Raw genomic sequence first — 55,779 nt, 5'->3', positions numbered from 1 at the left:
CGCGGCGACTAGGGAGCATAGCTCCCAAGTCTTGCTGCCCCTCCCGCAGGCGGGAGGGGTTTGAAAGTGCGCTTATTCGGCGGCGATGCCGGCTTTGGCGAACATGTCTTCGCCGTCGTTTTCGGCGTCGCCCGCGGGGGCGGCTTCGTCGCCGGTCTTCGCCTTCTTGCGGTTGTCGAAGCTCGACCAGACGGTGTTCCAGTCGCCGCGCGTTGCGCCCTTGCTGTACTCGGTCGCGCGTGTTTCGAAGAAGTTGGCGTGCTCGACGCCGTTCAGCAGCGGGGCGAGCCAGGGGAGCGGGTGTTCGTCGATCATGTAGATCGGCTGGAAACCGAGCTGCCCCAAACGCCAGTCGGCGATGTAGCGGATGTAGCGCTTGATTTCCTTCGGCGTCATGCCGGGGACGGGGCCCTGTTCGAAGGCGAGGTCGATGAACGCATCCTCGAGCCGCACCGTCTTCTGGCACGTGTCGATGATGTCTTCCTTCACCGCCTTGGTCAGGCAGCCGCGTTCCTTCACGAAGGTATGGAACAGCTTGATGATGCCTTCGCAGTGGAGGCTTTCGTCGCGGATCGACCAGCTGACGATCTGGCCCATGCCCTTCATCTTGTTGAAGCGCGGGAAGTTCATCAGCATCGCGAAGCTGGCGAAGAGCTGCAAGCCTTCGGTAAAGCCGCCGAACATCGCGAGGGTGCGCGCGATATCCTCGTCGCTCTCGACCCCGAAGGTGCCCATATAGTCGTGCTTGGCGCGCATCTCGTCATATTCGAGGAACATGCCATATTCGCTCTCGGGCATGCCGATCGTGTCGAGCAAATGGCTGTACGCCGCGATATGCACGGTTTCCATGTTGCTGAACGCGGTCAGCATCATCTTGATCTCGGTCGGCTTGAACACGCGGCCGTATTTTTCGTGGTAGCAATCCTGCACCTCGATATCGGCCTGGGTGAAGAAGCGGAAAATCTGCGTGAGCAAATTGCGCTCATGGTCGCTGATCTTTTGCGCCCAGTCGCGGCAATCCTCGCCCAGCGGCACTTCCTCGGGCACCCAGTGGATCTGCTGCTGGCGCTTCCAGAAATCGAACGCCCAGGGATATTCGAAGGGCTTGTAGGTCTTGCGGGCTTCGAGAAGGGACATTGAACGGTCTCCGGACTGGTATCTTTACTCCTCTCCCACCGGGAGAGGAAGGGCCCCAAGGCGTCAGCCTTGGGAAGGTGAGGGTGTTCGGCGGTGGCCGGGTGCCGGCGGTTGATCGCCCTTACCCTTCCGCCGCTGCGCGGCTCCTTCCCTCTCCCGGAGGGAGAGGGAGATTTGGGTCATGACGCCGTTCGTGTTCGCGAGGACGTCGTTGTTCCAGAAGCGGAGGACGGTGAGGCCCTGCGCCTGCAGAAATTCGGTGCGGCGGGCGTCGTGGGACGCCGCCTCGGCGTGCTGGCCGCCGTCCACTTCGATCACCAGCTTTGCCGTAAAGCTGAAGAAATCGGCGAAATAGGGGCCGATCGGAACCTGCCGCCGCCATTTGAGGGCGGCAAAGGTGTCGCGCAGTGCCTGCCACATCCGCTTTTCGGCGTCCGTGGCGTCTCTGCGCAAGGTCCGGGCGCGCGCGACGGTGCCGGAGGGTGGATTGCGATAGCTTCGCATGGGGATCGTCACCCTCACCCTTCCGGCGCTGCGCGCCCCCCTCCCTCTCCCGGTGGGAGAGGGAATTACTGGCATGCCAGACACTCGTCGTAATCGGTGCTGCCCGCGAGTTCGAACTTCGCCGCCTCGGGGGTGTTGTCGGCCTCGACCCCGCCCGCGAAGCCGGCGCGCTGCACCGATTTCGAGCGGAGATAATAGAGCGATTTGATCCCGAGCTCCCACGCGCGATAGTGGAGCATGAGCAGATCCCATTTCTCGACGTCGGCGGGGATGAACAGGTTCAGCGATGCCGCCTGATCGATGTACGGCGTGCGGTCGGCGGCGAGTTCGAGCAGCCAGCGCTGGTCGATCTCGAAGCTGGTCTTGTAGCAGTCCTTCTCGTCCTGCGTCAGGAAGTCGAGGTGCTGGACGCTGCCGCCCTTTTCGAGGATCGAGTTCCACACCGCGTCGCTGTTCTTCGCCTTGTCGACGAGCAAAGCCTCGAGGTGCGGGTTGCGGATCGAGAAGCTGCCCGAGAGCGTCTTGTGCGTGTAGATGTTCGCCGGGATCGGCTCGATGCACGCGCTGGTGCCGCCGCAGATGATGCTGATCGACGCGGTCGGCGCGATCGCCATCTTGCAGCTGAACCGTTCCATCACGCCCTGATCGGCGGCGTCGGGGCAGGGGCCGCGCTCGTTGGCGAGCAGCATCGACGCGGCGTCGACCTGCGCGCGGATATGCTTGAAGACGCGAAGGTTCGACGATTTCGCCATCGCGCCCTCGAACGGCAGGCCGCGCGCCTGCAGGAAGCTGTGGAAGCCCATGACGCCGAGCCCGACGCTGCGTTCGCGGCTGGCGCTGTACTTGGCCCGCGCCATTTCGGGCGGGGCGCGGTCGATATAGTCCTGCAGCACATTGTCGAGCATGCGCATGACGTCTTCGATGAAGCGCTTGTCGCCGTTCCACTCGTCCCAGGTTTCGAGGTTGAGCGACGAGAGGCAGCAGACCGCGGTGCGATCGTTGCCGAGATGGTCGCGGCCGGTGGGCAGCGTGATTTCGGAGCAGAGGTTCGAGGTGGTGACCTTGAGCCCGAGGTCGCGATGATGCTTGGGCATCATGCGGTTCACCTGATCGATGAAGATGATGTAGGGCTCGCCGGTCGCGAGGCGCGTCTCGACGAGCTTCTGGAACAGGCCGCGCGCGTCGACGGTGCCGCGGACGCTCTGGTCCTTGGGCGAGCGGAGGTTGAATTCGGCGCCGTCGCGGACGGCCTCCATGAACTCGTCGGTGATGAGGACGCCGTGGTGGAGGTTCAATGCCTTGCGGTTGAAGTCGCCCGACGGTTTGCGGACCTCGAGGAACTCCTCGATCTCGGGGTGCGAGATGTCGAGGTAGCAGGCGGCCGAGCCGCGGCGGAGCGAACCCTGGCTGATCGCGAGGGTGAGGCTGTCCATCACGCGGACGAAGGGGATGATGCCGCTGGTCTTGCCGTTCAAACCGACGGGTTCGCCGATGCCGCGCACCGCGCCCCAATAGGTGCCGATGCCGCCGCCGCGGCTGGCGAGCCAGACATTCTCGTTCCACGTGCCGACGATGCCCTCGAGGCTGTCGTCGACCGAGTTGAGGTAGCAGCTGATCGGCAGGCCGCGGCCGGTGCCGCCGTTCGAGAGAACGGGGGTCGCGGGCATGAACCACAGCTTCGAGATATAGTCGTAGAGGCGCTGCGCGTGATCCTGATCGTCGGCATAGGCGTCGGCGACGCGCGCGAAGAGATCCTGGTACGATTCGCCGGGCAGGAGATAGCGGTCCTGCAGCGTTTCCTTGCCGAAATCGGTGAGCAGCGCGTCGCGGCTCGCGTCGGTCACGATGTCGAAGCGGCGCGCGTGCACCTTGGGCTCGCTGTCGCCGCCCAGCTTCGCCGCGGGCGCCGAATCATCCTTCGAATCGCTCTTCGATTCGGGGGCCGCCGGAGCGTCATTCTTCGCCAGTTCCATCGTCGCCACGTCGCTCGTCTCCACCCGTTCGCTTTCCCGAAAATCCATCGCATTCGCCCCCGATCTAAACGCGCACATGGGTGCGCTTTGTTCCTGTCTTGTTCGACTCAGGGCGAAGCCCCGATCCTAGCATCTAAACCCGTCCACGGGGCACTTTTTTTGGGCGCAGCAAGGGTTTTTCCGGGTCCATATGCGATGGACGACGGAAATCCGCCACTTGCAGCCGAATACTATTTATTGGGGTGCCCCCGTGGCTGACCCACCACCTATAGTGCCACGTCGGCGCGACGATGCAAGACGGTAAATGACAGAATGGAGACTCGACTCGTCGATAATTTGATTCGTCTCGTCGTCCCCGATGCACGAGCCGAAGGCATCGCGCCAGCGTTTCCGCGGCTTTCCGCGCGAAGGGGCGGATACGGGTGTCGGGCCGAAATTTTTTCGGTCGGGAAGAAGGGCTTGCCGCCCCCCGCCACGCTTATGTGAGGTGCGATGCGGCAGCGGCGGGAGACGGCTTCGTCCAGGCGCGCATCGAGCGACACCGGGCAAAAAGAAAGGGCCCCGGCGATGCCGAGGCCCGATCTCTAACTCTATGCTTTCGGGTCAGGCCTGACCGCCACCGCTTTCGGTGCCGCCGCCGCCCATGAATCGCCAAAACCAACCCATGACCAATCTCCTGTTCAGACTGCTCACGAGGAACAGTTAACGGAGCGTATACCTTAATTAGTAAGGTAAATCGAGTCTTAACTATGATCATTACCGCCAATCTGGCAGTTATGCGGTGCGGTTCTGGGGGGAAGCGGTAAGGGTCGCGGTCAGCTCGGAAAACAATTGCGGTTTTCCAAGATGATAGCCTTGCCCGACGTCGCAGCCGAGGCCGGCGAGCAACGCCATGGTTTCACCGTCTTCGATACCTTCGGCGACCGCGACGGCGCCGAGGCGGTGGGCCAAATCGATTGTCGATTTAACAACTTCGAGGTTCCGCTGCGAATCGCGCATTGTCATCACGAATCGCTTGTCGATCTTGATTTCGTCGGCCTCGATCTCGGTCAGATATTCGAGGTTCGACTGGCCGGTGCCATAATCGTCGATCGACAGGCGGATACCCGTCCGGCGCAGCTGCGCCAGCGTCTGGCGCGCCTGCCGGCTGTTTTCGATCTGCGCGGTTTCGGTGATCTCGATCGTCAGAACCTCGGGCGGCAGGTGGTGCGCGGTCAGCATGACGCGGATCGTGCCGACGAGATCGCTGTGATCGAGCAGGCTCGCCGACAGGTTGACCGACATATTGATGTGGAATCCGCGCTCGCGCAGCTGCGCCGCCGAGCGGATCGCCTGATCCATCACGAACAGGGTGAGGCGATAGATGTCCTGGCTCTTTTCGGCCTGGACGATGAACTCGTCGGGCGGGATGGGGCCACGCGTCGGGTGCGTCCAGCGCGCGAGCGCTTCGACCCCGACGAGCTTTTTCGACGCGATTTCATATTGCGGCTGGAAGGCGACCCAGATGTCGCCGCCGGTGAGCGCATCCTCGAGCTGCGAGTGAAAGCTCAATTGCCAGCCGGCGTCTTCCTTTTGGCGCGAAGTATATTTCGTCCACAGCGACCGGGTGCGGATCGCGCGTTCGGCGGCGACGAGCGCCGCGGCGAGCCGCTGGGCGTTCGACCCTTCGAATTCGTCGTTGACGCCGAAGGCGATCGCGACGTCGACGCGCAGCTCGCCGATCGTCAGCGGCGCGTTGAACAGCGCGGCGAGGCCCGCGAGCTGCCCCTCGATCTGGCTGTGCTGGTAATAAGGCACGAGCCAGGCGAAGGTGCCGTCGAGATCGTGGTGGAGCGTCGTGCCTTGCGAGGCGAGCTGGAGGCGGCGGGTGACCTGTTCGACGAGCTTGCCGATGCCGTCGCCGGGGATGAAGGCGGCGAGATCCTCGAAATTCACGACCTTGGCGGCGACGACGGTCGCGCTGCCGAACGGCGGCAGCGAACGCAGCGCTTCGAAGTTCGGCAAGCCCGAAACCGGGTTCTCGCGCTGTGCCGAATCGCGGCGGCGTGCTCGCGCCACATTGGAACCGATGGCTGCAAGGAAGAACAGCCCTGCCCCGATCGAGACCGTGACAAGCTGCGTCGCGAGCAGCAATTGCGAGGCGATGAGGAGGGCGGCGACCGCCGATCCGAAGACGCTGAACCACCGGTTGCCGCTCCGTAGCAGCAGGGGCAGCGTTAGAAATAGTGCAAAGCCCAATGGCGGCAACCAGCCGAGGCTCACTGGATTACCCCGGCGCAGCGTTTCCGCCGCGAGCACATGGACGTAGGCGCCGGGAACCTTGTCGTGTCCCGGCAAATAGTGACGGTCCGCATGCCGCGATGCCGTGGGTGCAAAAATAACGTCCTTGCCCGCCAGTTCGTTCGCGCCGACCTTGCCGTCGATCACGTCGATCGCGCCATATTGGCGGATGCTGCTTGTCCTGTACGAAAAATCGATGCGAAACTGCGAAGGCGCGCGCCCCGATTTGCCCGCCAGAACAGCCGCGAAACTCGGCAGCAGCTTTCCTTCGGCAAGGTACATCAACGGGATGTCCCAGACCTGCCAGAATTGATTTTCCCATGCGATGCTGGCGCGTTTGGCGCGATCGCCGAAAGAGGCGTCAGGAAAAATGGTAACGAGCTGATCGGTGCCGGGCACCGATCGCGTGGGAACGGCGAGCACAGCCCGGTCACCCATGTTGCGCACTGCCCCGCTTACTTCTTCCAGGCCTCCGTTGTTGTCGGGGCGCTCATAATCGAAATCGATGAAAAGGCGCTTCGCATCGGCGCGATCGACGGCGCGTATCAGGCGGGCATGATCGTGCCGCGTGAATTCGCCATTGCGGGATTCGGCCAAAGTTCGATCATCGATGCCGATCACCACGATGTCGCCCGATACATCGCGATAGGCGACGCGGCTTGTCGCCATCGCGATAAGACGATCGGGCAATTCGCCAAAACCGCTGACCCCTACGACGACGCTGAGCAGGAGCGACAGCGCAAGAGCTCGCCAGCTGATGATCAGACTTTTGACCGGAATGGGCACGCACGTCTCCAGCAATTGCCGGTCGCGTCTAGTGTCAGATGGTTATCATCGCGTTAATTATGAACAAAATCCTGCGCTGTCCGGCACGGCGGAAAGCGCAGGATTTCGGGGGATTCAGGCGATCGTAGCCAGCGGTTCGAGCGCGGCGTCGCCGGCGAGGGCGGAGGCCGCGAGCCCGGTGGTGGCGGGAACGATCTGCTGAAGGTAAAAGCGCGTCGAGGCGATCTTGGCTTCGAGGAAGGCGCGGTCGCCGCCGCCCTCTTCGAGCGCCGCGCGCGCCGCCTTGTGCTGGATCGCCATCAGCCAGCCGCAGGTCGCCGTCGCGAGCATGGTGAGATAGGGGTAGCTGCCCGCGAGCCGGTCGGCGGTGTTCGCGTTCACCATCCAGTCGGTGACCGCGCGGCACGCGTCGACGAGCTGTTGCAATTCGGGGGAATCGGCGGCGCCGTGCGCGATATCGTCGATCAGTCCGCGGACGAGGTCGCCGCCCGCCATGCCGAGCTTGCGCCCCACCAGATCGGCCGCCTGGATGCCGTTGGTGCCTTCGTAGATCGGCGCGATGCGCGCGTCGCGATAATGCTGCGCAGCGCCGGTTTCCTCGATGAAGCCCATGCCGCCATGGACCTGCACGCCGAGGCTCGCGACCTCGCAGCCGATGTCGGTCGCGTGCGCCTTGACCAGCGGGATGAGTATTTCGGCGCGCATCGCTGCGGCTTCGTCGCCCAATTTTCCGAAGTCGATCTGCGCCGCGGCATAATAGGTCAGCGCGCGCGCCGCCTCGGTCTGCGCGCGCATCCGCCACAGCATGCGGCGGACATCGGGGTGCCGGTCGATCGTCACCGGGGTGCGGTCGGGCGAGCCCGCGAGCGCCGACTGGACGCGCTCGGCGGCGAAGCGCTGCGCCTGCTGCGTCGCGCGCTCGCCGATCTGGATGCCCTGACAGCCGATCATCAGCCGCGCGTTGTTCATCATCACGAACATCGCGCGCATCCCGCCCATTTCGCCGCCGACGATCTCGCCGAGGCAATCCTCGTCCTCGCCATAGACCATCACCGCGGTCGGCGAGCCGTGGATGCCGAGCTTGTGCTCGATCGAGGCGCAGTGGACGCCGTTCGAGATGGTCGGATTGCCAGCGTCGTCGAGGCGATATTTGGGGACGAGGAAGAGCGAGATGCCGCGCGTCCCCTCGGGTGCGCCCGGCGTGCGCGCGAGAACGAGGTGGACGATATTGTCGGTGAGGTCATGCTCGCCGAAAGTGATGAAGATCTTCTGTCCCTTGATCCGGTAGAGGCCGGCGTTCGGGCCCTCGGTGACCTTCTCGGCGGTCGAGCGCAGCGCGCCGACGTCGCTGCCCGCGGCGGGCTCGGTCAGGTTCATCGTGCCGTTCCACTCGCCGGTGACCAGCTTGGGAAGCCAGGTCGCACGCTGCTCCTCGGTGCCATAGGCCATCAGCGCGTGGATCGCGCCGGGGGTGAGGATGCTGCAGAGCGAAAAGCCCATGTTCGCGCTGCCGAGCGCTTCGATCACCACGGTCGCGAGGGTGAAGGGCAAGTCCTGCCCGCCATATTCGCCGGGGCCGTCGATACTGCCCCAGCCCGCGTCGACGAACTGCTTATACGCGTCCTTGAAGCCCGGGGGCATGGTGACCTTGCCGTCCTGCCATTTGGGATTTTGCGTGTCGCCGACGCGGTTGAGCGGGGCGTAGACGTCGGCGGCGAACTCGCCGATACCGGTGACGATCGCCTCGACCATATCGGGGGTCGCGGCGGCGAAACGCTCATGCTGCGCCATCGCGTCGATGCGCGCGATATGGTTCAAGACGAAAAGCTGTTCGGTGGTGGGCGGCGTGTAGGTCATAGAGGGGACCGACTTTCCTGGTGAATATCGTTGCGCGGGCGCTATAGCGCGGCATGGCCGAGGGTCAAAGGAACGAGAGCATCGCGACCGCAAGCGCCCCCTTCGGTGCGGAGGCGATCGCGCGCGCCGCCGCGCTGATCGCGGCGGGGCTGCCGGTCGCGGTGCCGACCGAGACGGTCTATGGCCTCGCCGCCGATGCGCGCAATCCGCAAGCGGTCGCGCGCATCTATGCCGCGAAGGGGCGGCCCGATTTCAACCCGCTGATCGTGCATGTGCCGACGCTCGCCATGGCCGAGACGCTGGGCGAGTTCGGGACCGCCGAGCGCGCGCTCGCGACGCGTTTCTGGCCGGGGCCGCTCACGCTCGTCGTTCCGCGCACGCCGGGCTGCCCCGTTGCGAGCGTGGCGACGGCGGGGCTCGACACGATTGCGCTCCGGGTTCCCGGGCATCGCGCGATGCAGGCGTTGCTTGCCGCGTCGGGTGCGCCGCTCGCGGCGCCGAGCGCCAATGCGAGCGGGCGGGTGAGCCCGACCAGGGCGGAGCATGTGCTCGCGAGCCTTGCGGGGCGGATCGACCTCGTCATCGACGACGGGGCGACGAGTGCGGGAGTCGAATCGACGATCGCGCGGGTGAAGAACGGCGCGGTCGAAATACTGCGGCCGGGGCCGGTGACGGCGGAGATGCTGGGCGAGGCGAGCGGCCTTGCGGTGACCGGGATCGAAGGATCGGAGATCGTCGCGCCGGGGATGCTCGCGAGCCATTATGCGCCCGGCAAGCCGGTGCGGCTGGGCGCGCGCGATTTCGCGGCGGACGAGTTTGGCATCGGCTTTGGCGCGGTTCGAGGCGATTATGACCTCAGCATCGCGGGCGACCTGATCGAAGCGGCGGCGCGCCTTTTCGACGCGCTGCACGCGGGGGCGACGAGCGCGAAGGCGAAGATCGCGGTGGCGGCGATCCCGGTCGAGGGGCTCGGCGCGGCGATCAACGACCGGCTGGCAAGGGCGGCGGTTTAAGTCCCCCTCCCATTTATGGGAGGGGTTAGGGGAGGGCCTGTTTCGGTAGCTCCCAAGAACGACATGCCCTCCCACAACCCCTCCCGCACGCGGGAGGGGAGAAGGTCAGGCCGCCGCCGGCTCGATCGGATCGCCATGCGGCGCCTTGCGCGCGACGATCAGGCAGGCGGCGACGATCAGGCAGGCGCCCGCGAGCGTCGGCAGCGTCACCGCTTCGTCGAAGAAATACCAGCCGAAGACCATCGCCCAGAGAAAGCCGGTATATTCGGTCGTCGCGAGGATCTGCGTTTCGGCGCGGGCATAGGCCCAGCTCAAAAGCAGCAGCGAGGTGGTTGCGAGGATCGCGGCGCCGACGATGTTCGGAGCCTGTTCCGTGCCGGGGACGGCGAGGAACCACGGTGCGCCCAGCGCGAGGATCGCGGCGACGAAGAAATTCTGGAAGAAGGCGATCTCCATCGGCTCGGCCATCTTCGCCTGCCGCCGCGCGAGGATGAGGTTATAGGCGTAGAAGACCGCCGACAGGAACACCGCGCCGACTGCGAGCAGCGCCTCGTCGGAATAGGCGCTGCCGCCGAGCTTGCCCGCGACGATGACGATCACCCCCGCGAGCCCGAGCAGCGACGCGGCGATCGAACGCGGGCCGATCTTCTCGCCAAGGAAGATCGCGGCCATGTAGAGCGCCATCAGCGGCGCGACGAAAGCGAGCGCGATCGCCTCCGCCATCGGCAGCCGCGCGAGCGCCCAGAAGAAGCTGAGCGCCATGCCTGCGACGAAAAGCGAGCGCCACGCGTGGATCCGCATCGTCGGCCGGTCGGGCCATCTGGGGCGCGTCGCGAGATAGAGCAGGCCGCTGACCAGCGTCCCGGTGCCGGTGCGCCACAGCACCGCATTATAGGCGCCGATGTCGATCGACAGCCCCTTCATCAGCACGTCCATCGCCGAAAAGGTCGCGATTCCGGCGCAGGCGATCAGGAAGGGGATGACGGGCGAGGGCGAATCGGGGCGCATGGGAGGGGGCTGTATTCTACCTGATCCTCCCTGTCGCGAAGCGATGGGGAGGGGGACCGCTTGCGAAGCAGGCGGTGGAGGGGCTGCGACGTCGCGTCATTGCCCCTCCGTCAGCGCTGCGCGCTGCCACCTCCCCATGGCTTCGCCACAGGGAGGATGGGGTGGGTTAGCGAAACGTCGCCTGTCCCGCGCCGTCGATGTTGAGCTTCTGGCCCGAGCAATAGCTGTTCGCGTCGCTGACGAACCACACCACCGCCGCCGCCACATCGGCGGGGACGGCGACGCGGCCGAAGGGCATTTTGGCGTCGAGGTGGTGGATGTCGGCCTGCCCGGTGATTGCGCGCGAGAGTTTTTCGCCCATGTCGCTGACGGTGAGCGCGGGGGCAACGATGTTGACGCGGACGCCGTTGCCGAGCTCTTCCTTGGCGAGCGTCAGCGCGAGGGCTTCGCCCGCGGCCTTGGCCATCGTGTAGGGGGCGCCGTTCGGCGAGTTCACATAGGTGGCGATGCTCGAAATCACGATGATGTCGCTGCGCTTGTGCTGGCGGAGCTGCGGCAGTGCGAGACGAGACAGGCGGTGCGGACCGGCGGCGTGGACGGCGAAAAGCTTGTCGACTTCTTCGGGACTGGTGTCGGCGACGGAGAGCCCGCGGCTGGCGATGCCGGCGTTGTTGACGAGGATCGACATGGGGCCGAAGTCGGCCTCGACCGCGGCGACCATCGCGGCGCAGGCGGCTTCGTCGGTGACCGACGCCTGATAGGCCTTCGCCTTGCGCCCCAGCGCCTGAATCGCGGCGACGGTTTCGGCCGCGGCCTCTTCGCCGCGGGTGTAGTTGACCGCGACGTCGGCGCCCGCCTCCGCCAGACCCAGCGCGATGCCGCGGCCGATGCCGCGCGAGGCGCCGGTAACGAGCGCGACGCGCCCCGCAAGGTTCATCTCGGCCATGTCGCTCTCCCTATTTCATCAGTTCTTTGTAGATGTCGTCGTCGCTGCGGCTCGCGGCGTTGCGCCATTTGGGAGCGGCCTTGCGGTTGAGCACGCGGCCCTCGGCATCGAGGACCGCGGCGGTCGGCGTGCCCTTGATCCGGAAGCCGAAGCGTTCGGGAACGGCGGGATTGCGTCCCTGGCCCTTCACATGCGGCATGCCGATGTCGGCATAGACGATTTCGTAGCGGGCGCGGACGGGCGCGAAGCGGTCGGTCGTGAGCAGGTTCGCGAGCCACGCGCTGTCGTGGCAGGCGCCGGTGCCCATGACGAGCAGCACGGGCTTGCCCGACGCCTTTGCCCGCGCGAGTGCGGCGTCGATCGCGGGCATCGGGTCGGCGATGAAGGCGTCGGTCTTGTATGGCTCCTCGATGCCGGGGAGCGTGCGCTTTTCGGCCGCGATGGCGGGCGCGAGCGTCAGCAATGCGGCGGCGAGGGCAAAAGCGATCGAGCGGGTCATGCGGCGACGATAGGTTTTGCATGACGTTTCCGTCAACGTAAGATAGCCTCCTTCGCATGAGCTGGAAAAATGAGATCGAAGAACTCGGCCAACGCCGCGCGATGGCCGAGAAGATGGGCGGCGAGGAAAAGGTCGCGCGCCAGCACGGGCGCGGCAAGATGGATGCGCGGGCGCGGATCGCCGCGATTGTCGATCCGGGCAGCTTTCGCGAGATCGGCAAGATCGCCGGGCGCGCGACTTATGGCGCCGATGGCGAGCTGGAAGACCTTGCCGCGAGCAATTTTATCTTCGGGCGCGCGAATATCGACGGCCGGCCGGTCGTCGCCTCGGCCGACGATTTCACCGTGCGCGGCGGCGCGGCCGATGCGGCGCTGCACAGGAAGTTCGTGCAGTGTGAGGCGATGGCGCACGAATATCGCCTGCCGCTGATCCGCATGATCGACGGCACCGGCGGCGGCGGGTCGGTCAAGACGCTCGAGGATATGGGATACACCTATATTCCGCACGTGCCCGGCTGGGACGAGATTATCGCGAACCTCGACACGGTGCCGGTCGTGGCGCTGGCGCTGGGGCCGACCGCGGGGCTGGGCGCGGCGCGCGTCGTCGCGAGCCATTACAGCGTGATGGTGCGCGGGCTGTCGCAGCTGTTCGCGGCCGGGCCGGCGGTCGCGGCGGCGATCGGCGACACGCTCGACCGCGAGGAACTCGGCGGCAGCGACGTCCATACGCGCAACGGCGTTGTCGACGACGAGGTCGCGAGCGAGGCCGAAGCCTTTGCGGCGGCGCGGCGGTTCCTGTCCTATCTGCCGTCGTCGATCCACGACCGGGCCTTGCGCACCGAATGCAGCGATCCGGCGGATCGCCGCGACGAGGCCTTGCTTTCGATCGTGCCGCGCGAGGCGAAGCAGGTCTATTCGATGCGGCGCATCGCGAATTCGGTGTTCGATGCGGGCAGCGTCTTCGAGATGGGCGCGCGCTGGGGGCGCGCGGTTATCACGGCGTTCGCGCGGCTCGACGGCTATCCGGTCGCGGTGCTCGCGAGCGATCCGTCCTATCTCGGCGGGTCGTGGGACGCGAAGACGAGCGAGAAGGCCGAGCGCTTCGTGAAGATGGCCGACCAGTTCCGGCTGCCGATCGTCCACCTCGTCGACAATCCGGGCTTCATGATCGGCGGCGAGGCCGAGCGGACGGGGACGATCCGATATGGCGTGCAGGCGATGAACGCGATCTACCGCGCGACGGTGCCGCTCGCTTCGGTCGTGGTGCGCCGCGCTTACGGGATCGCGGGGAGCGCGATGTCGAACGCCGAGCGCTTCCAGTACCGCTTCGCCTGGCCGTCGGGCGACTGGGGCAGCCTGCCGATCGAGGGCGGGGTCGAGGTCGCGTACAAGAGCGAGCTCGAGGCGGCCAAAGACCCGGCGGCGCATCTGGAAGCGATCCGCGAGCGATTGAACCGTGTGCGTTCGCCGTTCCGGACGGCAGAGAAATTCGGGGTCGAGGATATCATCGACCCGCGCGACACGCGGCCCTTGCTGTGCGAGTTTGCCGAGCTGGCGTGGCGGGTGGTGGGCAAGAATTAATCAAAATCCGTTCGCCCTGAGCTTGTCGAAGGGCCGTTCTTGTCTTTGGCGGTGTCGAAGAAGAACGGTGCTTCGACAAGCTCAGCACGAACGGAGTTGAGAGCCCCCTATCCCGACACATTCTCGCGATAACGCCGGCTGCCGCGCAGCGTCTCGCCGCTTTCCATCTCGACGTCGAAGTCGCCGCTCTTTAGCGTGACGACGCGCCGTACCGCGTCGCGGCGAACGATACGGCCGCGATGGATGCGTGCAAAGCCCGCCCCGGCGAGTTCACCCTCGATCGCCGTCAGCGTCGCGCGGTGGAGCAGGCGCTGGCCGCGCCACGCGACCTCGACATAATTGCCCGCCGCCGCGACATGCTCGATCTCGTCGACCGGCAAATGATGCGTGACCGACCCGTCGCCGATCGCGAGCGTTCTGCGTTCGGGCGTCCTTGCCGGCGGCGCGGCATAGCGTGCGACAAGCCATTGGACGAGGAAGAGGATGAAGACGAGCTCGGCATAGGCCGAGAGATCCTTGCGCAATTCATAGAGGATCGGCGATCCGTCGGGCGAAGTGAATTCATAGTCCAGCCCCATCGTCCACCACAGCATCGTGCGAAAGGCGACCATCAGCGCGATATGGCCGAGCGAAACCGGGATCGCGAGCAGCGCGTGGATCGCGATCGTCGCGGGCAGCGAAACGCGCGGCGGGCGGATGCGCCGGACCGCGAACCAGCAAGGGATCATCATCGCCACCCAAGCGGCGAGGCTGCTTCCTTCGAGCATCCAGGCGATCGTCGGCGAGGTGGCGAGGCCGGCGCCCTGCCGGTCGGCGATATAGGAATAGACGTTGGCGGTAATGCGAACGAGCCCGAAGAGGAAAATCGCCGTCAGCAGCAGTGCGGTGAGCGCGCGCGCGCTGAAGCCGCTCGTCCCCGCTGTGCCGCCGCTCGTCCCCATGGCTTGCTTGTCCGTCACTCCGGCCCCGCTGTTCGTCCCGCCGGGATCGCCCGCCGTCCGCCCTTTCGATTAGCGGCTGCCGCAGGCCCCGCAAAGGAGATTTGGGCAGATGACGACGACACGGCATTACGGAATGGACTGGCTGCGCATCGGCGCCTTCGGCTTGCTGATCTTCTATCATATCGGCATGTATTTCGTGCCGTGGGGCTGGCATGTGAAAATCGCGGCGCCGATGGACTGGGTGCAGATCCCGATGATGGCGACGAACAGCTGGCGGTTGCCTTTGCTGTTCCTCGTGTCGGGCTATGCGAGCGCGGCGCTGTTTGCGAAGACGGAAGGGGCGGGCGCATTTATGCGGTCGCGGAGCGCGCGGCTGCTGATCCCGCTCGCTTTCGGCATCATCGTCGTCATCCCCGTGCAGCCCTGGATCGAGCTGGTGACGCAGCATGGCTATGCGCATGGCTTCGCGCATTTCTGGCTCTACGATTATTTCCGCTTCGGAACGCTCGGGGGCATCGTGCTGCCGACCTGGCAGCATCTGTGGTTCGTCGTTTACCTGTTCGTCTACACCGCGCTGGCTGCGCTGCTGCTCGTCGTGTTTCCTGTCGCGGCGCGCGCGCGGATCGCCGATGCGGCTGCGCGGTGGCTCGGCGGTTGGGGGATGCTGATGGTGCCGTTCGGAATGTGGCTCGCCATCCTGTTCGCCTTTCCCGGGCATCGCGATACGCACGCGCTGTTCGATGACGGGCCGGCGCATCTTCATTTCCTTGTCCCCTTCTTCATCGGCTGGTTGCTGCGTGTGCGACCGGCGCTGTTCGACGCGGTGGCGCGGTGCTGGCCGGTCGCGGCGGTGCTCGCGCTGGCCGCATATGTCTGGATCGTCTGGGCGATGTGGGCGGCGCCGGGCGAGGGGCCGCCGCCCGCGGGAATTGTCACCCCCTTCATGGTCGTGCGGCTGGTGCAGGGCTGGGCGTCGATCGTCGCGCTCGTCGGGGTCGCCGACCGGTACTGGAATCGCGACCATCCGCAGCGCGCGATGCTCGCCGAGGCGGTCTTTCCCTTTTACATCATCCACCAGACGATCATCGTCGTCGTGGGCTGGTGGCTGTTGCGCGCGGATATTGCGGCGCTGCCGTCATTCCTGATCCTCGTCGCGGCGACAGTGAGCGGATGCTGGCTTTTCTACCGGATCGGGCGCAGCATCGGCTGGCTGCGGCCGCTGATCGGATTGCAGCGCCAATAGGGGAGAGCGGGAATGGGTGCGTTGAAAGGCATAATGGCGATCGTCGGCGTCGCGATGATCCTCGTCGGCGGACTGTGGGCGTTGCAGGGGCTCGATATCGTGCGCTGGCCCGCGAGCAGCTTCATGCTGGGCGACACCGCGTGGACGCGCAACGGCGTGATCCTTGCGGTGGTCGGGGCGGTTCTGGTCTGGTTCGCGCGCAAGAAATAGACGACTACAAATGTAGTTGATCTGTATTGTCGATGTGATACACTTCGATCCGCCGGGGCCGGATTGGAGACAGGAATGATTCGTTCGTCGCTTGTTATGCCCGCATTGTTGCTTGCTGCCGGAATGGCTGCGACCCCCTTGCTCACGCCGTCTCCCGCGCTCGCGGCCGACGAGGCCGGCGCCGATGCGATCGCCGGGAAATATGCCGCGCTGCTCGAGCGTGACTATCTCTATCCCGAAACGGGAAAAAAATATGCAGATGCGATCCGCGCGGCGATCGCCGCAGGCCGCTACAAGGGGCTCTCCGGCGAGGCGCTCGGCGCCGCGATCGACAGCGATGTGAACGCGGTGTCGCCCGACGGGCATCTGCGGCTGCGCGTTCCCGAAGCGGCGGCGGGGGCGGCCGCGCCGGCGCCGGCGCCGGCGCCGGGCAGCGCCGCGCCGGGGCGCCGTCCGCCCAAGGTGCCGGTCGAACAGGCGGGATGGATCGCGCCGGGGATCGCCTTTGTGCGCTTCAACGTCTTTCCGATGGACGATGCGGTGACGGCACAGGCGGCGAAGTTCATGGCCGACCACGCCGATGCCAAGGCGATCATCTTCGACATCCGCACGCACAATGGCGGCGGGCTCGACCAGATGGACGTCATCTTCCCGTGGCTGTTCGGCAAGGAGACGCGGCTGGTGACGATGGCGACGCGCGCGTCGGTCGACGCCGAAGGCGGCTCGCCGATCGCGGGCATCGCCTCGATGCGCATGGCGAAGGGCGATGCGGGCATGGTCGCGCGCGAACATTGGGCGACGCCGAACGCCGACGCTCGGCTGCGCGATGCCAAAATCTATGTGCTGACCTCGGGCGCGAGCGCGTCGGCGGCCGAGCATTTCGCGCTCGCGATGAAGCACACGGGGCGCGGCACGCTGGTCGGCGCGCCGACCGCGGGCGCCAATCATTTCGGGCGCGGCGAGGATCTGGGCGGCGGCTATGGCGCCTTCATCCCGGTCGGGCGGACCTATGATCCGGTGACGGGGAAGGATTGGGAGGGCGAGGGCGTGTTGCCCGACATCGCGGTGGCGCCCGCCGACGCGCTGGCGCGCGCGCTGACCGAACTCGGTGTCGCGCCCGCCGAAGCGAAGACGCTGTCGGACGCGCATATGCCGAGCTGGCCGATGGAGCGACGGAAGCCGCGCGGGGCGCGTTAATTTCCCTCTTTCGTCATGCCGGACTTGATCCGGCATCCATGCTACGGCGCGAGTTTGGACCCCGGATCAAGTCGGGCAAGTCCCTTGCCTTGCCCGAGGGTGACGAAGGTTATGAACCTGCCAGCTTGATCAGCGCCTCGCCATCGACCCGCATCACCGTCCATTCGTCCATGAGCTTTGCGCCGAGGCTCTGGTAGAAGCCGATCGACGGCGCGTTCCAGTCGAGCACCCACCATTCGAGCCGCGCGCAGTCGCGCTCCACGCAGAGCTTGGCGAGGTGCGCGAGCAGCGCCTTGCCGAGCCCCGAGCCGCGCGCTTCGGGGCGTACGAACAGATCCTCGAGATAGATGCCGGGGCGCCCCTCGAAGGTCGAGAAATTGTGGAAGAAGAGCGCGAAGCCCTGCGGCGTGCCATCGATCTCGCCGATTACGACCTCGGCATAGGGACGCGCGCCGAACAGATTTTCGCCGAGCTTCGCCTCGTCGAAGCGGACTTCGTGCGACAGCTTTTCATATTCGGCGAGGTCGCGGATGAACCCGGCGATCAGCGGCAGATCGGCGGGGATGGCGGGGCGGATCGATAGGGTCACGCGATTATCCTGCAAAGAGAGACGTCGCGGCGCTTTTTAACGAGGACGGGCTCGCGGGCAATGCCGCTTGTCCGGTCGGGCCGCTCGCATCGAAGCGGCTATCGGAAAGAGCGTCCTTGTCGTCAGGCCAGCGACCTGTAATCAGGGTCGACGACAGGATGGGGCGAATGGCGGGAGAGGCTCGATGATGAGCGCACGATTGCTGGTGCTGGTGTTGCTGATGGGCGGCGCGGGCGTTTCCGCGACGGCGCATTCGGCACCGGATGCTTCGTCCGCGGAGGCAGTCCGCGATGGTCAGCACGATTTCGATTTCGAAATCGGAACCTGGGCAACCGACGTGCGTGTGCTGCGCAACCCGTTGTCGGGCAAACAACCGGTCTGGGCCGAATATCGTGGCACGAGCCTCGTTCGAAGCCTGATGGATGGCCGTGCGAACAGCGTCGAGCTGTCGGTCGCGGGACCTGCGGGGAAGATCGAGGGTATCTCGCTACGGCTTTATGACCCCGGCGCTCGCCGCTGGAGCCTCAACTTTGCCAGCCTGCGCGACGGTGCGCTGACCCCGCCGGTGATCGGCGGTTTCGGCGCCGATGGACGCGGCGTCTTTTACGGCGACGACAAGCTCGGCGAGCGGCCCATCCGCGTGCGGTTCGTCATTACGCCGGTCTCGGCCGACGAGGCGCGTTTCGAGCAGGCCTTTTCGGCCGATGGCGGCGCGACATGGGAAGTGAACTGGATCGCGGTCGACCGGCGGACGGCCTGAGCCGCCATCTGCATATCGCGCAATCCGGTTCGGACGGGGCGGGCGCTGGCGTACCGCCTGCGGGCGCTACGCCGCCTTGCCGTGGAGCGTATCCATGCTCACCGCGCTGCCCGCCTCGATCTCGGCCGCCTTCGCTTCGACCAGCTTCACGATGTGCGCGATCATGTCGGCGTCCTCTACATGGTGGTCGGTGACCCCCGACAGGAAGACCATATGCTTGCCGTTGCCGCCGCCGGTGATGCCGATGTCGGTCTCGCGCGCTTCGCCGGGGCCGTTGACGACGCAGCCCAATACCGAGAGCGACATCGGGGTCTTGATGTGCTGGAGCGCCTCTTCGAGCGCCTGGACGGTGCGGATCACGTCGAAGCCCTGCCGCGCGCAGCTGGGGCAGGAGACGACGCGGACGCCGCGGGTGCGAAGGCCCAGCGACTTCAGGATTTCATAGCCGACGCGCACCTCTTCTTCGGGTTCGGCCGAGAGGCTGACGCGGATCGTGTCGCCGATCCCGGCCCACAGGAGGTTGCCGATGCCGAGCGCCGATTTGACCGTGCCGCCGATCAGCCCGCCGGCTTCGGTGATGCCGAGGTGCAAGGGACAATCGACCGCGTCGGCGAGCTGCGCATAGGCGGCGACCGCGAGGAAGACGTCGCTCGCCTTTACCGCGACCTTATATTCGTGGAAGTCGTGGTCCTGTAAGAGCTTGATATGGTCGAGCGCGCTTTCGACGAGCGCCTCGGGACAGGGCTCGCCATATTTTTCGAGCAGATCCTTTTCGAGGCTGCCGGCGTTGACGCCGATGCGGATCGCGCAGCCGTTCGCCTTGGCGGCGCGGACGACCTCGCCGACGCGCTCGGATGAGCCGATGTTGCCGGGGTTGATGCGCAGGCACGCGGCGCCGGCGTCGGCGGCTTCCAAAGCGCGCTTATAGTGGAAATGGATGTCGGCGATGATCGGGATGCGCGACGCGCGGACGATCTTCCCCAGCGCCGCGGTCGAATCGGTGTCGGGGCACGAGACGGGGATGAGGCCCGCGCCCGCCTCTTCGCAGCGGCGGATCTGGTCGATCGTCGCCACCGGATCGCTGGTCAGCGTGTTGGTCATCGTCTGGACGCTGATCGGCGCACCGCCGCCGACGGGGACGTTGCCGACCATGATCTGGCGGCATTCGCGCCGTGCAATATCGCGCCAGGGGCGCAGGCCGGGATTGTGATCGCTCATCGCTAATGGCTCGACAGATGGGGAGATATGGTCGCTCTTTAGCCGGGCGGGGGCGGCTTGGCAAAGCCAAGCGACGGCGCGCGGCTTGTAGCGCGACATTCGCGGCCTTATGCTGACCCGATAAGGGCCACCGTTTCCGATCGCGCCGCGCGGCGCGACCGGCGTTTCGGGCCAGAGATGAAAGACTATTGATGCGTTTTTTCAACACGGCCGGCGCCGGCCTGTTGCTCGCGGCCGCGGCCATGTCGGTCCCCGCTTTTGCCCAGGATGATCCGATTACCGGCGGCGGAGCCCCGCTTTCGCTGTCGGGCGAGGTCGCCGTCGTCAGCGACTATCGTTTTGGCGGCATTTCGCTGTCGGACGAGGAAATCGCGCTCCAGCCGACGCTGACGCTTGCCCACGAAAGCGGCTTTTACGTCGGCGTCTGGGGCTCGACGATGCCCGACAATCCGCTGTCGGGTAAATTCGAATTCGACCTCTATGGCGGCTATGCGACCGAGGTCGCGCCGGGCACCTCGGTCGACGCCGGGGTGATCTGGTACAGCTATCCGGGCAACCGGAGTTGGGCGGGACCGGCCGATTATGTCGAGTTCAGCGGCAAGCTGTCGCACGACATCGGCCCGCTTTCGGCGACCGGAACCGTCGCCTATGCGCCCGCGCAGCGCTCGAAGGGCGACAGCTGGTACTATAACCTCGGCGTCTCCTCAGGCATCCCCAATACTCCGGTCACGGTCCATGCCGGGGTCGGCTATTCCGACGGCTCGCTCGCGCTGACCGCCCCCCCGGGCGACTATGTCGACTGGTCGCTCGGTGCATCCTGTGTCGTCGGCCCGGCGACGCTCTCGGCGCGCTATGTCGACACCGACATCAAGAAAACCGGCGTGAAGGCGGTCGACACGCTTTACGACCCGACGCTGGTACTGACGCTCGGCTTTTCCTTCTGACCGCGCGTCGACAGGCGATTTTGTATAATATAATTTCGCCCAACCCATTTATTCATAGTCAACTGTTGCACAAAAGTCGCATCGTCCCGTTTTAACACGGCGCGCGCAACTTTTTCGTTTGTGCGTCGCACCAAAGTGGTGAAGATCGGCGCACGCACGACGGGACCAGACCCGAAAAGAGGCTGGCAGCCGTGCGGCAGGCAGGGACGATCCATCAACGAACAGGGATCTGTCCATGAAAACTCTTGTCCGCGCGTGCCTTGGCGCGCTTGTCGCCGCGACGGCGATGTCCACCCCGGCCTTTGCTCAGGAAGAAGAAGCCGCCGGCCCGTTCACGCTGTCGGGCGGCATTGCGGTCACGAGCGACTATCGCTTCCGCGGCATTTCGCTGTCGAACGAAAAGGTTGCGGTGCAGCCGACGCTGACCGTCAGCCACGAAAGCGGCTTCTATGCCGGCGTCTGGGGTTCGTCGCTTCCCGACAGCCCCGCCTATGGCAAGTTCGAACTCGACGTCTATGGCGGCTTCAACACCGAAATCGCACCGGGTACGACGGCCGACATCGGCGTGACCTGGTACACCTATCCGGGCAGCGACGACGGCGGCGCGCCGACCGACTATTTCGATGGCATCGGCAAGCTGTCGCACGATATCGGTCCCGTGTCGGTCACGGGGATGGTGGCCTATGCGCCCAAGCAGGATTCGCTTGGCGATCAGGACAATATCTATCTGAACCTCGGCGCCGGATACGGAATTCCGAACACGCCCGTCACGCTGACCGCGGGGATCGGCTATAATGACGGGTCGCTCGGCCTCGTGTCGCCCGACGGCCAATATGTCGACTGGTCGCTCGGCGCGTCCTTCGCCGCCGGCCCGCTGACCTTCTCGGCGCAATGTATCGATACCGATGTTAAAAAGACGGGCGTCAAGGCCGTCGATACGCTTTACGATCCAACCGTGGTCTTTACGCTCGGCGCATCTTTCTGATGCCCTAGCGGGTCGGCGACCACGCGCGAAGGGGACGGCTTCGGGGGAGGCCGTCCCCTTTTTCGTGCGCGAAAGCGCGCGGCGCTTCGCCGCAAGCGGCTTGACGGTGTTCGATGAACCGTGCAAATCCGTCGACGAGTTGAAGAAGACGGAGACGATCGCCCATGCCTCAGACTCCTCAATCCCCCCAGACTGTTTCGGTTCCGCCGGTTCCTCCGGCCCGCGGCGAGCGTAGCCCGGGCGTCAAGCTGGTCATCGCGGTGCTGATCGCGGTCGCGCTGATGGTCCCGCTGCTGATGACCTATGGCCTGCTATGGGATCGCCAGCAGCAGGCCGAAACCGCGCAAGCCTCGATCGGGCAGGGCTGGGGCGGGCAGCAGACGATCGCCGGCCCGGTGATCGTCATTCCCTATCGCGCGGCCGAAACGACGACGGTCAACGAAAATGGCAAGGATGTGACGCGGACGGTCGACACGATCCGCAACCTCTACCTCTCGCCGCAGTCGAACAAGGCCGACGTCGTCATCAAGCCTGAGCGGCGGAAGAAGGCGATTTACGAGACCGTCGTCTATGAAAGCCAGATCGCGGGGAGCGCCGATTTCGTGCTGCCCGCCGATATCGCGCGCTATGGCGTGACGCGTGAGGCGTTGATGCTCGACCGCGCCGAAGTGCGGCTGGGCATCAGCGACGCGCGCGGGCTGGTCGACGGCAACAGTTTGACCGTCGACGGCACCCCGCTCGCGCTCCAGCCGGGAAAAGGGCTGCTCTCGACGGGCAATTCGGGCACTTTCGCTTTCGTCGACTGGAGCGGCGCGGCGCCGATGAAGGTCGATTACCGGATCGGCGTGCGCGGGCTCGGCGATTTCAAACTGATCCCGCGCGGGGTCGACACGCGCTGGACGGTCAAGTCGAGCTGGCCGAACCCGAGCTTCGGCGGCGACTTCCTGCCCGCGAAGCGCGAGGTGACGGCGAGCGGTTTTACCGCGACCTATGCTGTGCCCAATCTCGCGCTCGGACAGGCACAGGTGCTGACCGGCGATCTATCGCCGCCGGTCGCGACGAATTACGGCCCGCGCGAATCCTATAGGGAGCCGGTGCCGGTCGAGGTGACGAGCAACAGCGGCGGCGGAAGCGAGGCATCGGGCGGCACCGCAAAAGCGGTCGCGATCAGCCTGATCGAGCCCGTCGACCTCTACAGCCAGGTCGATCGCAGCATCAAATATGGCTTCCTGTTCATCGGCTTCACCTTCGTCGCCTTCTTGATGTTCGACATCATCGCGGGCGCGCGCGTCGCGCCGGCGGAATATCTGCTGACCGGTATCGCTTTGGTGCTGTTCTTCGTACTGCTGCTGGCGTTCGCCGAGGTGATCGGCTTTACCTTCGCCTATATGGTCGCATCGGCGGCGATCATCGGGCTGCTCGCTTTTTACAGCGCGGCGGTGCTGAAAAGCTGGAAGCGCGCGCGCTTCCTCGCGGCAATGCTGATCGGGCTCTACGCGCTGCTCTATGTCCTCCTGAACCTCGAAGCCTATTCGCTGCTGATCGGTTCGGTGCTGATGTTCTTCGCCCTCGCCGGGGTGATGTATATGACGCGGGGCATCGACTGGAGCGGGATCGGCAAGAAGGAGACGGTGGCATAGCTTCTATCCTCCCTGTCGCGTAGCGATGGGGAGGTGGCAGCCCGCAGGGCTGACGGAGGGGCTGCAACCGTGCGGCCCCTCCACCGCCTTCGGCGGTCCCCCTCCCCACGGCTTCGCCGCAGGGAGGATCATTTTACCGCCACCGCAAATTATGGGGACCGAGATCCGCGAGGGTCCTGGCCCCCATCAATTTCATGCCGCGTTCGATCTCGGCGCGGAGCTGCGCGATCGCGCGCGCGACGCCGTCCTCGCCCGCCGCCGCGAGCGCATAGAGATAGAGGCGGCCGCCCGAGCAGGCCTTGGCGCCGACCGACAGCGCTTTCAGCACATGCGTGCCGCGCGTGATGCCCCCGTCGCAGATCACCTCGACCTTGTCGCCGACCGCGTCGACGATGTCGGCGAGCGCGTCGAAGGGCGCAATGCTGCCGTCGAGCTGTCGCCCGCCGTGGTTCGAGACCATGATCGCACTCGCGCCGATGTCGACCGCGCGCTTGGCATCCTCGACCGCGACGATGCCCTTGAGGCAGAAGGGACCGTCCCACTGTTTGCGGATCGCCTCGGAGCGCTTCCAGTCGACGCTCTGGTCGAGCATCGAGGTGAAATATTCGGCGACCGATTTGGGGACGCTCGATCCTTCGGAGACGTGCGTCGCAAGATTGGGCAGGCTGAACTTTTCGCGGAGGACATAGTTCAGGCCCCAGCCGGGTTTGGCAGCATAGGAGAGCATGTTGCGCGCGGTGAAGCGCGGCGGCGAGGTGAAGCCCGAGCGCAGGCAGCGTTCGCGGTTGCCGCCGACTATGGTATCAACGGTGAGCGCGACGGCGTCGAACTTCGCCTCGCGCGCAGCGTCGAGCATCGCCCGGTTGAGCCCTTCGTCATGATGGACATAGAGCTGGAACAGCTTGGGGGCGCCCGTCAGCGCGCCGGCTTCGGCGAGGCCGATCGTCGCGAGGCTTGAAATGCCCGCGACGGTGCCCGCGTTCGCCGCGGCGCGGAGCACCGCGCGCTCGCCCTGCCAGTGGAAGAGCCGCTGGAGCGCGGTCGGCGACAGGAAGAGCGGCATCGCGATCTCGCGCCCGAACAGCGTCGTCTTCATGTCGACGCTTTCAACGCCGGCGAGCACGCGCGGGATCAGGTCGCAGCCGTCGAACGCTTCGCGATTGCGGCGGCGCGTGACCTCGTCGTCGGCGGCGCCGTCGATATAGTCGAACACCGGCCAAGGCAGGCGCCGCTTCGCGAGCGCGCGGAAATCGTCGATATTGTGGCAGTCGGTCAGGCGCACGCTAAACTTACCTCCCCAAATCGTCATCCCGGCGAAGGGTGTTCAGAGGCACGTGACTATGAAACACGATCTCACCCTCTCGGTTTGCCGCCCCGGCGAGATCCCGACCTTCGCCGGGATGACGAGCAAGAGGGCTGGGCTCATCAGAACACCGTCCGCGCCGCGACCGTGCCCTTGGTCGCAAAGCTGAAGCGCGGTTCGACCGCGAGGTTCGCGTCGAGGATATGCGCGGCGACGCGCTTGCCCACCGCGGGGCCGTTCTTGAAGCCGTGCCCCGATCCGCCGCCGACGAGCCACACGCGTTCCTGCCCCGGGAAGCGGTCGATCAGATAGTCGCCGTTCGAGCTATTCTCATATTGGCAGACCCGCCCGCCGAGCAGCGGGGCGTTGGCGAGCCCGGGGAAGCGCCGCGCGACATAGGCGCGCGCTTCGGCGATGCCGGCGGGGGTGAGCTGGCGTTCGAGCGTGTCGGGGTCGATGACCGGACCGTGCGTGTCGAACGCGATCTTGAACCCCGCGCCTTCGAGGTCGGGGATACCGTAGACGATGCGGCCGTTGTTGAAGTCCGCCCACACCGGAAGTTCCTGCGGGGCAAAACGCGTGTCTCCCTGTGGCGCGCCGAAATGATAGACTTCCTGCCGCGTGGCGACGATCTTGTTCATCAGCTGCTGCGGGAAGAGTTCGGCGATCCACGGACCCGCGCAATAGACGAGATGGTCGGCGGTGCCGCCGTCGGGGAGCGTGTGGCGCTTGATCCGCTTCGAAAAGAGGGGCGCGGGCATGACGACGCGCTCGACCTCGATCTGGGCGTCGGCGATCACCTCCTGCACCCCGCGCGCGGCGATCAGCGCCCCCGCCTCGGTTTCGAGGATGCCGGTTTCGCCCTGATAGAATTGGATCTGGCGATATCTATTCTGAAGCCAGCTGACGTCGCCATGCTCGTGGCCGACGCGGTTCGCCTGCAACCAGGCGAGCGATTGCGCGGTATAGGTCTCGCCCTGCGGTGCGAACCAGAGCACGCCGGTGTTGTGAAAGATCGGCGCGCTCGCGGTGTCGGAAAGCTCCTTCCAATATTTAAGCGAGTCGCGCGCCATCTCCGAATAGAGCGCGTCGGCGCCATAACCCATGCGGATGACGCGGCTCGTCCCGCCCGACGAACTGCGCGCGTTGCCCGCGCCATAGGCGTCGAAGAGGCGCACCGACCTGCCCGCGCGGAGGAGGTGCCACGCGGTCCACGCCCCGAACACGCCCGCGCCGATGATCGCGACGTCGACATGCTGGACCTTGGGCTTTGCCGGTTTGCGCTTTTTCGAGCGGCGTTCCTTGCGCTCGGCCGCCGCCGCGCTCGCCGCGACCGGCAGCGCCGCGAGGCCGGTCAGCAGCGCGCGGCGCGAAGGACTATCGGCCAACGGTCGCGCCCTCCTTCTGCTTGTAATAGCGATAGCCGCCGACCCAGGTTTCGAGTGGTACCATGCGGCGGATCTCGTCGGGGCTGGCGAGCAAAGGGTCGGCGTCGACGATCAGGAAGTCGGCGCGCATCCCGGGCATCAGCGTGCCGATGCGGTCCTCGGCGAAGCCTGCATAAGCCGCGGTGCGCGTGAAGCCGTCGAGTGCGGTCTCGCGGCTGACCGCCTCCTCGGGGCGCCAGCCGCCGAAGGGCTCGCCCTTCGCATCGGTGCGCGAGATGGCGGCGGCGATGCCGGGGAAGGGGTTGGCGCTTTCGACCGGGACGTCGGAGCCGAAGGCGAGGCGGACGCCCGCATTCTGGAGGCTGCGCCACGCATAGGCGCCCTTCAGGCGATCGGGGCCGAGGCGCGCTTCGGCCATCACGCGGTCGCTCGGCTGGTGGATCGGCTGCATCGAGGCGATGACCTTGAGCTCGGCGAAGCGCGCGATGTCGGCGGGGTCGATGACCTGCGCATGTTCGATGCGCCAGCGTCGCTCGCCGGGAAGATCGGCGGTGAGGTCGGCGATCGCGGCGAGCGCCTCGGCATTCGCCGCATCGCCGATCGCGTGGATCGCGACCTGGAACTTGTCCATCGACGCGCGCACCATCTTGTTGCGAAGCTGCGCCGGGGTGAGGAGAGGCAAGCCCTTCTGCCCGGGCGCGTCGGCATAGGGCGCTTTCAGCCACGCGCCGCGCGAGCCCAAGGCACCGTCGAGATAGAGCTTCACCCCGACCATCCGCAGCCGGTCGTCATAGAGCCACGGCGTCGGTTCGGACCCGGCGATGATCGCCATATTGTCGATGTCGCCGCCATAGGAGAGGATACGCACCGCGAGCTGTTTCTTGTCGCCCGCGCGGCGAAACGCCTGCCAGTCCTGAATGGTCGTGCCCATGTCGGCGATCGTCGTGATGCCCTGTTCGAGCAATTTCTGCTGCGCCAGATAGAGCGCGCGGTCGAGGTCGCGCGCGAGCGGTTTGGGCTTGGCGCTGTCGACGAGGCGCATCGCGGCGTCGACGAAGACGCCCGACGGCGTGCCACCCGCCATTTCGATGCGGCCGCCCTCGGGCGACTTGCTCGCGGGGGTGATCTTCGCCGCCGCCATCGCGGCGCTGTTCGCCCAGCCGGCGTGGCCGTCGACGCGTTCGAGCCAGACGGGGCGGTTCGGCACCGCGGCGTCGAGATCGGCGGCGGTCGGGAAGCGGCCAAGGCCCCATTTCTCCTGATTCCAGCCCGACCCGATGATCCACGGCATTTCGGGATTTTCGGCGGCATATTTGCGGATCGCCGCCTGCGCCTCGGCCAGGCTGGTCGTGTCCGAAAGGTCGAGCAGCATCAGCTGGAAACCCAGCCCCATGACATGGCCGTGCGCGTCGATCAGCCCGGGGATGAGGGTCTTGCCCCTGCCGTCCTGCTTGAAATCGGGGCGTTCGGGGCGCTTGTCCTTGCGGTCGAGCAGCTGCTTCACCTTGCCCTCGGTATCGATGACGAGGCCGGTGAAGCGGACGAGCTTGCCGTCCTTGTCGAGCGTAATGCCGTTGACATTGTCGATCAGCGTGTCGGCGTGCGCGGGGGCGGCGAGGGTGAGGGCCAAAGCGGCCAGCAGGAGGCGCTTCATTTCGGCAACCGCGTCACGAGCGAGCTCGTATCCTTTCGGCCGCCGCCGGCCCTTTGTACATCGGCGTAGAATTGGTCGACGAGGCTGGCGACGGGCAGCGTCGCGCCGTTGACGCGCGCTTCGTCGATCGCGAGCCCCAGATCCTTGCGCATCCAGTCGACCGCGAAGCCGAAGTCGAACTCGTCCTTCGCCATCGTGCCCCAGCGGTTGAGCATCTGCCAGCTCGCCGCCGCGCCGCCCGACACCGCCTCGAACACCTTGTCGGTGTCGAGCCGCGATGCCTGCGCGAAGCGCAGCGCTTCGGAAAGGCCCTGGATCACCCCGGCGATCGCGATCTGGTTGACCATCTTCGTCGTCTGCCCCGCGCCGGGGCCGCCGATATGCACCATGCGCGCGGCATAGGCCTGCATCACCGGCGCGGCGGCATCGAACGCGGCCTTGCTGCCGCCGCACATGATCGAGAGCGTACCGTTCTGCGCGCCCGCTTCGCCACCCGAGACGGGAGCGTCGAGGCAGAGCAGGCCGAGCCCGTCGGCCTCGACCGACAGCTGGCGCGCGATGCGCGCCGAAACGGTGGTGTGATCGACGAACAGCGCGCCCTTCTTCATCGCATTGAACGCGCCGTCGCGGCCGAGCGTCACCTGCGCGAGATCGTCGTCGTTGCCGACGCAGGTCAGGACGACATCGGCGTGCTTCGCGGCCTCGGCCGGGGTCGCTGCCGCGGTTCCGCCATGCTGCCCGACCCATGCATCGGCCTTGGCGCGGGTGCGATTATAGACGGTGAGGTTATGGCCCGCCTTGACGAGGTGGCCTGCCATCGGTCCGCCCATGACACCTGTACCGATGAAGCTGATACGCAATTTTCGTTCGCTCATGCGCAGTCCATAGCATTGTTTGCTTCGTGCGCCAGATGGGCTAGGGCGCTTCGCCTATGACCGATCAACTCACCCTGACCCCCGCCGCCGATTTTCCGGCGATCACATTGGACGATGTGCGCGCGGCGGCGGGGCGAATTAACGGTGCGGTCGTGCGGACGCCGACGCTGCATTCGCAGACGCTTTCGGAGCTGGTCGGCGCCGAGGTGTGGCTGAAGTTCGAGAATCTGCAATTCACCGCCGCATACAAGGAGCGCGGCGCATTGAACGCGCTGCTGCTGCTCGACGACGAAGCCAAGGCGCGCGGCGTGATCGCGGCGTCGGCGGGCAATCATGCGCAGGGGCTCGCCTATCATGGCAAGCGGCTCGGCGTGCCGGTCACGATCGTGATGCCGAAGACGACGCCGCAGGTGAAGGTGTCGCAGACCGCGAGCCACGGCGCCGAGATCGTGCTGTTCGGCGAGAAGTTCGACGACGCCTCGGCGCATGCGCGCGTACTCGAGAAAGAGCGCGGACTGACCTTCGTCCATCCGTTCGATCACCCGCATATCGCCGCGGGGCAGGGGACGGTGGCGCTCGAAATGCTCGAGGATGTGCCCGAACTCGACACGATGATCGTGCCGATCGGCGGCGGGGGCCTCCTCACCGGCATGGGCACCGCGGCGCGCGGGATCAAGAACGACATGCGGCTGATCGGCGTGCAGGCCGAGCTTTATCCGTCGATGTATGCCGAACTCAACGGCGTCGACATGGCGTGCGAGGGCGACACGCTCGCCGAAGGCATCGCGGTCAAGGAACCGGGCGTCTATACGCGCAAGATCGTCGCCGAGCTCAACGACGACATCGTGCTCGTCGCCGAGCGCCATCTCGAGCGCGCGGTCAGCCTCCTGCTCCAGATCGAAAAGACCGTCGTCGAGGGCGCGGGCGCCGCGGGGCTCGCAGCGATGCTCGCGCATCCCGAGGAGTTCAAGGGCCGCAAGGTCGGTCTCGTGCTCACCGGTGGCAATATCGACACGCGGCTGCTCGCCAACGTGCTCTTGCGCGACCTCGCGCGGTCGGGCCGCATCGCGCGGCTGCGCATCCGGTTGCAGGACCGGCCGGGCGCGCTGTTCAAGGTGATGAAGCTGTTCGACGAGAAGCAGGTCAACATCATCGAAATCTATCACCAGCGCATCTTCACGACGCTCCCTGCGAAGGGGCTGATCACCGACATCGAGTGCGAGGCGCGCGACCGCGAACATCTCGACAGCCTCGTCGCCTCGCTCCGCGATGCGGGTTATATGGTGACCACCGTCGAACTCGCATGAGGGAGTTCACGCTCGAACTCACGGCAACGCCCGAGAGCATCGACGAGCTCGGCCATGTCAACAATGCCGTCTGGGTCCAGTGGATCCAGCAGGTTGCGACGGGGCATTGGAATGCCGCGGCGCCTGAGGCGCATAAGGACGCCTATATCTGGGTCGTGGTGCGCCACGAGATCGACTATCTGCGCGCGCTCGGCCCCGGCGAGACGGTGACGGCGCGGACCTGGGTCGCCGACAAGCCGCAGGGCGCGAAATTCGACCGCTTCATGGAATTCACGGGGGCCGACGGAAAGGTGCATGTGCGGGCGCGGACGGTGTGGGCGCTGCTCGACAAGGCGAATGGGCGGCCGCTGCGCGTGACCGATGCGATCCTCGCGCCGTTTCAATGATCATCCGGCCCGCCACGCAAGCAGACGCCCCTGCGATCTGGGCGATCCTCGAACCGGTGATCCGCGCCGGCGAGACCTATACGCTGGGTCGCGACATGCGCGAGGCCGACGCGCTCGCCTATTGGTTCGGCACGGACAAGGAGGTGTTTGTCGCCGAGGCCGATGGCGCTATCCTCGGCACCTATTATCTGCGCGCCAATCAGGCGGGGGGCGGCGCGCATGTGTGCAATGCGGGCTATATGACGGGCGCGGCGGCGACGGGGCGCGGGGTGGCGCGGGCGATGTGCCTCGATTCGATCGAACGCGCGAAGGCGCGGGGCTTTCGCGCGATGCAGTTCAATTTCGTCGTGAGCAGCAACGCCCGCGCGGCCCGGCTGTGGCAGTCGCTGGGGTTCGAGGTGGTCGGGCGGCTGCCGGGGGCGTTCGCGCATCCGACCGAGGGTTTCGTCGACGCGCTGGTGATGTTCCGGACGCTGTGACTATTCTCTGAAGCGTTCGCCGAGCGGTTTGGCATCGAGCGCTTTCAGCGCCTTCGATATCGTTCCGTGGACGTCGCCGACCTCTGCGAAGAGCGCGCGATAGACCTTGCTTATCCGCACGCTATAGGCGTCGATGCGGGCGAGCTGGTCGCGGCCGGCATCGGTCAGCCGGAAAATCTTGCGGCGCGCGTCGGCGGGGTCGGGGTGCTGGGTGATCAGGCCGAGGCGGAGCAGCGCGGGGCATTTCTGGACGACCAGCTGGTGCGACTGGCCGAGCGCGCGCGCGAGGTCGGCGGCCGAGGCTTCGCCGGCCTTGCTGAGCGCGGTGAGCAGTGAGCAGGACCGCACCGGGACGGTGATGCCCGCCTGGTCGAACAGCGGACGCGTCTGTTCCTCGATCCGGTCGCTCAACGCTTCGCTGAGGCGGCCGAGGAAGGTGATGTCGTCGAGATCAGTCGAGGCGGGCATAGGTTTGGGTCGTTCCGTCGCGGTTGATGCGTTCGAGGGCGGCGACCTTGCCGCCTTTGCGCACGATGCGAAAGCGGAAGTCGCGCACGCCCTCGATCGCGAGCAGGTCGCCGCCGAGCGGTTCAAGGGCCAGGCGGAGGCGCTCGCGCCAAGTGTAGAGCAATTTGCCGCCCACAAGGTCGATCCGCCGTCCTTCGTAGCGGCCGGCGATGGCCTTGAGCGCGGCGGGGGTCGGCTGCGGGCGTTCGGCAAGTTCGGGCGCGAACCAGTCGGCGTCGGCCCGTTTCGCCGGATCGGCCTTGGCAAGATCGGCGAGGGCGAGGCGGTGCGCGACGGCGAGCGCGTCGGCGGATGCGACCTGATGATCGGGCGTGACGCCCTGCCCCTCGAAATCGCCGCGGTCGACGGGGTCGCGGATCTGGCCGATCGGGACCTGCAGGAAAAAGTCGGTGCCGACGGGCTTGCGGTCGACCGGATGCGCCCCGCCCGCCGTGCGTTCGCCCACCAGCGTCGCGCGGCCGAGTTTCTTGAGCGTGTAGGCGAACCATTCGGCGGCAGAGAAGCTGGTCGAGCCCGTGAGGACATAGACGGGTTTGCCGGTCAAGCGTTTTGCAGGCAGCGCGGGGAGCACCCATTGGCCGCGCTCGACGCGGCGGCCGTCGAGCGTGTAATCATAATCGAACAGCTCCTGATCCTTGTCGCCCGGGAAGAGCTGGCTCGCGAGCAACTGGGCCATCTCCAGATGGCCTCCATTGTTATAGCGCAGGTCGTAAATCACCGCGTCGCCATTCTCGATAAAGCGCATCGCCGCCGCCGCGGCGTCGTAGCCGGGTTCGGGGTCGGCGAAATGCGACAGGTCGACATAGGCGATGTTGCCGTCGAGGTAGCGAAGCCCGGCGAAACCGAAATTCTTTCGAATCTCTTCGCGCCGTTCGGCCTCGCGCAGCGCGGCGGCGCGCACGGGGTCCTGCTTCGCGGCATAGTCCGCGACCCATACGGGATCGACCCCGACCGCGAAATGCAGGTCGCCCGACGCGGCGATCAGATCGTCGGTCAGCTCGCGCGCGAGGGCGGGGCGGTCGCGCGCGGCGTCATAGTCGCCGGCGTCGAGATGGCGGCGCAAGGTTGCGGCGATCGTCCTGGCCTTGTCGGGGTAGACATAGTTCGTCTCCAGCGTCTGGCCGAGTTGCTCGACCACCGCCCGCCGGTCGGCGGCCGAGAGCGGGGCTTCGTCCGTCGCGGCAACGGTCGCCAGCCATGCGGTCGTGGCGGCGAGAAGGAGGGGCCAACGCTTGTCGTTCATCCGAATTCCTGTCTGTCATGCGAATCATACAATATATTGCGCAATATATTGTATATATGGACGGCGCAAGCGGGCCTCGATGATCGAGGCGGCGCGAAGTGCAGGAACCATCGGTGGAGAACGGGTTTAGGAATAGGCCGTTCGGGGGCGGTGAGCGGACCTTTCAGTTCCGTCATCCCGGCGAAGGGTGTTCAGAGTCACGCGCCTCCGGACACCCTTCGCCGGGATGACGATGGAAAGAATGTCGTATTCCGGCCATTACACCCCTTCACGCATATCCCACCCAGCCGCGCCAGGTGAAGGCGGCGTAGAATTGTTCGACCCCGGTGAAGCCCGCGGCATGCAGCACCGCCTCGTCGGCTTCGGGGCTGAGCATCGCGACGTGGGTCGCGACGGCCTCGCGGCCCTTCGCCACCTGATCCGGATCGCCGCCCGAGGCGATGGCAAAGGCGGCGTAGCGGTCGAGCCAGCGGTCGCGTTCGTCGGCGCCCTGCGGGAAGCTGCCGTGCGCGGCGACAAAGGGCGCGCCGGGTTTGAGGCGGGCGCGGATTTCGGCGGCGGTGCGGATGCGTTCTTCGGTATCGAGGAAATGGAGCGTGAGCAGGCAGGTCGCGCCGTCGAAGGGGCCCGCCGGAGCGTCGTCGATATAACCCTCGACGAGCTCGGCGCGGTGTACGTCTGCGCCCATCACCTTGGCGGCAAGGTCGAGCATCGGCCCCGCGGGATCGACGCCCGTGAAGCGCCAGCCGGGATGCGCCTCGGCCATCGCCTTCATCTCGCTGCCGCCGCCCGCGCCGAGGACGAGGATATGCGCATCGATCGGGACGCGCTCGGCGAGGAGGAGGCCCGTCATGCGGTGGAGGCCGTCGAGACCGGGAACGAAGCGGCGCGGCCCTTCGGTGTAGCGCGCGACCGCCTCGGGGTCATTGAAGCTGTCGAGGAAATGCCGGGCGCCTTCAGCCATGGATATGCTCCTGCGTCGTGGGGGAGAGGGAGCGCGCGGCCATGCGCGCATGGAAATCGGCGGCGAGCTGCGCGAGCGTGACTTCGCCAAAGCGCGCGAGCAGCAGCGCTTCGGCGTCACGGAAGCTGGTGTCGAGCGCCGCGTTGACCGCCTGTTCGACGAGGCAGCCGGGCGCTTCGGTGCGGTTGCCCATCGCCATCAGGCTCGGCCGACCGATCGCGTTATAGACATCGCGCATCGTGATTTCGGCGAGGGGCTTTGCGATCGTCCAGCCGCCGCCATGACCCTTTTCGCTGTGGACGAAACCTGCGTCGCGCAGCCCGCCGAGAATGCGGCGGATCACCACCGCGTGCGTCTGCATCGCCTTCGCAAGCTGATCCGACGTCATCGGCGTGCCCGTTTCGGCCATATGGAGGAGGACGTGGAGCACGCCCGAGAGTCGGCTGTCGCGTTTCATGTAACTTTAAATAGTGCGTGAAATGCGATCGTCAAGACGCGGGATTGACCGCGGGCGGCGGAGCCGTTAGCCACAGCGCCGATGACCAACGACCGATCCACCCGATTCAAGGCGTATTGGCGCTCCTTTACATAGGAGCGGCATGGCATCACCTGTGACCATCGCCGCCGTGACCGGAAGGCGAATGGTTGTCATCACATCATCAGACCAGAACCCCCGGCCGCGGCGCGCGCTTTTTGAAGAAGACGCGACATGACCGATACTTTGCTTGCCCTGTCGACCGCCCATTGCCGCATCACGCCGCTGCTTGCCGACGATGCCCGCGCGTTCGCCGCGATCACCGACGAGACGGTGACCTCGCGCGTCCATTTCCTGCCCGCGCCCTTCACCGAAACCGATGCCCGCGCGCTGATCGCGGGATCGGGCGGCGGCGACGTGTTCCATGCGGTGCGCGACGAGCACGGCCTCGATCTCAACGGCGTCATCGGCGTCCACCGCCGCGCGCGCGACGAATATGAGATCGGCTACTGGTTCGCGGCGCGCGTGAGGGGCAAGGGGATCGCGACCGAGGCGGTGCGCGCGGTGGTCGAGGCGCTCGCCGCGTCGCTGCCGGGTGCTTCGATCGTCGCCGAATGCGACCCCGACAATGACCGCTCGCGCGCGCTGCTGCGCCGGATCGGTTTCGTGTCGACCGGACGCCCGGGGAAACGTCCGGGGCGGATGCTGATGAGCTGGCGCGCGGCACCGGCTTGGCGCATAGACGTGTGCTGAGCGATCCTCCCTGTCGCGAAGCGAGGGGGAGGTGGCGGCGGCGTAGCCGCTGACGGAGGGGCGATGGGCGCCATCGTCGCGGCCCCTCCACCACTCGCTTTCAGCGAGCGGTCCCCCTCCCCATGGCTTCGCCACAGGGAGGATCAGTCTGCCGCTGATACCTCTTCGGTCAGCGCCTTGACGATCGCGGCGACCGAAGTCGGCGCATAGGCGAAACCCATATGGCCGCAGTCGACCTCGACCTGCCGGTCGCTTTCGTGCGGAAGGCCGCGCGCGCTGTTCACCGCGACGACGCCGTCATGCTTCGACCAGAGCGCGAAGGTCGGCATTTCGGGGCGCGGTGCGGGGTGGAAGTCGATTGGCGGATTGTCGACCGGATGGCGCGCGATCAGGTGATAGAGGCGCCACGCCCGGTTGGCGCGGCGGCTGCCCGAAAAGGGCGAACCCAGCGTGACGACGCGCGCGACCTTGTCCGGATGATGCTTCGCATATTCGCGCGCATAGATGCCGCCGAGCGACCATCCCACCAGCGCGGGGGCATAGCCGGTGCGGTCGATGATCCACTGGACGCGGGTGTCGATGCGCTCGATGATGTCGGCGGTCGCGCCGCGGTTGAAGCCGAGGCCCCAGGCGTAGCAGCGGAAACCTGCGCGGCGGAGGTCGGCGCGCAGCGCCTTGGTCGCCCAGTCGCCCGAAAGGAAGCCGGGGAGCACCATCACCGGCGGATGCTCGCTGTCGGGGTTGGGCTCGGGCGGCAGCGGGCGGATGCGGCCGCCGATCGCGCGCGCCAGCGACCCGATCTCGCGCCATAGCAAGGTCAGCGGCGGCGGCGCGTCGGGATCGGGGACGCGCGCGGGCCATTCGGCGCGCCGGGTGAGGAATCCGCGGATCATGGGAGCGATATAGGGATGCTTGCGCCGGGGCGAAAGCCGCGGGCTATTTCTTCGGGACCAGCTTCACCAGCTTGCCGTCCTCGCCGTCGGTGAGCAGCCAGACCGTGCCGTCGTCGCGCACCTCGACCTCGCGTATGCGCTGGCCGAAATCCCAGCGGTCGGACTTGTGCAGCGTTTCGCCGTCGATGTTCATGCGGATGAGGCCCTCGCCCGACAGCGCGCCCATCAGCAGGCTGTTCTTCCAGCCCGGGTAAAGATCGCCGCCATAGAAGGCGAGCCCCGCGGGCGAGATCGCCGGGTTCCACCACAATTTCGGCGCCGCGAATTCGGGGCGCGTCACATGGTCGGGAATATCCTTGCCGTCATAATGATCCCCGTTCGAGACGATCGGATAGCCGTAATTGGCCTTCGCCGCGACCAGATTGACCTCGTCGCCGCCCTTCGGCCCCATTTCCTGGTTCCAGAACTTGCCGGTCGCATCGAAGGCGAGGCCAAGGATATTGCGGTGGCCGAGCGACCAGATTTGCGCCGTGACGCCGCCCCCGTCAGGCTTTGAAGCGTCGGCGAAAGGATTGTCGGCGGGAATGCTGCCGTCGGGATTGAGGCGGACGATCTTGCCGAGATTCGCCTTCATGTCCTGCGCCGGATCGAACTTCTGACGCTCGCCCGATCCGATGAAGAGATATTTGCCGTCGGGGGAGAAGATGAGGCGGTGCGAATAATGGCCGCGGCCCGTCACCTTGGGATCCTGTTTCCAGATGATCTGCAGTCCTTCGATCCGCGGCGCCGCGCCCTGGACGAGCTTCGCCTTGCCGACGACCGCGCCGGCGGTACTGCCCGTCCCGGCCTCGACCCAGCTCAGATAAATAGTGCCGGTCGCGGCGAAGTCGGGCGCGACGATGACGTCGCCGAAGCCGCCCTGACCGCCGTAAGCGACGGTGGGTACGCCCGCGACATCCTGCGTCGGGCCATTTTCCTGCCACAGCTTCAATTTGCCCGATTTCTCGGTGATCAGCGCAGCGCGGGTGCCGGGGATGAAGGTCATCGCCCAGGGTTCGTTGAAATCGGCGATTTCCTGCACGGTGAACGGCGCGTCGGCGAGTGGCGTCGCGGGATGATCGCCCGACGCGTCGAGCTTGGCGGTGTCGGCTGGCGCCGCTTCGGTCGCGGCGGGCGCCGAGCAGGCGGCGACGGCGAGCGCGATGATCGGGGCACAGAGCGGAAATTTCGGCATGTCAAAGGCTCGCTTGGCTGGGGAAGACAGCTCGTTCTGACGCGGCCGATGCTCGATGTCGAGTACCCTCAATCCGTTTGCCCTGAGCTTGTCGAAGGGTTGTTCCTTTTGACGCCGCAAGAAGGATGGTGCTTCGACAAGCTCAGCACAAACGGCGAGGGACAAGGGCTCAGCGATTCGCCGCCTCGCGTCGCGCGGTGATCGTCTCGACGCTGTCCATAATCGCGTCGACCGCCTCGCTCGACGGCGGCGCGTCGGCGCGCTTTTGCGAGAATTGGCCGCTGTTCATGATTTCCTCAAGCGCGGCGCGCGCGCGCGACACGCGGCTCTTCATCGTTCCGAGCGCGCAGTCGCAGATGCTCGCGGCCTCTTCATAGGACAGACCGCCCGCGCCGACGAGGATCAGCGCCTCGCGCTGGTCCTGCGGCAATTCCATCAGCCCGCGCTGGAGGTCGGCCATCTCGCCGCTGTCTTCCTGGTTCGCGGGGGTCGACATGGTGCGCTCGACCGCGGTCTCGTCATATTCGCCGACGAACTTGTTGCGGCGCATTTGCGACAGGAAGGTGTTGCGCAGGATGACGAAGGTCCACGCCTTGATCGAGGTCCCGCGCTCGAACCGCTCGCGCGACGCCCACGCCTTGACCATCGTATCCTGCGTCAGATCGTCGGCGAGGTCCGGGTTGCCCGAAAGGCTGCGGCCATAGGCGCGCAGATGCGGAATGACGCCGGCGAGCAGTGCCTTGAATTCGCTGTCCGACAGGGTGTCGGCCTGCGGCTGCGACGCAGCGGCGGGGGTTCCGGTCATTATTGCTTCGGGCTTTTCTGATCGAGCTGGGACAGAAGGTCGAGCATGTTGTCGGGCAATTGTTCGGAGACGATATTGCCATAAATCATGCGCAACTTGGCGCTCACCGGTTCGGGCGCCTGCCGCCCGGTCAGGGTGCGATGCCACTGGTCGCCGTGCGTTCCGGGGAAGCTCCCCTGCGCGCGGCGCGGCGCGTCGGCGCCGGGCGGGAGAGTGCCCTTTCCGTTCATCCTGTCATTGCCTTGCGTAGCCATGCGAGAGCAACGAGGAAAAGGGCCGCAGGTTCCACGACTTCTGTTTTTTGCGACGAACGCGTTGCCAAGAAACCACACCGGCTCTAAGCGAAGGGATGTGAGGGGTCACGCTTGGCCCGCCCTTGGCCGGTCTTCGGGAGACGACCAGTTGCTTTCCGTTACATATGTGAGTGTCGCCGATCCGTTGATCAGCGACGAGGATATCGTTGCGATTCTCGTTTCGGCGCGTCGCAACAATGCGCGCGACGAGTTGACCGGGGCGCTTGTCTATAACGGCCATAATTTCCTCCAGCTTCTCGAGGGGCCGGACGACCGGGTAGAGGCCTGTCTTGCGGTCATCAGGGACGATCCGCGTCACAGCGGCATGGTCGAAGTGCGGCGCCGCGCCGTCGAGACGCGCGATTTCGGTGAATGGGCGATGCTCTATGACCCGCGTTTCGAATGGCGGGGCGATGGCTTGGCGCGGCTCGCGGCCAACGGTCGGATCGATGCGCAGGACGAGCGGATATTCGCCAATTTCATGGCGCTGGGGCGCCGCCCGCGCGTCGGGTGACCGGGCGGGCGCTTGCAATGCCACCCCAACCCGCTAAGCCGTTCATGATATGACCAGACATCGTCACGCAAAGGTTTTTTTATCAGCGACGTAACGCCTCAACCGCTCGACGATGCCAGCTTCAAGCGTGAATTGGCCGCGATGCTACCGCATCTGCGCGCGTTCGGGCGCAGCTTGTGCGGCAACGCCGACCTCGCCGACGACCTGGTGCAGGAAACGATGCTGAAGGCGTGGAAGGCGCGCGCGCAATATATTCCGGGGCCCGCCAGCATGAAGAGCTGGGCTTTCGTCATCCTGCGCAACTGTTTCCTGTCGCAGATGCGGCGCAAGAAATTCACCGCTGAATATGACGAGATGGCGGCCGAGCGGCTGCTCGTCGCGCCCGACGATCAGGACGACAGCCTGCACCTCGCCGACGTGCAGCGCGCGCTATTGTTGCTGCCCGTCGACCAGCGCGAGGCGCTGGTGCTGATCGGCGCGGGGCAATTATCCTATGAGGAAGGCGCGGCGATCTGCGGTTGCGCGGTCGGCACGATGAAGAGCCGCGTGTCGCGCGGCCGTGCCGCGTTGCAGGCAATCCTCGAAAGCGGCGAAATGCCGCGGCGCAGCGCCGACGAGATACCGTCGAGCGAAGCGTTCCGGTCGATCATGGAGGATGTCGACCATCTGACCGGTGGCGGGCCTTCGCCCGATTGAGACGCTTTTTCGACTGACGTCGGAAACGGCATCGGCCCGCTCCCCCTCCCGGCCTCCCATTTCAGGATACGCTGTTGGGAGGCCGGGAGGGGTGGGAGGCCGGGAGGGGGAGCGGGCCGGTGCCGTCCTTATGCGTTACGCCGCAAGCTGCGGCGTGAAGAGTAGGCTCTGGCTGATCGCGGCGCGCACCGTATTCTCGCGGAACGGCTTCGAGATCAGGAAGGTCGGCTCGACCCGTCCGCCGGTGAGCAGCCTTTCGGGAAAGGCGGTGATGAAGATCGCCGGCACCGGCGCGATCGCGAGAATGTCCTGCACCGCATCGATACCCGACGATCCGTCGGCAAGCTGGATATCGGCGAGGACGAGGCCGGCGTCGGTTTCCTCGAACGCCGCGACCGCGTCCTCATGCGTCGTCGCGATCCCCGCGACGCGGTGGCCGAGGTCGCGGACGATCTGTTCGAGCTCCATCGCGATCAGCGGCTCGTCCTCGATGATCAGCACCGAGGTGGGCGATTCGCGGTCGAGTTCGCCGACCGCGTCGGCGAGCAGCGTCTCGACCGTCGGCTGATCGGTGCCGGTGATCAGCCCGGCCTCCTCGACCGAAAACCCCTCGAGCGCGGTGAGCAGCAATATCTGCCGGCCGAGCGGGGTGAGCTGCACGAGGCGCTGGTGTGCGGCGCGGACCAGCGGATGCTCTTCGTCGTCGCGGCCTTCGCCATCGTCGATATAGGCGCTTTCCCAGATGCGGTGGAAATTGCGGTAGAGGTCGATCCGCGTGCCGTCGCCGCTGTGGAATTCGTGCGGAGCGGCAACGATGACTTCGAGGGTGGTATGGACGAAATTGTCGCCATGCTGCTGGCTGCCCGTCAGCGCGCGCGCGTAGCGGCGCAGATAGGGAAGATGGCCCCGAATTTCCTCACCCAATGTCATCAAAATACCTCCCTCTTGGTGAGCAATCATACGCGTGCCCGCGCGGGTCGGTTCCCTCGACGGATGCCCAAAAAGCGATACGCCGGGCTGCAACTTGTCGCGCGCTAAAGCGTAGATTCAGCCGGGACGCCAGAGAGCCGCGGTGTAAGTGGGCGGAATGCCGCCACTTTCTTGTTGCGCGGCAAGGATGCTTTTGTAGGGACCATATCGATGGCAGAGCGGCGGCCCGGGGAATATAGCGATGGGGCGGCATCGCATGGCGGCGGGGGACGGGAATTGGCGGACGGGGGCAGCGAAGAGGCAAAAAGGGCCGAACGGCTGCGCCTCGAAACGCTTCGCGAATATCGCATCATGGATACGCCGCCCGAAGCGGCGTTCGATCGCGTGACCAAGATGGTCGCCGACCTGTACGGCGTGCCGATCACGCTGGTATCGCTCGTCGACGATTGCCGCCAGTGGTTCAAATCGGCCCACGGGCTCGACGCAACCGAAACGCCACGCGAGATAAGCTTTTGCCAATATGTCGTCGCTGAGGGGCAGCCCGTCGTGGTGACCGACGTGTTGGGCGATCCGCGCTTCCGCGACAATCCGCTCGTCACCGGCGACCTCCATGTCCGCTTCTATGCCGGCGTGCCGCTCCGCGCCTATAATGGCGCGATCCTAGGGACGCTGTGCCTGATCGACCGCGAGGAGCGGGCACCGTTGACCGCCACCGAACTCGAACGGCTGGAGGATTTTGCCGGGATCATCATGGCCGAGGCCGACCTGCGCCGTATCGTCGGCGAACGCGACGAAGCGAAGCGAACGCTCGAGCGCGCGCTCGACTTTTCGGGCATCGCAACCTGGCGCTACGATGCCCGCACCGGCGCGATCCAGTGGAGCGGCGCGGCGGCCGAACTCTGGGGCGCCGACTATGCGACCGCGCTTGGGCATGTCGACGACTTCTTCGACCGCCTCCATCCCGACGATCGCGACGCAGTCCGCGGCGTGCTCGGCGATTCGGTGGCGCATGGCGCGCATTATGCGACCGAATATCGCATCCAGCACCCCGAACGCGGCGTGCGCTGGATCGCGGTCCACGCCGACTGGGATGTCAGGACCGACGACGCGATCCTGACCGGGGTCAGCATCGATATCACCGAACAGAAAAGCCGGCAGGAAAACGCCAATCTGCTGATGCGCGAACTGCACCACCGGATGCGCAACCTGTTCGCGACGGTCGGCGCGATCATCTCGCTCACCCGCCACGCGGCGCGCGATGTCGACGATTATGTCGAGCGGATCAGCAGCCGGCTCGACGCGCTCAACCGCGCGCAGAACGTCCTGCTCGGCGCCAATTTCATGACGGGGTCGATGCACGCGCTGATGCGCGAGGTCGAGGCGGCCTTTCCGCGCATCCGCTGGTCGGGACCCGACCTGCTGCTTCCCGAAAACGCGCTCGTCGCGATGGCGCTTTTTTTCAACGAGCTCGCGACCAATGCCGCGAAGCATGGCGCGCTGACCGGCGCGAATGGTCAGGTCGAGGTGAGCTGGACGCAGGAGGCCGAGGGCAGCGACGATCGCCGGTTCCGCCTGACCTGGGCCGAAAGCGGCGGCGATCGCGCGGTCGTCGCGCCCGACCGCACCAGTTTCGGCACGCTGCTGATGGAGCGCAGCGTCAAGAACAACCTCGGCGGCACGATCGAACGGCACTGGGAACCCGGCGGGCTGGTCGTCGACATCACGCTCCCCGCGCGGTGGCGTGAGGCCTGAGACTTAATCTGGATTATTTGTTCTTACTATGTTCCCATGCTAGCCATGGGGCATGTCCGCCAAAACGATTCTCGAAAAACTGGCCGTACTCGCCGACGCGGCGAAATATGACGCGTCGTGCGCCTCGTCGGGGACGGTCAAGCGCGATTCCACCGAGACAAAGGGTATCGGGTCGACCGAGGGCATGGGAATCTGCCACAGCTATGCGCCCGACGGGCGGTGCATCTCGCTGCTCAAGATATTGCTGACGAACTTCTGCATCTACGACTGCCGCTTCTGCATCAATCGCGCGTCGAGCAATGTCGAGCGCGCGCGCTTCAGCCCGCAGGAGGTCGTGCGGCTGACGCTCGATTTCTACAAGCGCAACTATATCGAGGGGCTGTTCCTCTCCTCGGGCATCATCCGTTCCGAAGATTATACGATGGAGCAGCTGGTCGAGGTTGCGCGCATCCTGCGCGAGGAGCATCGCTTTGCCGGCTATATCCATTTGAAGACGATCGCGGGCGCCGACTCGGGGTTGATCGCGCTCGCGGGGCTTTATGCCGATCGGCTATCGACCAACGTCGAACTGCCGACCGAGGAAGGGCTGTCGAGTTTCGCGCCCGAGAAGAAACCCGAGACAATCCGCAAGACGATGGCGTCGGTGCGCGTCGGCGAATCCGAAGCGGTTGAGGCGGCGAAAAGCCGGCTGATCGGCAAGGCGAAGCCGCCGCGCTTCGCGCCCGCGGGGCAATCGACGCAGATGATCGTCGGCGCCGACGCCGCGCGCGACGACGATATTTTGAAAACCGCGAGCAATCTTTATTCGGGCTACCAGCTCCGCCGCGTCTATTATTCGGCGTACAGCCCGATCCCCGACGCGAGCCGCGACCTGCCGCCGGTGCGCCCGCCGCTGATGCGCGAGCATCGGTTGTATCAGGCCGACTGGCTGCTGCGCTTCTATGGCTTCGAACGCGCCGAGATCATGGAGGGGGCGACCGGCGGCATGCTCGACCTGAACATAGATCCCAAGCTCGCGTGGGCGCTCCAGCGGCGCGAGGCGTTTCCGGTCGACATCAACCGCGCGCCGCGCGAACTGTTGCTGCGCGTGCCCGGGCTCGGCACGCGCGCGGTCGACCGCATCGTCGCGGCGCGGCGGCTGGGCAAGCTCGGGCTCGGCGATCTCGCCAAGCTCACCGCCTCGGTGAAGAAATTGCTGCCCTTCATCGTCACCCCCGACTGGCGGCCGGGCAAGCTCACCGACAGCGCCGACCTCCGCGCGCGTTTCGCGCCGAGGGCGGAACAATTGGCTTTGGCGCTGTGAGAGAGGTCGTCCTCGCGGCGCCGGGCGATTTCGCCGAATGGCGGAGCGCCGCACGCGGCTTGCTCGCGAACGGCGTAGCGCCCGAGGACGTAAGCTGGTGCGACAGCGCGGCGGGCGCATCGCTGTTCGGCGAGGCGGCCGCTCCGGCGCGCGCCGGCGCGGTGGCGCTGCCGCGCGAACTGCTCGAAATCGCCGAGCGCGTGATCTGCCACCGCGACCCCGAAGTCCCGGCGCGGCTCTACCGCATCATCTGGCGCGCGGCGCGCGACCGCCTGCTTCTGGCGCGGGCGACCGACGCGGATGTCGACTGGCTCCGCAAGGCCGACAAGGCGATTCGCCGCGATGTCCACAAAATGCACGCTTTCGTGCGCTTCCGGCGCCTCGGCGAAGAGGCGGGGCGCGAGCGGTTCGCCGCCTGGTTCGAGCCGGCGCACCGTATCGTCCGGCTGACCGCGCCTTTCTTTCAGCGGCGTTTTACCGGGATGGACTGGGTGATCGTCACCCCCGATGCGCGCGCGATCTGGCATGGTGAGACGCTGGTCTACGGCCCCGGCGGCACAAGGGACGAGGTGCCCGCCAGCGATGTCGTCGAGGATCAGTGGCGCACTTACTATGGCGCGATCTTCAACCCCGCACGCGTGAAGGTCGACGCGATGCGCGCCGAGATGCCGAAAAAATACTGGAAGAATTTGCCCGAAGCGCAGGATATCGCGCCGCTGCTCGCGGGCGCCGAGGCGCGGGTGGAACGCATGCGCGAAGCGGCCGTTTCCATGGCGAACCCCCTGACCGACAAATGGCGGACGCGCGTGCCCGACGAACTGGCCCTCGATGATAATGTGACCACGCTGGACGGACTGGCGAAGGCGATCGACCGCTGCACGCGCTGCCCGCTCTATTGCAACGCGACGCAGGGCGTGGCGGGCGAGGGGCCGGAAGCGGCGCGCATCATGCTGGTCGGCGAACAGCCGGGCGACCAGGAGGATTTGCAAGGGCGGCCCTTCGTCGGCCCGGCGGGGCAGGTGCTGGACGAGGCGCTGGAAGAGGCGGGGCTCGACCGCACGCGATTGTTCCTCACCAACGCGGTCAAGCATTTCAAGTTCGAGCCGCGCGGCAAAAGGCGGCTGCACCAGAATCCGACGACCGGCGAAATCGATATCTGCCGCTGGTGGCTCGACAAGGAACGCGCGCTGGTGAAGCCCGACCTGATCGTGACGCTCGGCGCGAGCGCGCTGCGCGGGGTCACCGGCAAGAGCGCGAGCATCAAGTCGATGCGCGGCGCCGCGCACGAACTCGAAGGGGGGACGAAGCTGATCGCGACGATCCATCCCTCCTTCCTGCTCCGGATGCCCGACCGCGCGCGTGCGGCGGAGGAGCGAGAGGCATTCGTCGCCGACCTGATCCGCGCGCGAAAGCTCGCCGCCTGATGGCGAAGGCCAAGACCTGGGTCGAGCCGCACCCGGGCGGCATCTATGTGAAGCCTGCCGATCTGTGGATCGACCCTTCGCGCCCGGTCGAACGCGCCGCGGTGACGCACGGCCATGCCGACCATGCGCGCAGCGGCCATGGCGCGGTGTTCGCGACCCCCGAGACGCTGGCGATCATGGCGCTGCGCTACGGCGTCGATGCCGAGGCGAGCCATAATCAGGCCTTCGTTTACGGCGACGGCTTCGAGCGCGGCGGGGTGCGTTTCAGCTTCCACCCCGCGGGGCATGTGCTCGGCAGCGCGCAGGTTTTGATGGAATATGCGGGCGAGCGGATCGTCGTGACCGGCGACTACAAACGCCGCCCCGACCCGACCTGCGTGCCGTTCGAGGTGGTGCCGTGCGATATCTTCGTCACCGAGGCGACCTTCGGCCTGCCGGTGTTCCGCCACCCGCCCACGTCGGACGAGATCGCCAAGCTGATCGGCGCGGTGCGCGCCGAGCCCGACCGCAGTGTGCTCGTCGGCGCCTACGCGCTCGGCAAGGCGCAGCGCGTGATCGCCGAACTGCGCGGCGCCGGATGGAGCGCGCCGATCTATATCCACGGCGCGCTCGAGAAGATGTGCCAGCTTTATGCGGTGCACGGCGTCGACCTCGGCGAACTGCGGCTGGTTTCGGAAACCGAGAAGGCCGAAATGGCGGGACAGATCGTGCTGGCGCCGCCCTCGGCGCTCAACGATCGCTGGTCGCGGCGGCTGCCCGATCCGGTGACCGCGATGGCATCGGGCTGGATGCGGGTGCGCCAGCGCGCGCGGCAGCGGATGGTCGAACTGCCGCTGGTCATTTCGGACCATGCCGACTGGGACGAGCTGACGACGACGATCGCGGAGGTGAACCCGAAGGAAAGCTGGATCACCCACGGCAGCGAGGACGGCCTGCTGCGCTGGTGCGAGTTGACGCAGCGTAAGGCACGCGCGCTACACCTGGTGGGCCGCGATCTGGAGGAGGAAGCGTGAAGCGCTTCGCAGCCCTGATCGACCGGCTGATCTATACGCGCTCACGCAATACGAAGCTCGCGCTCATCGTCGATTACCTCCGCCACACCCCCGATCCCGATCGCGGCTGGGCGCTCGCCGCGCTGACCGAGAGCCTCGATTTTCCGGCGGTGAAAGCGGGGACGGTCAGGGCGTTGCTTGCTACGCGGGTCGATGAGGAATTGTTTCGCCTGTCGCGGCATTTCGTCGGCGATACGGCGGAGACGGCGGCGCTGCTGTGGCCTGAGTCTGAAAAGCCCCTCCCCTTCAGGGGAGGGGTTGGAGTGGGGTCTAGCAGCGTAGCGCCGGCTTTCGAAACCCCACCCCCAACCCCTCCCCTGAAGGGGAGGGGCTTGAGTGTCTCCGAAGCCGTCGATGCGCTCGCCGCCACGAGCCGCAGCGACGCCCCCGCGGTCGTCGCATTCTTGCTCGACCGGCTCGACGCCGACGGGCGCTACGCCTTGCTCAAGCTCGCGCTCGGCGGGATGCGCGTCGGGGTGTCGGCGCGGCTCGCCAAACAGGCGTTCGCGCAGGCGTTCGACGTGCCCGTCGACGATGTCGAGGAGCTGTGGCACGCGATCCCCCCGCCCTATGCCCCGCTCTTCGCGTGGGGCGAGGGAAGGGCGGAGCGGCCCGACCTGAAAGACGTCGCTTTCTTTCGCCCCTTCATGCTCGCGCATCCCCTGGAAGGGGAAAGCGTCGACCTCGCCGATTATGCGGCCGAGTGGAAATGGGACGGGATCCGCGTCCAGATCGTCCATGGCGGTGGCGAGACGCGCATCTACAGTCGCGGCGGCGAGGAGATCAGCGGCGCCTTCCCCGAACTGGTCGCGGCGTTCGATCAGGACGCGGTGATCGACGGCGAACTGCTCGTGCGCGGCGAGGTGCAGGGGGGTGAGGCGGCGAGCTTCAACGCGCTGCAGCAAAGACTCGGGCGCAAGACGGTGTCGAAGAAGATGCTTGCCGATTATCCGGCTTTCGTGCGGGTATATGACTTGCTCGCGGTCGACGGCAACGACCTGCGCGGCCTGCCATGGACCGAGCGGCGGCGCCAGCTCGAAGCCTTCGTGCCGCGCCTCGTCGACAGCCATTTCGACCTGTCGCAGGTGATCGAAGCGAACGATTTCGACGATCTCGCCGAGCGCCGCGCGGGTGCACGTGATGCCGCGATCGAAGGCGTGATGCTCAAGCGCCGCGATGCGCCCTATGTCGCGGGGCGCCGCGCCGGCCTCTGGTATAAATGGAAGCGCGATCCGCTGATCGCCGACTGCGTGATGATGTATGCGCAGCGCGGCAACGGCCGCCGTGCGAGCTTCTATTCGGACTATACCTTCGGCTGCTGGTCCGACGCGGGCGAACTGCTTCCCGTGGGCAAAGCCTATTCGGGCTTCACCGACGAGGAGCTGAAATGGCTCGACAAGTTCGTGCGCGACAACACGCTGAATCGCTTCGGTCCCGTGCGCGAGGTCGAAAAGTCGCTGGTGCTCGAAGTCGCCTTCGATTCGATCCATGGCAGCAAGCGCCACAAGTCGGGGCTGGCGATGCGCTTCCCGCGCATATCGCGCATACGCCGTGACAAGCCCGCCGAGGAAGCCGACCGGATCGCGACCTTGCAGGCGATGGTGACTTAAAAGCCCCTCCCCTTCAGGAGTATCAGGTCGATCGGTCCCCCGGACCGATCTGAAACGTCCGGGGGACGTTTCACCTGATACTGGTTTGGGGTGGGGGCCATCGGCCTTGCGCAAGTCCGATGGCCCCCACCCGCTGCGACTAGGGAACAAGTTCCCAAGTCTCGCTGCCCTCCCCTGAAGGGGAGGGTGTCATAAGGAGAAAATTCCCCGTCACGGGGTTGCAACTCATGGGCAAGATACCGAGTTAGGCCCCCGAACACCAAAAAAGGAGACTGCCATGACGATCGCCCATCCTCCCCTGCCGTACGCCCAGGACGCGCTGGAACCGCATATCTCGGCCGACACGCTGGCGACGCACCATGGCAAGCACCACAAGGCCTATGTCGACAAGACCAACGCCGCGATCGAGGGCACCGACCTTGCGTCGAAGCCGCTCGAAGAAATCGTCCACCACGCCGAAGGATCGGGCAACAAGGGCCTGTTCAACAATGCCGCGCAGGCGTGGAACCACGCTTTCTATTGGGAAAGCCTGAGCCCGACCAAGACCGCGCCCACCGGCGATCTCGCCGCGGCGATCGACCGCGATTTCGGTTCACTCGACGAGCTCAAGAAGAAGCTCAAGGAAACCGCGGTCAACCATTTCGCGTCGGGCTGGGCCTGGCTCGTTTCGCGCGACGGCACGCTGTCGGTCACCGACACCCACGACGCGGGCACCGAACTCGTCGCGGGCATCAAGCCTTTGCTCGTGATCGACGTGTGGGAGCATGCCTATTACATCGACCGCAAGAATCTGCGCCCGGCCTATGTCGACGCGGTGGTCGACGAACTGCTCAACTGGGATTTCGCGGCGGAGAATTTCGCGCGCGAAGGGACCTGGACCTATCCGGCGTAAGCTTGTGTCCTCCCTGTGCCGCAGGCATGGGGAGGTGGCAGCCCGCAGGGCTGACGGAGGGGCGGCAACGTTGCAGCCCCTCCACCACCTTCGGTGGTCCCCCTCCCCATGCCTACGGCACAGGGAGGATTTTTATTGCAAGCCGTAACGAAAATCGGCCCGCGCGGGCCTATCCCGATGATCGCGATGCGCCTATAGCGCCGCCATGACGATCAGCCTGTTCGAACTTTTCAAGATCGGTGTCGGTCCTTCCAGCTCGCATACAGTGGGCCCGATGGTCGCGGCGCGGCGCTTCACCGTCTGGCTCGACGAGGCGGGGCTGCTGACGAAGGCGGCGCATGTCGAGGCCGACCTCTACGGCTCGCTTGCGCTGACGGGCAAGGGCCACGCTGCCGACACGGCAGTCGTCGCGGGCCTTGCTGGCGAAATCCCGGCCTCGACCAGCCTCGCCGCGATCAAGGCGCATTGGGACCGGGCGGAGAGCGAAGGCTTTCTCTACCTGCTCGGGCGGCAGCGCGTGCGCTTCCAGCCCGCGCGCGATCTGCATTTCCAGATGAAGCAGCGCCAGCCGTTCCACAGCAATGCCTTGAGCTTCACCGCGCGCGACGGCGAGGGCGAGATCCTTGCGAAACGCATGTATTTCTCGATCGGCGGCGGCTTTGTCGTCGACGAGGGGGAGGCGGGGCGCAACAGCCGCGGCGCCGAGGACGAGATCGAACTGCCCTTCGCCTTCACCTCGGGCGCCGACCTCATGGAAATGGGCGCGGCCTCCGGCAAGAGCTTCGCCGAGATGATGCTCGAAAACGAGCTCGCGCACCGCAGCCTCGACGAGGTTAATTCCGGGCTCGATGCGATCGCCGGAGCAATGGACGCGTCGATCGACGCGGGCTGCTCGAGCACCGGCGTCTTGCCCGGCGGGCTCAAGGTCAAGCGCCGCGCGCCGCAGATCGCCGCCGACATCCGCAGCCGCCACGAACAGAATCTGTCCGACCCGATGGCGATGATGGACTGGATCAACCTGTGGGCGATGGCGGTGAACGAGGAGAATGCCGCGGGCGGCAAGGTCGTCACCGCGCCGACCAATGGCGCGGCGGGGATCATCCCGGCGGTGATCCGCTATTACCGGCGCAGCTATCGCGGCGACGCGGCGGGGGTACGCACCTTCCTGCTCGCCGCGGGCGCGGTCGGCGCGCTCTACAAGCGCAACGCCAGCATCTCCGGCGCCGAGGTCGGCTGCCAGGGCGAGGTCGGCGTCGCCTGCTCGATGGCGGCGGCGGGGCTGACCGCGGCATTGGGCGGCACCAACGCGCAGGTCGAAAACGCCGCCGAGATCGGCATGGAGCATAACCTCGGCCTCACTTGCGATCCCATTGGCGGCCTCGTCCAGATCCCGTGCATCGAGCGCAACGCGATGGGCGCGATCAAGGCGATCGACGCGAGCCGCATCGCGATGATCGGCGACGGCACGCATGTCGTCAGCCTCGACACGGTGATCGCGACGATGCTGCAAACCGGCCGCGACATGCGGGATAAGTATAAGGAAACGTCGAAGGGCGGGCTGGCGGTCAGTGTGGTGGAGTGTTGAGGGCGACACCCTTTTCCTCGTCACCCCGGACTTGATCCGGGGTCCGTTCACGCCAGCGCTGGAATAATGGATCCCGGATCAAGTCCGGGATGACGAAGCCATATATGCCCCTTTATGTTCAGTCCGTCGGTTCGGGCCCATATGTATGCCGGATATAGGATAAGATCAGCTTCTGGATCAGAGTGCCGAAAACCCAAAGGCAAAGGCCGAAAGCGGACGCGCCCAAGAAGTCCCATATATGACTGGCAAACCCCCAGGCGGATGCCGTCACTCGGTCCATAAGAGCGACAAGAAACAGCGCAGCGAACAGGGCCGACCAAGACAATGTAGTTGCGTTCAGAAAAGCACGATTCCAACGATATCTGGCGTGCCCACGACGGCTCTGATTCTTCAGATATTCGGGATCGTGCTTCACCATGCGCCGTAATAACCAATGGGCTAGCTGTGTCCATTTGATATCTTGTGCGCGACCCGGTGCCCTCACATCTTGCATTGCCGTGGCATTTGCCTGATTGGACCGCCAAGAAGGAGACCGCCCCATGAAGACCCGCGCCGCCGTTGCGTTCGAAGCGAAGAAGCCGCTCGAAATCGTCGAACTCGACCTCGAAGGCCCGAAGGCGGGCGAAGTGCTGGTCGAGATCATGGCGACGGGCATCTGCCATACCGATGCCTATACGCTGGACGGTTTCGACAGCGAGGGCATCTTCCCGAGCGTGCTGGGGCATGAGGGCGCAGGGATCGTGCGCGAGGTCGGCGCGGGGGTGACCAGCGTGAAGCCCGGCGACCATGTCATCCCGCTCTACACCCCCGAATGCCGCCAGTGCAAAAGCTGCCTGTCGGGCAAGACCAACCTCTGCACCGCGATCCGCGCGACGCAGGGCAAGGGGTTGATGCCCGACGGCACGACGCGCTTCTCGTACAAGGGCCAGCCGATCTTCCACTATATGGGCTGCTCGACCTTCTCCAACTTCACCGTGCTGCCCGAGATCGCAGTCGCGAAGATCCGCGAGGACGCGCCCTTCCAGTCGAGCTGCTACATCGGCTGCGGCGTCACCACCGGCGTCGGCGCGGTGATCAACACCGCGAAGGTGCAGGTCGGCGACAATGTCGTCGTCTTCGGGCTCGGCGGCATCGGATTGAACGTGATCCAGGGCGCGCGGCTTGCCGGGGCGAACCGGATCATCGGCGTCGACATCAACCCCGCACGCGAGGAATGGGGCCGCAAGTTCGGCATGACCGAATTCCTCAATTCGAAGGGCATGAGCCGCGAGGATGTGGTCGCGGCGATCGTCCAGATGACCGACGGCGGTGCCGACTACACCTTCGACGCGACGGGCAATACCGAGGTGATGCGCACCGCGCTCGAAGCCTGCCACCGCGGCTGGGGTACTTCGATCATCATCGGCGTCGCCGAGGCGGGCAAGGAGATCGCGACGCGGCCGTTCCAGCTCGTCACCGGGCGCAACTGGCGCGGCACCGCGTTCGGCGGCGCCAAGGGCCGCACCGACGTGCCCAAGATCGTCGACATGTATATGACCGGCAAGATCGAGATCGACCCGATGATCACCCACGTCATGGGGCTCGAGGAGATCAACAAGGGCTTCGACTTGATGCACGCGGGCGAGAGCATCCGCAGCGTCGTCGTCTACTGAGGGAAAACAGGGCATGTTCAGCCATGTGGCGCTGGGGGCGAACGACATCGCGGCGAGCAAGCGCTTTTACGATGCGGTTCTGGGCGCGTTCGGCGCGACCGAGGGCGTGATCGACGAGCGCGGGCGCCTGATCTACATGCACGCGGGCGGCCGCCTGATCGTGACGCACCCCGTCAATGGTGCGGAGGCGGCATGCGGCAACGGGCATACGCTGGGGTTCCTCGCGCCCTCGACCGATGCGGTCGACGCCTGGCACGCCGCGGGCGTCGCGAACGGCGGGACGACCGCGGAGGACCCGCCGGGCATCCGTCATGCGACCGAGGGGCGTGTCGTTTACCTCGCCTATCTGCGCGATCCCGCCGGCAACAAGCTGTGCGCGACGCACAAGATTTCGGGCTGACATGACCGGGGGAAGCGGGCCCGCCTATGTGCTGACCTTCAGCTGCGTCGACGCGGTCGGGATCGTCGCGGCGGTGACGGGGCTGCTCGCCGAGCGCGACGGCTTCATCCTCGACAGCCAGCAATATGCCGACCTCGATTCGGGGCGCTTTTTCATGCGCGTCGAGTTCCGCGGTGAAGGGCCGCGCTTTCCTGACGGACTGGCGGGTGTGCAGGACGCCTTCGCGCCGATCATCGCGCGCTTCCAAATGGACGCGCGGATCAGCGACCGCACGGCCAAACCGCGCTTCGTCATCGCGGTGTCGCAGGGCAGCCACTGCCTCAACGACCTCCTCCACCGCTGGTCGACCGGCAACCTCGCGATCGACGTGGTCGGCGTGGTATCGAACCATGAGGCGCAGCGGCGCTTGTCGGAATGGCACGGCGTGCCGTTCCACTATCTGCCGGTCAGCGACGCGAACCGCGCCGAACAGGAGTCGGCGATCCTCGACGTCATGGCGCGCGGCGGAGCCGAATATCTGGTGCTCGCGCGCTATATGCAGGTGCTGTCGCAGGATCTGTCGGCGCAGCTCGCCGGCCGCTGCATCAACATCCACCACAGCTTCCTGCCGGGCTTCAAGGGCGCGAAACCCTATCACCGCGCGCACGAGCGGGGGGTCAAGCTGATCGGCGCGACCGCGCATTTCGTCACGAGCGACCTCGACGAGGGGCCGATCATCGAACAGGCGGTCGAGCGCGTCGATCACCGCGACGGGGTCGAAGAACTGATCCGCATCGGCCGCGATACCGAGGCGCAGGTGCTCGCGCGGGCGGTGCGCTGGGTCGCCGAACAGCGGGTGCTGATCGACGGGCGCAAGACCGTGGTGTTTCGCTAGTTCGTCATTTTCGGTGAACAAGGGCCGTTATCGTGGCTGGTCCTGCCCCGGCGGGCGGAGTAGGTATCGAATCGCAACCATAATCAGGAGGAGCGGAAACCCATGTACAGTCACAATATGGTCGGATCGAACGACATCGAGGCGTCGAAGAAATTCTATGACGCGACCTTTCAGGCGATCGGCGGCAAGCCCGCGATCACCGACGACAAGGGACGCCTGATCTATATTCACAACGGCGGGCTGTTCCTCGTCGGCGCCCCCATCGACGGTCAGCCCGCGACCATCGGTAACGGCTGCACGATCGGCTTTGCGATGGACGGCCCCGAGCAGGCCGACGCATGGCACAAGGCGGGCGTCGAAAATGGCGGCACCTCGATCGAAGATCCCCCGGGCATTCGCGAAGGCGGTTTCGGCCAGCTCTATCTCGCTTATCTGCGCGACCCGTCGGGCAACAAGCTCTGCGCGCTCCACCGCGTCGTTTGAGGCGGAAGAGGACGACCGATGCGCGGCGAAGCGGGATTGCTGGCGGACCTTGGCGCGCTCGCCATCCCCTTCGCCGCCTATGAGCATGAAGCGGTGTTCACCGTCGCCGAAAGCGATGCTGTGAACGCCGCCATCCCGGGCGCGCATACCAAGAATCTGTTCCTCAAGGACAATGGCGGCGCCTTCTGGCTCGTCACCGTGCCCGGCGCGGCGCGCGTCGACCTGAAGGCCTTGCCCGCCGCGATCGGCAGCAAGCGGGTGAGCTTCGGCAAGGCCGGGGATATGGAGCGCCTGCTGGGCATTTCGCCCGGATCGGTCACCCCGCTCGCCGCGATCAACGCCGCGCCCGGTAGCATCACCGTCGTGCTGGACGAGGGGCTGGCTGCGGCGGGGACGGTGAACGTCCATCCGCTCCGCAATACCGCGACGCTCGGGCTGCCGGGCGCAACGATCCTCGACCTCTTGCGTCATTGGGGACATCGGCCGCTTGTCGCGTCCATCCCCGTTCAGGACCCCGCATGACCATCGAAACCCTTTCCACCGTTCGCAGCCATGGCGGCACGCAAGGCGTCTACAAGCATGCGAGTACGACCACCGGCACCGACATGACCTTCGCGGTCTTCGTCCCCGACCATGACGGCGGCGCGAAGCTGCCGGTGCTATGGTATCTGTCGGGGCTGACCTGCACCCACGCCAATGTGATGGAGAAGGGCGAATATCGCGCGGCCTGCGCCGAGCATGGCGTGATCTTCATCGCGCCCGATACCAGCCCGCGCGGTGAAGGCGTGCCCGACGATCCCGATGCGGCCTATGATTTCGGACTCGGCGCGGGCTTCTATGTCGACGCGACCGAGGAGCCTTGGGCGAAACATTACCGGATGCGTTCGTACATCGAGGATGAATTGCCGTCGCTGGTGCTGCGCAATTTCGCGAGCGCCGACCTGACGCGGCAGGGCATCACCGGCCATTCGATGGGCGGGCATGGCGCGCTGACCATCGGGCTCCGCAATCAGGATCGCTTCCGTTCAGTCTCGGCCTTTTCGCCGATCGTCGCACCGTCGCAATGCCCTTGGGGCGAAAAAGCGCTCGCCGGTTATCTTGGCGACGACCGCGAGGATTGGCACGCCTATGACGCGTGCGCGCTGCTCGATCAGGGGCTGCGCGTACCCGACCTGCTTGTCGATCAGGGTGAGGCCGACAATTTCCTTGCCGAACAGCTCAGGACCGAGCTGCTAGTGGACGCGTGCGAGCGCAATGGGCAGAAGGCCGAAATCCGGATGCAGCCGGGATATGACCACAGCTATTATTTCATCTCGACCTTCATGGCCGAGCATGTCGCGTGGCACGCGGAGCGATTGAAGGCGTAAAGTTCCCCTCCCTTCAGGGAGGGGATTAGAGCGTGATCGCATTAGACTGAGACAACGGTCTTCCTTGTCTCGTCATCCCGGCGAAGGCCGGGATCTCGCCGGTGCATCAAGACAAGACGATGAGATCCCGGCCTTCGCCGGGATGACAATTTCATTAAGAATGATCGTGCTCTAGCCATGCTCCGGAATCAGCAGCGTCGACCCGGTCGTCCGCCCCGCTTGCAGATCGGCATGCGCCCGCGCCGCATCCTCGAGCGAATAGCGCTGGCCGACGGTAATCTGCACCGCGCCGCTCTCGATCATCTCGAACACCCGGTCGGCGCCCGCAGCGCGTTCGCCGGGCAGGTGGTAATAATCGAACAAGGTGGGGCGCGTCACGAACTGCGACCCATGTTGCGCGAGGACGCCAAGGTTGACGCCGGTCACAGGACCGCCGGCATTGCCATAGCTGACGATCAGCCCGCGGCGTGCAGTGGCCTTGAGCGAGACGTCCCAGGTCGCCATGCCGATGCCGTCGAAGGTGACGGGGACGCCTTGGCCGTCGGTGATTTCGCGGACGTGCGCGGCGACGTCGTCCTGCTTGTAGCGGATGACATGGTCGGCGCCGGCTTCGCGCGAGGCATGCTCCTTGGCTTCGGTGCTGACGGTGCCGATCACGGTCGCGCCGATCGCCTTCAGCCACTGGACGAGGATCAGCCCGACGCCGCCCGCGGCGGCATGGACGAGCACGGTCGCGCCCGCTTCGACGCGCGCGCAGCGTTCGACGAGCATTTCGACCGTGCACGCCTTGAGCAGCGCGGCGGCGGCGGTTTCATCGTCGATGCCGGGCGGTAGCTTGAACAGCGAGGATGCGGGAACAAGCCGCGCCGACGCATAGGCGCTCCGCTGCGGGCCGAAGGTCGCGACGCGGTCGCCGGGCCGGAGGCCGTGGACCTCGGGACCGACGGCGACCACTTCACCCGCAGCTTCGACACCGAGCCCGCCGGGGAGATCGATCGGGTAGGTGCCGTCGCGGTGATAGGTGTCGAGATAGTTGAGCCCGACCGCGGTTTGCCGGACGAGAACCTGGCCCGGGCCGGGATCGCCGATCGTCACGTCGCGCCAGTCGATGACCTCGGGACCGCCCTGCTTTTCGATAAAGGCCTCGATCGCTTTCATGCCCGCGCTCCTGCTATCCCCGCCCATCTGGTGGGCCGGGCTGGGGAGTGCAAGGGCGGTGCGGCGAAAGCCCCTCCCCTTCAGGGGAGGGGCTTTCGCCGCACCGCCCTTGCACTCCCCAGCCCGGCCCACCAGATGGGCGGGGATAGCAGGCTGTCTCCTATACACAACTCCCAGCCCACGAGACCGTACGAGAG

Annotated in this window: 53 protein-coding genes; 28 read left to right on the top strand and 25 right to left on the bottom strand. The window is 66.0% G+C overall.

Annotated elements, in window-relative coordinates:
* Positions 1-72: 72 nt before the first annotated feature.
* From FG95_RS06825 to FG95_RS06805, 5 genes are all read right to left on the bottom strand, one after another.
* A complete protein-coding gene (locus FG95_RS06825) occupies positions 73-1,137 on the bottom strand; it encodes a ribonucleotide-diphosphate reductase subunit beta (protein WP_037554868.1) in 1,065 nt (354 codons plus the stop codon).
* Positions 1,138-1,200: 63 nt separating this feature from the next.
* The gene (locus tag FG95_RS06820; RefSeq protein ID WP_052182167.1) at positions 1,201-1,641 is read right to left on the bottom strand and encodes an endonuclease domain-containing protein; all 441 of its coding nucleotides are present in this window, start codon (positions 1,639-1,641) and stop codon (positions 1,201-1,203) included.
* 65 nt (positions 1,642-1,706) lie between these two features.
* Positions 1,707-3,662, bottom strand: a complete 1,956-nt coding sequence (locus tag FG95_RS06815; RefSeq protein ID WP_037554867.1) for a ribonucleoside-diphosphate reductase subunit alpha — start codon at positions 3,660-3,662, stop codon at positions 1,707-1,709.
* 726 nt (positions 3,663-4,388) lie between these two features.
* Positions 4,389-6,680, bottom strand: a complete 2,292-nt coding sequence (locus FG95_RS06810) for an EAL domain-containing protein (RefSeq protein WP_037554866.1) — start codon at positions 6,678-6,680, stop codon at positions 4,389-4,391.
* A 114-nt stretch (positions 6,681-6,794) separates the two neighbouring features.
* Positions 6,795-8,537 carry an acyl-CoA dehydrogenase gene (locus tag FG95_RS06805; RefSeq protein ID WP_037554865.1) on the bottom strand — a complete coding sequence of 581 codons (1,743 nt, stop codon included), beginning with the start codon at positions 8,535-8,537 and terminating at the stop codon, positions 6,795-6,797.
* A 53-nt stretch (positions 8,538-8,590) separates the two neighbouring features.
* Here FG95_RS06805 and FG95_RS06800 point away from each other — a divergent pair, with 53 nt between their 5' ends.
* Entirely contained in the window at positions 8,591-9,550 is a 960-nt protein-coding gene (locus FG95_RS06800) for an L-threonylcarbamoyladenylate synthase (RefSeq protein ID WP_037554864.1), read from the top strand.
* A gap of 105 nt (positions 9,551-9,655) precedes the next feature.
* Here the strand turns inward: FG95_RS06800 and FG95_RS06795 are convergent, their stop codons facing one another.
* The 3 genes from FG95_RS06795 to FG95_RS06785 form a co-directional block, all read right to left on the bottom strand.
* On the bottom strand, positions 9,656-10,558 hold the full coding sequence (locus FG95_RS06795) for a DMT family transporter (protein ID WP_037554863.1): 903 nt from the start codon (positions 10,556-10,558) through the stop codon (positions 9,656-9,658).
* A 166-nt stretch (positions 10,559-10,724) separates the two neighbouring features.
* Positions 10,725-11,504: an SDR family NAD(P)-dependent oxidoreductase gene (locus FG95_RS06790; RefSeq protein WP_037554862.1), complete on the bottom strand. Its 780-nt coding sequence runs from the start codon at positions 11,502-11,504 to the stop codon at positions 10,725-10,727.
* A 10-nt stretch (positions 11,505-11,514) separates the two neighbouring features.
* A complete protein-coding gene (locus FG95_RS06785; protein ID WP_037554861.1) occupies positions 11,515-12,003 on the bottom strand; it encodes a thioredoxin family protein in 489 nt (162 codons plus the stop codon).
* A gap of 56 nt (positions 12,004-12,059) precedes the next feature.
* Here FG95_RS06785 and FG95_RS06780 point away from each other — a divergent pair, with 56 nt between their 5' ends.
* Positions 12,060-13,583 (top strand): acyl-CoA carboxylase subunit beta, encoded by a 1,524-nt coding sequence (locus tag FG95_RS06780; RefSeq protein ID WP_037554860.1) that lies wholly within the window; start codon positions 12,060-12,062, stop codon positions 13,581-13,583.
* A 107-nt stretch (positions 13,584-13,690) separates the two neighbouring features.
* Here FG95_RS06780 and FG95_RS19820 read toward each other — a convergent pair whose 3' ends face one another.
* Entirely contained in the window at positions 13,691-14,542 is an 852-nt protein-coding gene (locus FG95_RS19820; RefSeq protein WP_152567593.1) for a LytTR family transcriptional regulator DNA-binding domain-containing protein, read from the bottom strand.
* A gap of 91 nt (positions 14,543-14,633) precedes the next feature.
* Between FG95_RS19820 and FG95_RS06770 the strand changes: the two genes are divergently transcribed.
* The 3 genes from FG95_RS06770 (at position 14,634) to FG95_RS06760 (ending at position 17,174) form a co-directional block, all read left to right on the top strand.
* A complete protein-coding gene (locus FG95_RS06770; protein ID WP_037554859.1) occupies positions 14,634-15,767 on the top strand; it encodes an acyltransferase family protein in 1,134 nt (377 codons plus the stop codon).
* 12 nt (positions 15,768-15,779) lie between these two features.
* Positions 15,780-15,977, top strand: coding sequence for a hypothetical protein (locus FG95_RS06765; protein WP_037554858.1), 198 nt, complete (start codon positions 15,780-15,782; stop codon positions 15,975-15,977).
* A gap of 123 nt (positions 15,978-16,100) precedes the next feature.
* Positions 16,101-17,174 carry a S41 family peptidase gene (locus tag FG95_RS06760; protein WP_037554857.1) on the top strand — a complete coding sequence of 358 codons (1,074 nt, stop codon included), beginning with the start codon at positions 16,101-16,103 and terminating at the stop codon, positions 17,172-17,174.
* A gap of 109 nt (positions 17,175-17,283) precedes the next feature.
* Here the strand turns inward: FG95_RS06760 and FG95_RS06755 are convergent, their stop codons facing one another.
* Complete coding sequence (locus FG95_RS06755; RefSeq protein WP_037554856.1) at positions 17,284-17,763, bottom strand: GNAT family N-acetyltransferase; 480 nt, start codon at positions 17,761-17,763, stop codon at positions 17,284-17,286.
* 184 nt (positions 17,764-17,947) lie between these two features.
* On the opposite strand from FG95_RS06755, the gene FG95_RS06750 reads away from it, so the two are divergent.
* Positions 17,948-18,523: a hypothetical protein gene (locus FG95_RS06750; RefSeq protein ID WP_052182165.1), complete on the top strand. Its 576-nt coding sequence runs from the start codon at positions 17,948-17,950 to the stop codon at positions 18,521-18,523.
* A gap of 66 nt (positions 18,524-18,589) precedes the next feature.
* On the opposite strand, the gene ispG is transcribed toward FG95_RS06750, so the two are convergent.
* The gene (gene ispG, locus FG95_RS06745; protein WP_037554855.1) at positions 18,590-19,741 is read right to left on the bottom strand and encodes a flavodoxin-dependent (E)-4-hydroxy-3-methylbut-2-enyl-diphosphate synthase; all 1,152 of its coding nucleotides are present in this window, start codon (positions 19,739-19,741) and stop codon (positions 18,590-18,592) included.
* 191 nt (positions 19,742-19,932) lie between these two features.
* Between ispG and FG95_RS06740 the strand changes: the two genes are divergently transcribed.
* The 3 genes from FG95_RS06740 to creD all read left to right on the top strand — a co-directional run bounded on the left by FG95_RS06740 (position 19,933) and on the right by creD (position 23,310).
* Entirely contained in the window at positions 19,933-20,685 is a 753-nt protein-coding gene (locus FG95_RS06740; protein ID WP_037554854.1) for a TorF family putative porin, read from the top strand.
* A gap of 235 nt (positions 20,686-20,920) precedes the next feature.
* A complete protein-coding gene (locus FG95_RS06735; protein WP_037554853.1) occupies positions 20,921-21,670 on the top strand; it encodes a TorF family putative porin in 750 nt (249 codons plus the stop codon).
* A gap of 164 nt (positions 21,671-21,834) precedes the next feature.
* On the top strand, positions 21,835-23,310 hold the full coding sequence (creD, locus tag FG95_RS06730) for a cell envelope integrity protein CreD (protein ID WP_081933050.1): 1,476 nt from the start codon (positions 21,835-21,837) through the stop codon (positions 23,308-23,310).
* Positions 23,311-23,443: 133 nt separating this feature from the next.
* Here creD and FG95_RS06725 read toward each other — a convergent pair whose 3' ends face one another.
* The 4 genes from FG95_RS06725 to FG95_RS06710 all read right to left on the bottom strand — a co-directional run bounded on the left by FG95_RS06725 (position 23,444) and on the right by FG95_RS06710 (position 28,530).
* Positions 23,444-24,592 carry an alpha-hydroxy acid oxidase gene (locus tag FG95_RS06725; RefSeq protein ID WP_037554852.1) on the bottom strand — a complete coding sequence of 383 codons (1,149 nt, stop codon included), beginning with the start codon at positions 24,590-24,592 and terminating at the stop codon, positions 23,444-23,446.
* Positions 24,593-24,735: 143 nt separating this feature from the next.
* The gene (locus FG95_RS06720) at positions 24,736-26,001 is read right to left on the bottom strand and encodes an FAD-dependent oxidoreductase (RefSeq protein WP_037554851.1); all 1,266 of its coding nucleotides are present in this window, start codon (positions 25,999-26,001) and stop codon (positions 24,736-24,738) included.
* Positions 25,991-27,655: an amidohydrolase gene (locus tag FG95_RS06715; protein WP_037554850.1), complete on the bottom strand. Its 1,665-nt coding sequence runs from the start codon at positions 27,653-27,655 to the stop codon at positions 25,991-25,993. Before FG95_RS06715 ends, FG95_RS06720 begins: the two co-directional genes overlap by 11 nt.
* The gene (locus tag FG95_RS06710) at positions 27,652-28,530 is read right to left on the bottom strand and encodes an NAD(P)-dependent oxidoreductase (RefSeq protein ID WP_037554849.1); all 879 of its coding nucleotides are present in this window, start codon (positions 28,528-28,530) and stop codon (positions 27,652-27,654) included. The genes FG95_RS06715 and FG95_RS06710 overlap by 4 nt, the downstream gene beginning before the upstream one ends.
* Positions 28,531-28,586: 56 nt before the next feature.
* Here FG95_RS06710 and FG95_RS06705 point away from each other — a divergent pair, with 56 nt between their 5' ends.
* Genes FG95_RS06705 through FG95_RS06695 form a run of 3 tightly spaced genes read left to right on the top strand, consistent with a single transcriptional unit; the run spans position 28,587 to position 30,702 of the window.
* Entirely contained in the window at positions 28,587-29,837 is a 1,251-nt protein-coding gene (locus FG95_RS06705; RefSeq protein WP_037554848.1) for a threonine ammonia-lyase, read from the top strand.
* Positions 29,834-30,223, top strand: coding sequence for an acyl-CoA thioesterase (locus FG95_RS06700; RefSeq protein WP_037554847.1), 390 nt, complete (start codon positions 29,834-29,836; stop codon positions 30,221-30,223). The genes FG95_RS06705 and FG95_RS06700 overlap by 4 nt, the downstream gene beginning before the upstream one ends.
* Positions 30,220-30,702 carry a GNAT family N-acetyltransferase gene (locus FG95_RS06695; RefSeq protein WP_037554846.1) on the top strand — a complete coding sequence of 161 codons (483 nt, stop codon included), beginning with the start codon at positions 30,220-30,222 and terminating at the stop codon, positions 30,700-30,702. The genes FG95_RS06700 and FG95_RS06695 overlap by 4 nt, the downstream gene beginning before the upstream one ends.
* Here the strand turns inward: FG95_RS06695 and FG95_RS06690 are convergent, their stop codons facing one another.
* The 4 genes from FG95_RS06690 to FG95_RS06675 all read right to left on the bottom strand — a co-directional run bounded on the left by FG95_RS06690 (position 30,703) and on the right by FG95_RS06675 (position 33,894).
* Positions 30,703-31,170 carry a MarR family winged helix-turn-helix transcriptional regulator gene (locus FG95_RS06690; RefSeq protein ID WP_052182164.1) on the bottom strand — a complete coding sequence of 156 codons (468 nt, stop codon included), beginning with the start codon at positions 31,168-31,170 and terminating at the stop codon, positions 30,703-30,705.
* On the bottom strand, positions 31,154-32,473 hold the full coding sequence (locus FG95_RS06685; protein ID WP_052182163.1) for a S41 family peptidase: 1,320 nt from the start codon (positions 32,471-32,473) through the stop codon (positions 31,154-31,156). Before FG95_RS06685 ends, FG95_RS06690 begins: the two co-directional genes overlap by 17 nt.
* Before the next feature lie 268 nt (positions 32,474-32,741).
* On the bottom strand, positions 32,742-33,437 hold the full coding sequence (locus FG95_RS06680; protein ID WP_037554845.1) for a class I SAM-dependent methyltransferase: 696 nt from the start codon (positions 33,435-33,437) through the stop codon (positions 32,742-32,744).
* Entirely contained in the window at positions 33,430-33,894 is a 465-nt protein-coding gene (locus FG95_RS06675) for an RrF2 family transcriptional regulator (RefSeq protein ID WP_037554844.1), read from the bottom strand. Before FG95_RS06675 ends, FG95_RS06680 begins: the two co-directional genes overlap by 8 nt.
* A gap of 252 nt (positions 33,895-34,146) precedes the next feature.
* Here FG95_RS06675 and FG95_RS06670 point away from each other — a divergent pair, with 252 nt between their 5' ends.
* Positions 34,147-34,665, top strand: coding sequence for a GNAT family N-acetyltransferase (locus FG95_RS06670; protein WP_037554843.1), 519 nt, complete (start codon positions 34,147-34,149; stop codon positions 34,663-34,665).
* 143 nt (positions 34,666-34,808) lie between these two features.
* Here the strand turns inward: FG95_RS06670 and FG95_RS06665 are convergent, their stop codons facing one another.
* The 4 genes from FG95_RS06665 to FG95_RS06650 all read right to left on the bottom strand — a co-directional run bounded on the left by FG95_RS06665 (position 34,809) and on the right by FG95_RS06650 (position 37,827).
* The gene (locus FG95_RS06665; RefSeq protein WP_037554842.1) at positions 34,809-35,558 is read right to left on the bottom strand and encodes an esterase/lipase family protein; all 750 of its coding nucleotides are present in this window, start codon (positions 35,556-35,558) and stop codon (positions 34,809-34,811) included.
* Positions 35,559-35,601: 43 nt separating this feature from the next.
* Positions 35,602-36,792 carry a PQQ-dependent sugar dehydrogenase gene (locus FG95_RS06660; RefSeq protein WP_037554841.1) on the bottom strand — a complete coding sequence of 397 codons (1,191 nt, stop codon included), beginning with the start codon at positions 36,790-36,792 and terminating at the stop codon, positions 35,602-35,604.
* Between the two features lie 169 nt (positions 36,793-36,961).
* Entirely contained in the window at positions 36,962-37,597 is a 636-nt protein-coding gene (locus tag FG95_RS06655; protein ID WP_037554840.1) for a sigma-70 family RNA polymerase sigma factor, read from the bottom strand.
* Positions 37,597-37,827 (bottom strand): NepR family anti-sigma factor, encoded by a 231-nt coding sequence (locus FG95_RS06650; RefSeq protein ID WP_037554839.1) that lies wholly within the window; start codon positions 37,825-37,827, stop codon positions 37,597-37,599. The genes FG95_RS06655 and FG95_RS06650 overlap by 1 nt, the downstream gene beginning before the upstream one ends.
* Positions 37,828-37,999: 172 nt before the next feature.
* Between FG95_RS06650 and FG95_RS06645 the strand changes: the two genes are divergently transcribed.
* On the top strand, positions 38,000-38,404 hold the full coding sequence (locus tag FG95_RS06645) for a BLUF domain-containing protein (RefSeq protein ID WP_052182162.1): 405 nt from the start codon (positions 38,000-38,002) through the stop codon (positions 38,402-38,404).
* A gap of 141 nt (positions 38,405-38,545) precedes the next feature.
* Positions 38,546-39,100: a sigma-70 family RNA polymerase sigma factor gene (locus tag FG95_RS06640; RefSeq protein WP_081933048.1), complete on the top strand. Its 555-nt coding sequence runs from the start codon at positions 38,546-38,548 to the stop codon at positions 39,098-39,100.
* A 135-nt stretch (positions 39,101-39,235) separates the two neighbouring features.
* Here the strand turns inward: FG95_RS06640 and FG95_RS06635 are convergent, their stop codons facing one another.
* Entirely contained in the window at positions 39,236-40,030 is a 795-nt protein-coding gene (locus FG95_RS06635) for a response regulator (RefSeq protein WP_037554837.1), read from the bottom strand.
* 276 nt (positions 40,031-40,306) lie between these two features.
* Here FG95_RS06635 and FG95_RS06630 point away from each other — a divergent pair, with 276 nt between their 5' ends.
* From FG95_RS06630 to fghA, 13 genes are all read left to right on the top strand, one after another.
* Positions 40,307-41,782 carry a sensor histidine kinase gene (locus tag FG95_RS06630; protein ID WP_235211482.1) on the top strand — a complete coding sequence of 492 codons (1,476 nt, stop codon included), beginning with the start codon at positions 40,307-40,309 and terminating at the stop codon, positions 41,780-41,782.
* Positions 41,783-41,834: 52 nt separating this feature from the next.
* On the top strand, positions 41,835-43,085 hold the full coding sequence (locus FG95_RS06625; RefSeq protein WP_037554835.1) for a putative DNA modification/repair radical SAM protein: 1,251 nt from the start codon (positions 41,835-41,837) through the stop codon (positions 43,083-43,085).
* Positions 43,082-44,509, top strand: a complete 1,428-nt coding sequence (locus FG95_RS06620) for a UdgX family uracil-DNA binding protein (protein WP_037554834.1) — start codon at positions 43,082-43,084, stop codon at positions 44,507-44,509. Before FG95_RS06625 ends, FG95_RS06620 begins: the two co-directional genes overlap by 4 nt.
* Positions 44,509-45,522, top strand: coding sequence for a ligase-associated DNA damage response exonuclease (locus FG95_RS06615; protein WP_037554833.1), 1,014 nt, complete (start codon positions 44,509-44,511; stop codon positions 45,520-45,522). The genes FG95_RS06620 and FG95_RS06615 overlap by 1 nt, the downstream gene beginning before the upstream one ends.
* Positions 45,519-47,171 carry a cisplatin damage response ATP-dependent DNA ligase gene (locus tag FG95_RS06610; RefSeq protein ID WP_037554832.1) on the top strand — a complete coding sequence of 551 codons (1,653 nt, stop codon included), beginning with the start codon at positions 45,519-45,521 and terminating at the stop codon, positions 47,169-47,171. The genes FG95_RS06615 and FG95_RS06610 overlap by 4 nt, the downstream gene beginning before the upstream one ends.
* Before the next feature lie 277 nt (positions 47,172-47,448).
* A complete protein-coding gene (locus FG95_RS06605) occupies positions 47,449-48,063 on the top strand; it encodes a superoxide dismutase (protein WP_037554831.1) in 615 nt (204 codons plus the stop codon).
* Positions 48,064-48,268: 205 nt separating this feature from the next.
* Positions 48,269-49,648: an L-serine ammonia-lyase gene (locus FG95_RS06600; protein WP_037554830.1), complete on the top strand. Its 1,380-nt coding sequence runs from the start codon at positions 48,269-48,271 to the stop codon at positions 49,646-49,648.
* Between the two features lie 539 nt (positions 49,649-50,187).
* Positions 50,188-51,300, top strand: a complete 1,113-nt coding sequence (locus FG95_RS06590) for an S-(hydroxymethyl)glutathione dehydrogenase/class III alcohol dehydrogenase (protein ID WP_037554828.1) — start codon at positions 50,188-50,190, stop codon at positions 51,298-51,300.
* 13 nt (positions 51,301-51,313) lie between these two features.
* Positions 51,314-51,700 carry a VOC family protein gene (locus tag FG95_RS06585; RefSeq protein WP_037554827.1) on the top strand — a complete coding sequence of 129 codons (387 nt, stop codon included), beginning with the start codon at positions 51,314-51,316 and terminating at the stop codon, positions 51,698-51,700.
* Position 51,701: 1 nt separating this feature from the next.
* The gene (gene purU, locus FG95_RS06580) at positions 51,702-52,574 is read left to right on the top strand and encodes a formyltetrahydrofolate deformylase (RefSeq protein ID WP_037554826.1); all 873 of its coding nucleotides are present in this window, start codon (positions 51,702-51,704) and stop codon (positions 52,572-52,574) included.
* A 102-nt stretch (positions 52,575-52,676) separates the two neighbouring features.
* A complete protein-coding gene (locus tag FG95_RS06575; protein ID WP_037554825.1) occupies positions 52,677-53,057 on the top strand; it encodes a VOC family protein in 381 nt (126 codons plus the stop codon).
* A gap of 18 nt (positions 53,058-53,075) precedes the next feature.
* A complete protein-coding gene (locus FG95_RS06570; RefSeq protein WP_037554824.1) occupies positions 53,076-53,579 on the top strand; it encodes a prolyl-tRNA synthetase associated domain-containing protein in 504 nt (167 codons plus the stop codon).
* Complete coding sequence (fghA, locus tag FG95_RS06565; RefSeq protein WP_037554823.1) at positions 53,576-54,424, top strand: S-formylglutathione hydrolase; 849 nt, start codon at positions 53,576-53,578, stop codon at positions 54,422-54,424. Before FG95_RS06570 ends, fghA begins: the two co-directional genes overlap by 4 nt.
* Positions 54,425-54,595: 171 nt before the next feature.
* Here fghA and FG95_RS06560 read toward each other — a convergent pair whose 3' ends face one another.
* A complete protein-coding gene (locus tag FG95_RS06560) occupies positions 54,596-55,582 on the bottom strand; it encodes a quinone oxidoreductase family protein (protein WP_037554822.1) in 987 nt (328 codons plus the stop codon).
* Between the last annotated feature and the right edge of the window lie 197 nt (positions 55,583-55,779).

It is taken from the genome of Sphingopyxis sp. LC363, assembly GCF_000756385.1.
Classification (GTDB): domain Bacteria; phylum Pseudomonadota; class Alphaproteobacteria; order Sphingomonadales; family Sphingomonadaceae; genus Sphingopyxis.
Note: the sequence above shows the minus strand (reverse complement) of the source record. Positions and strands in the feature narration are given on the sequence as shown.

Bases quoted from the DNA above. Each gene is read 5' to 3' on its own strand.
- FG95_RS06825 (WP_037554868.1), bottom strand. From the start codon at position 1,137: ATGTCCCTTCTCGAAGCCCGCAAGACCTACAAGCCCTTCGAATATCCC.
- FG95_RS06820 (WP_052182167.1), bottom strand. From the start codon at position 1,641: ATGCGAAGCTATCGCAATCCACCCTCCGGCACCGTCGCGCGCGCCCGG.
- FG95_RS06815 (WP_037554867.1), bottom strand. From the start codon at position 3,662: ATGGATTTTCGGGAAAGCGAACGGGTGGAGACGAGCGACGTGGCGACG.
- FG95_RS06805 (WP_037554865.1), bottom strand. From the start codon at position 8,537: ATGACCTACACGCCGCCCACCACCGAACAGCTTTTCGTCTTGAACCAT.
- FG95_RS06800 (WP_037554864.1), top strand. From the start codon at position 8,591: ATGGCCGAGGGTCAAAGGAACGAGAGCATCGCGACCGCAAGCGCCCCC.
- FG95_RS06795 (WP_037554863.1), bottom strand. From the start codon at position 10,558: ATGCGCCCCGATTCGCCCTCGCCCGTCATCCCCTTCCTGATCGCCTGC.
- FG95_RS06790 (WP_037554862.1), bottom strand. From the start codon at position 11,504: ATGGCCGAGATGAACCTTGCGGGGCGCGTCGCGCTCGTTACCGGCGCC.
- FG95_RS06785 (WP_037554861.1), bottom strand. From the start codon at position 12,003: ATGACCCGCTCGATCGCTTTTGCCCTCGCCGCCGCATTGCTGACGCTC.
- FG95_RS06780 (WP_037554860.1), top strand. From the start codon at position 12,060: ATGAGCTGGAAAAATGAGATCGAAGAACTCGGCCAACGCCGCGCGATG.
- FG95_RS06770 (WP_037554859.1), top strand. From the start codon at position 14,634: ATGACGACGACACGGCATTACGGAATGGACTGGCTGCGCATCGGCGCC.
- FG95_RS06765 (WP_037554858.1), top strand. From the start codon at position 15,780: ATGGGTGCGTTGAAAGGCATAATGGCGATCGTCGGCGTCGCGATGATC.
- FG95_RS06760 (WP_037554857.1), top strand. From the start codon at position 16,101: ATGGCTGCGACCCCCTTGCTCACGCCGTCTCCCGCGCTCGCGGCCGAC.
- FG95_RS06750 (WP_052182165.1), top strand. From the start codon at position 17,948: ATGATGAGCGCACGATTGCTGGTGCTGGTGTTGCTGATGGGCGGCGCG.
- ispG (WP_037554855.1), bottom strand. From the start codon at position 19,741: ATGAGCGATCACAATCCCGGCCTGCGCCCCTGGCGCGATATTGCACGG.
- FG95_RS06740 (WP_037554854.1), top strand. From the start codon at position 19,933: ATGCGTTTTTTCAACACGGCCGGCGCCGGCCTGTTGCTCGCGGCCGCG.
- FG95_RS06735 (WP_037554853.1), top strand. From the start codon at position 20,921: ATGAAAACTCTTGTCCGCGCGTGCCTTGGCGCGCTTGTCGCCGCGACG.
- creD (WP_081933050.1), top strand. From the start codon at position 21,835: ATGCCTCAGACTCCTCAATCCCCCCAGACTGTTTCGGTTCCGCCGGTT.
- FG95_RS06715 (WP_037554850.1), bottom strand. From the start codon at position 27,655: ATGAAGCGCCTCCTGCTGGCCGCTTTGGCCCTCACCCTCGCCGCCCCC.
- FG95_RS06710 (WP_037554849.1), bottom strand. From the start codon at position 28,530: ATGAGCGAACGAAAATTGCGTATCAGCTTCATCGGTACAGGTGTCATG.
- FG95_RS06705 (WP_037554848.1), top strand. From the start codon at position 28,587: ATGACCGATCAACTCACCCTGACCCCCGCCGCCGATTTTCCGGCGATC.
- FG95_RS06700 (WP_037554847.1), top strand. From the start codon at position 29,834: ATGAGGGAGTTCACGCTCGAACTCACGGCAACGCCCGAGAGCATCGAC.
- FG95_RS06695 (WP_037554846.1), top strand. From the start codon at position 30,220: ATGATCATCCGGCCCGCCACGCAAGCAGACGCCCCTGCGATCTGGGCG.
- FG95_RS06690 (WP_052182164.1), bottom strand. From the start codon at position 31,170: ATGCCCGCCTCGACTGATCTCGACGACATCACCTTCCTCGGCCGCCTC.
- FG95_RS06685 (WP_052182163.1), bottom strand. From the start codon at position 32,473: ATGAACGACAAGCGTTGGCCCCTCCTTCTCGCCGCCACGACCGCATGG.
- FG95_RS06680 (WP_037554845.1), bottom strand. From the start codon at position 33,437: ATGGCTGAAGGCGCCCGGCATTTCCTCGACAGCTTCAATGACCCCGAG.
- FG95_RS06675 (WP_037554844.1), bottom strand. From the start codon at position 33,894: ATGAAACGCGACAGCCGACTCTCGGGCGTGCTCCACGTCCTCCTCCAT.
- FG95_RS06670 (WP_037554843.1), top strand. From the start codon at position 34,147: ATGACCGATACTTTGCTTGCCCTGTCGACCGCCCATTGCCGCATCACG.
- FG95_RS06665 (WP_037554842.1), bottom strand. From the start codon at position 35,558: ATGATCCGCGGATTCCTCACCCGGCGCGCCGAATGGCCCGCGCGCGTC.
- FG95_RS06660 (WP_037554841.1), bottom strand. From the start codon at position 36,792: ATGCCGAAATTTCCGCTCTGTGCCCCGATCATCGCGCTCGCCGTCGCC.
- FG95_RS06655 (WP_037554840.1), bottom strand. From the start codon at position 37,597: ATGACCGGAACCCCCGCCGCTGCGTCGCAGCCGCAGGCCGACACCCTG.
- FG95_RS06650 (WP_037554839.1), bottom strand. From the start codon at position 37,827: ATGAACGGAAAGGGCACTCTCCCGCCCGGCGCCGACGCGCCGCGCCGC.
- FG95_RS06640 (WP_081933048.1), top strand. From the start codon at position 38,546: ATGCTACCGCATCTGCGCGCGTTCGGGCGCAGCTTGTGCGGCAACGCC.
- FG95_RS06635 (WP_037554837.1), bottom strand. From the start codon at position 40,030: ATGACATTGGGTGAGGAAATTCGGGGCCATCTTCCCTATCTGCGCCGC.
- FG95_RS06625 (WP_037554835.1), top strand. From the start codon at position 41,835: ATGTCCGCCAAAACGATTCTCGAAAAACTGGCCGTACTCGCCGACGCG.
- FG95_RS06615 (WP_037554833.1), top strand. From the start codon at position 44,509: ATGGCGAAGGCCAAGACCTGGGTCGAGCCGCACCCGGGCGGCATCTAT.
- FG95_RS06605 (WP_037554831.1), top strand. From the start codon at position 47,449: ATGACGATCGCCCATCCTCCCCTGCCGTACGCCCAGGACGCGCTGGAA.
- FG95_RS06600 (WP_037554830.1), top strand. From the start codon at position 48,269: ATGACGATCAGCCTGTTCGAACTTTTCAAGATCGGTGTCGGTCCTTCC.
- FG95_RS06590 (WP_037554828.1), top strand. From the start codon at position 50,188: ATGAAGACCCGCGCCGCCGTTGCGTTCGAAGCGAAGAAGCCGCTCGAA.
- FG95_RS06585 (WP_037554827.1), top strand. From the start codon at position 51,314: ATGTTCAGCCATGTGGCGCTGGGGGCGAACGACATCGCGGCGAGCAAG.
- purU (WP_037554826.1), top strand. From the start codon at position 51,702: ATGACCGGGGGAAGCGGGCCCGCCTATGTGCTGACCTTCAGCTGCGTC.
- FG95_RS06575 (WP_037554825.1), top strand. From the start codon at position 52,677: ATGTACAGTCACAATATGGTCGGATCGAACGACATCGAGGCGTCGAAG.
- FG95_RS06570 (WP_037554824.1), top strand. From the start codon at position 53,076: ATGCGCGGCGAAGCGGGATTGCTGGCGGACCTTGGCGCGCTCGCCATC.
- fghA (WP_037554823.1), top strand. From the start codon at position 53,576: ATGACCATCGAAACCCTTTCCACCGTTCGCAGCCATGGCGGCACGCAA.
- FG95_RS06560 (WP_037554822.1), bottom strand. From the start codon at position 55,582: ATGAAAGCGATCGAGGCCTTTATCGAAAAGCAGGGCGGTCCCGAGGTC.